Source organism: Actinomycetospora flava, from assembly GCF_037400335.1.
In the GTDB taxonomy this organism is placed as follows: domain Bacteria; phylum Actinomycetota; class Actinomycetes; order Mycobacteriales; family Pseudonocardiaceae; genus Actinomycetospora; species Actinomycetospora flava.
Genome location: NZ_JBBEGM010000006.1, coordinates 1 through 56996, shown reverse-complemented (window position 1 = coordinate 56996; position 56996 = coordinate 1). Strand labels below are relative to the sequence as shown.

53 protein-coding genes are annotated in these 56996 nt (G+C 71.1%); 23 read left to right on the top strand and 30 right to left on the bottom strand.

The window, feature by feature from the left end:
• Window positions 1–161 precede the first annotated feature (161 nt).
• Genes WCD58_RS15530 through WCD58_RS15520 form a run of 3 tightly spaced genes read left to right on the top strand, consistent with a single transcriptional unit; the run spans window position 162 to window position 3930 of the window.
• On the top strand, window positions 162–755 hold the full coding sequence (locus WCD58_RS15530; protein ID WP_337703964.1) for a hypothetical protein: 594 nt from the start codon (window positions 162–164) through the stop codon (window positions 753–755).
• Window positions 752–2002 carry a Pvc16 family protein gene (locus tag WCD58_RS15525; protein ID WP_337703963.1) on the top strand — a complete coding sequence of 417 codons (1251 nt, stop codon included), beginning with the start codon at window positions 752–754 and terminating at the stop codon, window positions 2000–2002. The genes WCD58_RS15530 and WCD58_RS15525 overlap by 4 nt, the downstream gene beginning before the upstream one ends.
• Entirely contained in the window at window positions 1999–3930 is a 1932-nt protein-coding gene (locus WCD58_RS15520; protein ID WP_337703962.1) for an ATP-binding protein, read from the top strand. The genes WCD58_RS15525 and WCD58_RS15520 overlap by 4 nt, the downstream gene beginning before the upstream one ends.
• A 10-nt stretch (window positions 3931–3940) precedes the next feature.
• On the opposite strand, the gene WCD58_RS15515 is transcribed toward WCD58_RS15520, so the two are convergent.
• Window positions 3941–5623: an eCIS core domain-containing protein gene (locus WCD58_RS15515; protein WP_337703961.1), complete on the bottom strand. Its 1683-nt coding sequence runs from the start codon at window positions 5621–5623 to the stop codon at window positions 3941–3943.
• Between the two features lie 119 nt (window positions 5624–5742).
• Between WCD58_RS15515 and WCD58_RS15510 the strand changes: the two genes are divergently transcribed.
• Window positions 5743–5970, top strand: coding sequence for a hypothetical protein (locus WCD58_RS15510; RefSeq protein WP_337703960.1), 228 nt, complete (start codon window positions 5743–5745; stop codon window positions 5968–5970).
• Between the two features lie 382 nt (window positions 5971–6352).
• On the opposite strand, the gene WCD58_RS15505 is transcribed toward WCD58_RS15510, so the two are convergent.
• From WCD58_RS15505 to WCD58_RS15440, 14 genes are all read right to left on the bottom strand, one after another.
• Window positions 6353–8818 carry a DUF6519 domain-containing protein gene (locus tag WCD58_RS15505; RefSeq protein WP_337703959.1) on the bottom strand — a complete coding sequence of 822 codons (2466 nt, stop codon included), beginning with the start codon at window positions 8816–8818 and terminating at the stop codon, window positions 6353–6355.
• Window positions 8819–8820: 2 nt separating this feature from the next.
• A complete protein-coding gene (locus tag WCD58_RS15500) occupies window positions 8821–10899 on the bottom strand; it encodes a phage tail protein (protein ID WP_337703958.1) in 2079 nt (692 codons plus the stop codon).
• Entirely contained in the window at window positions 10896–13382 is a 2487-nt protein-coding gene (locus WCD58_RS15495; RefSeq protein WP_337703957.1) for a baseplate J/gp47 family protein, read from the bottom strand. Before WCD58_RS15495 ends, WCD58_RS15500 begins: the two co-directional genes overlap by 4 nt.
• Window positions 13379–16015 carry a baseplate J/gp47 family protein gene (locus WCD58_RS15490; RefSeq protein ID WP_337703956.1) on the bottom strand — a complete coding sequence of 879 codons (2637 nt, stop codon included), beginning with the start codon at window positions 16013–16015 and terminating at the stop codon, window positions 13379–13381. The genes WCD58_RS15495 and WCD58_RS15490 overlap by 4 nt, the downstream gene beginning before the upstream one ends.
• Window positions 16012–16407 (bottom strand): GPW/gp25 family protein, encoded by a 396-nt coding sequence (locus WCD58_RS15485; protein WP_337703955.1) that lies wholly within the window; start codon window positions 16405–16407, stop codon window positions 16012–16014. The genes WCD58_RS15490 and WCD58_RS15485 overlap by 4 nt, the downstream gene beginning before the upstream one ends.
• Complete coding sequence (locus tag WCD58_RS15480; RefSeq protein ID WP_337703954.1) at window positions 16404–16721, bottom strand: hypothetical protein; 318 nt, start codon at window positions 16719–16721, stop codon at window positions 16404–16406. Before WCD58_RS15480 ends, WCD58_RS15485 begins: the two co-directional genes overlap by 4 nt.
• Window positions 16721–17215 (bottom strand): phage baseplate assembly protein V, encoded by a 495-nt coding sequence (locus WCD58_RS15475; RefSeq protein ID WP_337703953.1) that lies wholly within the window; start codon window positions 17213–17215, stop codon window positions 16721–16723. Before WCD58_RS15475 ends, WCD58_RS15480 begins: the two co-directional genes overlap by 1 nt.
• Entirely contained in the window at window positions 17215–18363 is a 1149-nt protein-coding gene (locus WCD58_RS15470; protein ID WP_337703952.1) for a hypothetical protein, read from the bottom strand. Before WCD58_RS15470 ends, WCD58_RS15475 begins: the two co-directional genes overlap by 1 nt.
• A 3-nt stretch (window positions 18364–18366) precedes the next feature.
• Window positions 18367–18633 (bottom strand): LysM peptidoglycan-binding domain-containing protein, encoded by a 267-nt coding sequence (locus tag WCD58_RS15465; RefSeq protein WP_337703951.1) that lies wholly within the window; start codon window positions 18631–18633, stop codon window positions 18367–18369.
• A gap of 40 nt (window positions 18634–18673) precedes the next feature.
• Complete coding sequence (locus WCD58_RS15460) at window positions 18674–19315, bottom strand: hypothetical protein (protein ID WP_337703950.1); 642 nt, start codon at window positions 19313–19315, stop codon at window positions 18674–18676.
• 566 nt (window positions 19316–19881) lie between these two features.
• On the bottom strand, window positions 19882–20061 hold the full coding sequence (locus WCD58_RS15455) for a hypothetical protein (protein WP_337703949.1): 180 nt from the start codon (window positions 20059–20061) through the stop codon (window positions 19882–19884).
• A 395-nt stretch (window positions 20062–20456) separates the two neighbouring features.
• A complete protein-coding gene (locus WCD58_RS15450; RefSeq protein ID WP_337703948.1) occupies window positions 20457–20804 on the bottom strand; it encodes a hypothetical protein in 348 nt (115 codons plus the stop codon).
• A gap of 1 nt (window position 20805) precedes the next feature.
• Window positions 20806–22260: a phage exclusion protein Lit family protein gene (locus WCD58_RS15445; RefSeq protein ID WP_337703947.1), complete on the bottom strand. Its 1455-nt coding sequence runs from the start codon at window positions 22258–22260 to the stop codon at window positions 20806–20808.
• 25 nt (window positions 22261–22285) lie between these two features.
• The gene (locus WCD58_RS15440) at window positions 22286–23074 is read right to left on the bottom strand and encodes a hypothetical protein (protein ID WP_337703946.1); all 789 of its coding nucleotides are present in this window, start codon (window positions 23072–23074) and stop codon (window positions 22286–22288) included.
• A 642-nt stretch (window positions 23075–23716) separates the two neighbouring features.
• Here WCD58_RS15440 and WCD58_RS15435 point away from each other — a divergent pair.
• The 3 genes from WCD58_RS15435 to WCD58_RS15425 all read left to right on the top strand — a co-directional run bounded on the left by WCD58_RS15435 (window position 23717) and on the right by WCD58_RS15425 (window position 27110).
• Window positions 23717–25009, top strand: coding sequence for an ATP-binding protein (locus tag WCD58_RS15435; RefSeq protein WP_337703945.1), 1293 nt, complete (start codon window positions 23717–23719; stop codon window positions 25007–25009).
• A 197-nt stretch (window positions 25010–25206) separates the two neighbouring features.
• Entirely contained in the window at window positions 25207–26520 is a 1314-nt protein-coding gene (locus tag WCD58_RS15430) for a helix-turn-helix transcriptional regulator (RefSeq protein ID WP_337703944.1), read from the top strand.
• A gap of 89 nt (window positions 26521–26609) precedes the next feature.
• Window positions 26610–27110, top strand: coding sequence for a cupin domain-containing protein (locus tag WCD58_RS15425; protein ID WP_337703943.1), 501 nt, complete (start codon window positions 26610–26612; stop codon window positions 27108–27110).
• A 450-nt stretch (window positions 27111–27560) separates the two neighbouring features.
• Here WCD58_RS15425 and WCD58_RS15420 read toward each other — a convergent pair whose 3' ends face one another.
• Complete coding sequence (locus WCD58_RS15420) at window positions 27561–28166, bottom strand: class F sortase (protein ID WP_507237431.1); 606 nt, start codon at window positions 28164–28166, stop codon at window positions 27561–27563.
• Window positions 28166–28852 (bottom strand): excalibur calcium-binding domain-containing protein, encoded by a 687-nt coding sequence (locus tag WCD58_RS15415; protein ID WP_337703941.1) that lies wholly within the window; start codon window positions 28850–28852, stop codon window positions 28166–28168. The genes WCD58_RS15420 and WCD58_RS15415 overlap by 1 nt, the downstream gene beginning before the upstream one ends.
• Window positions 28853–29287: 435 nt before the next feature.
• Between WCD58_RS15415 and WCD58_RS15410 the strand changes: the two genes are divergently transcribed.
• The gene (locus tag WCD58_RS15410) at window positions 29288–29629 is read left to right on the top strand and encodes a hypothetical protein (RefSeq protein WP_337703940.1); all 342 of its coding nucleotides are present in this window, start codon (window positions 29288–29290) and stop codon (window positions 29627–29629) included.
• Between the two features lie 176 nt (window positions 29630–29805).
• Here WCD58_RS15410 and WCD58_RS15405 read toward each other — a convergent pair whose 3' ends face one another.
• From WCD58_RS15405 to WCD58_RS15395, 3 genes are all read right to left on the bottom strand, one after another.
• Entirely contained in the window at window positions 29806–30132 is a 327-nt protein-coding gene (locus tag WCD58_RS15405) for a hypothetical protein (protein WP_337703939.1), read from the bottom strand.
• Window positions 30133–30143: 11 nt separating this feature from the next.
• Entirely contained in the window at window positions 30144–30704 is a 561-nt protein-coding gene (locus WCD58_RS15400; protein ID WP_337703938.1) for an N-acetylmuramoyl-L-alanine amidase, read from the bottom strand.
• Between the two features lie 1097 nt (window positions 30705–31801).
• Entirely contained in the window at window positions 31802–32140 is a 339-nt protein-coding gene (locus tag WCD58_RS15395; protein WP_337703937.1) for a hypothetical protein, read from the bottom strand.
• A gap of 292 nt (window positions 32141–32432) precedes the next feature.
• Between WCD58_RS15395 and WCD58_RS15390 the strand changes: the two genes are divergently transcribed.
• A complete protein-coding gene (locus WCD58_RS15390; RefSeq protein ID WP_337703936.1) occupies window positions 32433–33263 on the top strand; it encodes a hypothetical protein in 831 nt (276 codons plus the stop codon).
• A gap of 148 nt (window positions 33264–33411) precedes the next feature.
• Here WCD58_RS15390 and WCD58_RS15385 read toward each other — a convergent pair whose 3' ends face one another.
• A complete protein-coding gene (locus tag WCD58_RS15385; protein ID WP_337703935.1) occupies window positions 33412–34119 on the bottom strand; it encodes a response regulator in 708 nt (235 codons plus the stop codon).
• A gap of 120 nt (window positions 34120–34239) precedes the next feature.
• On the opposite strand from WCD58_RS15385, the gene WCD58_RS15380 reads away from it, so the two are divergent.
• Both WCD58_RS15380 and WCD58_RS15375 read left to right on the top strand, forming a co-directional pair.
• The gene (locus WCD58_RS15380; RefSeq protein ID WP_337703934.1) at window positions 34240–34776 is read left to right on the top strand and encodes a hypothetical protein; all 537 of its coding nucleotides are present in this window, start codon (window positions 34240–34242) and stop codon (window positions 34774–34776) included.
• Window positions 34773–36011, top strand: coding sequence for a sensor histidine kinase (locus WCD58_RS15375; RefSeq protein ID WP_337703933.1), 1239 nt, complete (start codon window positions 34773–34775; stop codon window positions 36009–36011). Before WCD58_RS15380 ends, WCD58_RS15375 begins: the two co-directional genes overlap by 4 nt.
• A 501-nt stretch (window positions 36012–36512) precedes the next feature.
• Here WCD58_RS15375 and WCD58_RS15370 read toward each other — a convergent pair.
• Window positions 36513–36974 carry a sigma factor gene (locus WCD58_RS15370; RefSeq protein ID WP_337703932.1) on the bottom strand — a complete coding sequence of 154 codons (462 nt, stop codon included), beginning with the start codon at window positions 36972–36974 and terminating at the stop codon, window positions 36513–36515.
• 500 nt (window positions 36975–37474) lie between these two features.
• On the opposite strand from WCD58_RS15370, the gene WCD58_RS15365 reads away from it, so the two are divergent.
• Window positions 37475–37783, top strand: coding sequence for a hypothetical protein (locus tag WCD58_RS15365; RefSeq protein WP_337703931.1), 309 nt, complete (start codon window positions 37475–37477; stop codon window positions 37781–37783).
• A 470-nt stretch (window positions 37784–38253) separates the two neighbouring features.
• Here the strand turns inward: WCD58_RS15365 and WCD58_RS15360 are convergent, their stop codons facing one another.
• Together WCD58_RS15360 and WCD58_RS15355 are read right to left on the bottom strand one after the other, a co-directional pair.
• Window positions 38254–38823, bottom strand: coding sequence for a hypothetical protein (locus WCD58_RS15360; RefSeq protein ID WP_337703930.1), 570 nt, complete (start codon window positions 38821–38823; stop codon window positions 38254–38256).
• Entirely contained in the window at window positions 38820–39101 is a 282-nt protein-coding gene (locus WCD58_RS15355) for a MerR family DNA-binding transcriptional regulator (protein ID WP_337703929.1), read from the bottom strand. The genes WCD58_RS15360 and WCD58_RS15355 overlap by 4 nt, the downstream gene beginning before the upstream one ends.
• A gap of 662 nt (window positions 39102–39763) precedes the next feature.
• Between WCD58_RS15355 and WCD58_RS15350 the strand changes: the two genes are divergently transcribed.
• Window positions 39764–40387, top strand: coding sequence for a hypothetical protein (locus WCD58_RS15350; RefSeq protein ID WP_337703928.1), 624 nt, complete (start codon window positions 39764–39766; stop codon window positions 40385–40387).
• 227 nt (window positions 40388–40614) lie between these two features.
• Here WCD58_RS15350 and WCD58_RS15345 read toward each other — a convergent pair whose 3' ends face one another.
• A complete protein-coding gene (locus WCD58_RS15345; protein WP_337703927.1) occupies window positions 40615–41103 on the bottom strand; it encodes a hypothetical protein in 489 nt (162 codons plus the stop codon).
• Window positions 41104–41131: 28 nt separating this feature from the next.
• Between WCD58_RS15345 and WCD58_RS15340 the strand changes: the two genes are divergently transcribed.
• The 3 genes from WCD58_RS15340 (at window position 41132) to WCD58_RS15330 (ending at window position 43226) form a co-directional block, all read left to right on the top strand.
• Window positions 41132–41590 (top strand): hypothetical protein, encoded by a 459-nt coding sequence (locus WCD58_RS15340; RefSeq protein WP_337703926.1) that lies wholly within the window; start codon window positions 41132–41134, stop codon window positions 41588–41590.
• A gap of 530 nt (window positions 41591–42120) precedes the next feature.
• Window positions 42121–42876, top strand: a complete 756-nt coding sequence (locus WCD58_RS33665) for a transposase (protein ID WP_373696230.1) — start codon at window positions 42121–42123, stop codon at window positions 42874–42876.
• 89 nt (window positions 42877–42965) lie between these two features.
• On the top strand, window positions 42966–43226 hold the full coding sequence (locus WCD58_RS15330) for a hypothetical protein (RefSeq protein WP_337703924.1): 261 nt from the start codon (window positions 42966–42968) through the stop codon (window positions 43224–43226).
• A 707-nt stretch (window positions 43227–43933) separates the two neighbouring features.
• On the opposite strand, the gene WCD58_RS15325 is transcribed toward WCD58_RS15330, so the two are convergent.
• A complete protein-coding gene (locus tag WCD58_RS15325) occupies window positions 43934–44293 on the bottom strand; it encodes a hypothetical protein (RefSeq protein WP_337703923.1) in 360 nt (119 codons plus the stop codon).
• Window positions 44294–44577: 284 nt separating this feature from the next.
• On the opposite strand from WCD58_RS15325, the gene WCD58_RS15320 reads away from it, so the two are divergent.
• Window positions 44578–45547, top strand: a protein-coding gene (locus tag WCD58_RS15320) for an IS5 family transposase (RefSeq protein ID WP_373696233.1) whose coding sequence is annotated in 2 segments (ribosomal slippage) — window positions 44578–44939 and window positions 44938–45547 — 972 coding nt in all. Because the reading frame shifts where the segments join, the coding sequence is not laid out codon by codon here.
• Window positions 45548–45562: 15 nt separating this feature from the next.
• Here the strand turns inward: WCD58_RS15320 and WCD58_RS15315 are convergent.
• A complete protein-coding gene (locus WCD58_RS15315; RefSeq protein ID WP_337703922.1) occupies window positions 45563–47251 on the bottom strand; it encodes a sigma-70 family RNA polymerase sigma factor in 1689 nt (562 codons plus the stop codon).
• A 532-nt stretch (window positions 47252–47783) separates the two neighbouring features.
• On the opposite strand from WCD58_RS15315, the gene WCD58_RS15310 reads away from it, so the two are divergent.
• The 3 genes from WCD58_RS15310 (at window position 47784) to WCD58_RS15300 (ending at window position 51030) form a co-directional block, all read left to right on the top strand.
• Window positions 47784–48740 (top strand): hypothetical protein, encoded by a 957-nt coding sequence (locus WCD58_RS15310; RefSeq protein ID WP_337703921.1) that lies wholly within the window; start codon window positions 47784–47786, stop codon window positions 48738–48740.
• Between the two features lie 86 nt (window positions 48741–48826).
• Window positions 48827–49405, top strand: coding sequence for a sortase domain-containing protein (locus WCD58_RS15305; protein ID WP_337703920.1), 579 nt, complete (start codon window positions 48827–48829; stop codon window positions 49403–49405).
• A 584-nt stretch (window positions 49406–49989) separates the two neighbouring features.
• The gene (locus tag WCD58_RS15300) at window positions 49990–51030 is read left to right on the top strand and encodes an RNA polymerase sigma factor (protein WP_337703919.1); all 1041 of its coding nucleotides are present in this window, start codon (window positions 49990–49992) and stop codon (window positions 51028–51030) included.
• Between the two features lie 731 nt (window positions 51031–51761).
• Here WCD58_RS15300 and WCD58_RS15295 read toward each other — a convergent pair.
• On the bottom strand, window positions 51762–52430 hold the full coding sequence (locus WCD58_RS15295; RefSeq protein WP_337703918.1) for a hypothetical protein: 669 nt from the start codon (window positions 52428–52430) through the stop codon (window positions 51762–51764).
• 832 nt (window positions 52431–53262) lie between these two features.
• Here WCD58_RS15295 and WCD58_RS15290 point away from each other — a divergent pair.
• A complete protein-coding gene (locus WCD58_RS15290) occupies window positions 53263–53652 on the top strand; it encodes a histone-like nucleoid-structuring protein Lsr2 (RefSeq protein WP_337703917.1) in 390 nt (129 codons plus the stop codon).
• A 126-nt stretch (window positions 53653–53778) separates the two neighbouring features.
• On the opposite strand, the gene WCD58_RS15285 is transcribed toward WCD58_RS15290, so the two are convergent.
• Together WCD58_RS15285 and WCD58_RS15280 are read right to left on the bottom strand one after the other, a co-directional pair.
• On the bottom strand, window positions 53779–54066 hold the full coding sequence (locus WCD58_RS15285) for a hypothetical protein (RefSeq protein ID WP_337703916.1): 288 nt from the start codon (window positions 54064–54066) through the stop codon (window positions 53779–53781).
• Window positions 54067–54175: 109 nt separating this feature from the next.
• On the bottom strand, window positions 54176–54754 hold the full coding sequence (locus WCD58_RS15280; RefSeq protein WP_337703915.1) for a hypothetical protein: 579 nt from the start codon (window positions 54752–54754) through the stop codon (window positions 54176–54178).
• Window positions 54755–54852: 98 nt separating this feature from the next.
• Here WCD58_RS15280 and WCD58_RS15275 point away from each other — a divergent pair, with 98 nt between their 5' ends.
• Window positions 54853–55512, top strand: a complete 660-nt coding sequence (locus WCD58_RS15275; RefSeq protein ID WP_337703914.1) for a TetR/AcrR family transcriptional regulator — start codon at window positions 54853–54855, stop codon at window positions 55510–55512.
• Between the two features lie 376 nt (window positions 55513–55888).
• Window positions 55889–56476: a hypothetical protein gene (locus tag WCD58_RS15270; protein ID WP_337703913.1), complete on the top strand. Its 588-nt coding sequence runs from the start codon at window positions 55889–55891 to the stop codon at window positions 56474–56476.
• The last annotated feature ends 520 nt before the right edge of the window (window positions 56477–56996 follow it).

Sequence of the window (56996 nt, the reverse complement as noted above, 5' to 3'; positions counted from 1 at the left end):
CATTCCCGGCTCCCGCGACGCCGCTCCCACGCCTCGCTCGGAAGGCGGGCGCCGCGGACGCGGCCCTCCCGTCGAGCCCGGGCAGCACGCGAAGGGTCCACCCGCCTCCGAGGCCGGCCGGCGTCCCGCGGTCCGCCGCGCGGTGGGTCGCGTCCGCGCCGGTGCGCGACGCCTCCGGAGGGGCGCCCGCAGAACCCGAACCGTCGGCGCGGCAATCCGGAGCCACACCCGAGGCAGGTCCCGACCCCGTCACGGCCCGGTCCGCGGCGCATCAGGCCGCCGCGCCCCAGGCCCTCGCCGACGAGATCGACGCGCACCCGGCCCTCGCCGACGAGGTCGACGCGCACCCGGCCGTCGCCCGCCGGCTCGTCGATGCCCTGCGGGACGCCGACCTCCTCGCGGCGGCGGAGACGCTCGACGTCCGGGTCGGGGACGAGGCGCCCCCGGAACCGACGGTGGGCGTCACGCAGGTTCGCCTGGACCGGCCCGAGGTGGCCCGCTCCGATGCCGCCCCCGAGGGTCCGCGCGTCCGTCCGCGCTCAGGCGCGCCGCGTCCCCCCGACGTCCACGTCCACATCGGCCGGGTCGAGATCGTCCGGGGCCCGCCACCGGCCGGCGGACCCCCCACCCCACCGGCGTCGGAGCCGCCGGTCTCACCGGCACCGACGCCGTCGCCCGCGACCCCTCCGGCCCGCAGCCCGCTCGTCGCCGTCGACCACGCCGACTACCTCGCGCGACGCCGGGGGCGACGGTGAGCAACGACCTCGCCGTCGCCGCGGTCACCGCCGTCCTGCGGGCAGTGCTCGAACGGGCCCTGGCGCACACGCCGCCCCGCGCGCTCGACGGCGCCCGTGTGACCACCGTGCGCCCCGACCGCCTCGCCATCCAGGACGGCCCGGGGCTCAACGTCTTCCTCTACGGCGTCTCGCCCAACCACGGCTGGAACCTTCACGACCTGCCCACCCGCGGGAGCGACAGCGCGCTCCGGCACCCGCCCCTGGTCGCCCTGGACCTGCACTACCTGCTCAGCGCGTACGGCGCCGACGACGCGCTCGACGCCCAGCGGATGATCGCTCGGGCGATGGCGGCGCTGCACAGGGACGCCGTGCTGGCCCGTCCCCTCATCGCCTCGGTCCTGGACGACCTGCGCGAGGACCACGTGCTCGGCTTCCTGGCCGAGGCCGACCTGGCCGACCAGGTCGAGCTGGTCAAGCTGACGGCGCAGTCCCTGTCCCTCGACGAGCTCAGCAAGCTGTGGTCGATGTTCGTCCAGGCCCCCTTCGAGCTCTCGGTCGCCTACACGGCGTCGGTCGTGCTCGTGGAGAGCGACGTCGACCTGCGCGCACCACTGCCCGTCCGCGAGCCCCGGGTCGTCGTCTCACCGGGCCCGCTCCTGCAGCTGACCTCGCTGGGCACCCGGCCCGGGCCGACCGCGTCCGGAGCCGGCACCGAGGTCGTGCTCGACGGAACCGGCCTGAGCGGCCCCCACACCGAGGTGCACGTCGGCCCGGCGACGTTGACCCCCCGCGAGGGCACCGCGACGCGACTGACGGTGCTGCTCGACGCCACGGTGCCCGCGGGCGTTCACGCCGTGCGGGTCCGCCACCGCGAGCCGGTGACCGCCGGCGGCGCCGAGCTGCGGATGGTGGCGCAGTCCAACGTGCTCGCGCTGACCGTCCGTCCCTCCGTCGTCCCCGGGCCCGTCACCGGCACGACCGTCGTACTGCGCATCGACCCCCCGGTGCAGCCCGGACAGCAGGTCCGGGTGCAGCTCGACCCGCTGCCCGACGAGGCCGGGACGGCGCCCACTCTTCGGGCGCGCACGATCCGACTGCCCCCTCGCGCTCCCGGGCAGGGCCCCCTCCAGGAGCACCCGCTCGACCTCGCCGACGTGCCCGTCGGCCCGTGGCTGCTGCGGGTCCAGGTCGACGGCGTGGACAGCACGCCCGAGGTCCTCGGCGATCTGTACGCCGCCCCGACGGTGACGGTGTCCGCACCGTGAACGCCGACGACCCGACTCCGGACGCCGCGCGCGCCTGCCTGGTCGCCGAGCTGGACGTGCTCCGGGCCCGGCTGCGCGGCGCGGCCGACGACCCGCACGCGCCCGGCACGCCCGACCCGGTGACCGAGGCCGAGAGGGCACTGGTCGCCGCCCGCGCCCGGTGTCCGGGCGCGACACCCCTGGATCTCGTGGCCGACGGCTTCGGGCTCAGCACCTTCGAGCGCTCCGTGGTCCTGCTCGCCGCCGGCCCCGAACTGGTCAGCGCCGTGCGCGACGAGCTCGAGGTCGCGTGCGGACGCCCGCGGCCCTCGTTCGGCCTGGCCCTGCGCCTGCTCCCCGACGCCCATTGGGACGCCGCGACGCCCACCGCGCCGCTGCGGCGATGGCGCCTGGTCCGGCTGGACGAGCCGGGATCTCCCATGCACAGCTCGTTGGCCGTCGACGAACGCGTGCTCCACCATCTCGCCGGTGCCGGCCACCTCGACGCCGAGGTCGCCGTGCGGACGCGGACGGTGCCGGTGCCGACCTGGCTCCCGGCGCCGTGGGAGCTCGCGGCCGACGCCGTGGCGCGGTCCTGGCGCCAGGAGCGCGTGGTCCTGCTGCACGGACCGCAGGCCGGCGCGCGCGGCGCCGTCGCGGCGACGGCGGCCGCGCGCTCGGGACTGCGCCTGCTCGCCATCAGGGCCGACGACGTGCCCGACGAGCCCCCGGCCCGCGACGGCCTCGTCCGGTTGATGGAGCGCGAGACCGTGCTCGGCGGCTACGCCTGGGCGCTCGACGTGCGCGGTGGGCGCGCCGAGGACGCCGACCGCCTGCCCCGCGCCCTGGCCGGCCTCGACGCGCCCCTGGTCGTGCTCGCCGACGACGTGCGTGCCGGGGGCGTGCCGGACTTCGCGTCGGTGGGCTCGCGGCCCGGCGTACCGGTGGCCGTGCCGCGGTTGGAACGCGCGCAGCGGCGCGACCTGTGGGATCGGGTCCTGGCCCGGCACGGCCTCGCCGACGACCCGGTGCCCGCCGAGGAGCTCGACGCCGTCGCCGGGGTGTTCGACCTCGACCTCGACGCGGTCGAGGACGCCGCCGCGGAGATCGCCGGCGGTGGCGCCGTGTGGGACGCGTGCCGTCGCGCCGGGCGGGCCGCGTTCGGCGGTCTCGCCCGGCTCGTCACGCCGCGTGCGAGCTGGGACGACCTCGTGCTCCCCGACCCGCAGCGGAGCCAGCTGCGCGCGCTCGTCGCCGCGCTGCGCCACCGGCACACGGTGCTCGACGACTGGGGCTTCGGGGCCCGCAGCCGTGGCGTCGGCACCACCGCCCTGTTCGCCGGCCCCAGCGGCACCGGTAAGAGTCTCGCCGGTGAGGTCGTGGCCGGCGCGGTCGGTCTCGATCTCGTCCACGTCGACCTCAGCCAGGTGCTGAGCAAGTACATCGGGGAGACCGAGAAGAACCTGGGGCGGCTGTTCGACGCCGCCGAGGACGCGGCGGCGGTGCTGCTCTTCGACGAGGCCGATGCCCTGTTCGGGCGCCGCAGCGAGGTGCGCGACAGCCACGATCGCTACGCCAACCTCGAGGTCGGCTACCTGCTTCAGCGCATGGAGGAGTTCCGGGGCCTGGCCATCCTGACCACCAACCACCGCAGCGCGCTCGATCCGGCGTTCCTGCGGCGCCTGCACACGGTCGTGTCGTTCCCCTACCCGGACCCGCAGACCCGCCGGCGCCTCTGGCGCATCGCGGTGCCACCGACCGCCCCGACCCACGATCTCGACCCGGCCCGCCTCTCGGAGATCGACCTGCCCGGTGGCGGCATCGCGGCCGCCGCGCTCACCGCGGCCTACCTCGCCGCCGAGGAGGGTGGCCCGCTGCGCGGCGAGCACGTGCGGCAGGCGAGCCGGTGGGAGCTGGCCAAGTCGGGTCGGGTCCCGCGGAGCCGTTGAGCGGGCGGGCTCAGCGGCTCATCCGGAGAACCTTCTTCTGCACCTCCTCGGCCAGGACCTCACCGGTGTCGAGGGCCACCTCGTCGGCCGCGATGCGGACGCCGTTGTGCACGGCGACCCGGACGTGACCGGACGGACCGGCGACCCGGATGCGTGGCGCGGTCTCGGCCAGCGCCTGCGTCGCCTCCCTGGCCCCGGTCTCCCCGGCCGCCTCGGCCAGCGCCGCCGCGCCCCCGCGGGCGACGGCGAGGCCGCTGCCCGCGGTGATGATCGCGACGAAGACGTCGATCGGGTCGATCAGCGGTGTCTGCAGGGCGGCGTCGTGCATCGGCCATGTGCCGACGACCTCGCCGTGGCGCGTGACCACGACGAGGGTGGCGCCGACCTGGGCGACCCAGTGGCTGATCTCCTTCGTGGCGGGGTGGCGCACGAGCCGGAACGCCGACGCCGGCACGCTGCTCTGCCCCACGGCGACGGGCAGACCCCGGTGCAGCCGCGTCTCGAAGTACGTCGACGGCCCGGGCGGCGCCAGCGGGTCGAACCCGAGCGCCTTGCGAGCGGCGTCGGCCCGCTTCTGGTCCTCCTCGGTGAGACGGACCGAGCTGCTCTCCGCGAAGAAGATCCCCTCGAAGTAGTCGATCTGGGTGCGGCACTCGAGGAGGAACTCGCGCACGTACGCCACCCACTCGGACGTGCCGGGCACGAGACGGCTGCGAGCGATCTCCGCGTCGAGCTGGGTGTAGAAGCGGTCCCAGAGATCCCGGATGCGCGAGTTGTGCAGCTGCCGGCGGTTCTCCAGCTCCGGGCGGATGCCGCGCACGTTGGTCAGCGAGTTCAGCTCGGCCGCGGTGAACGCGCCCGGATAGCGATCGAGGACCTGGAGCTCGATGCCGTGGTGCACCTGCCCACCCGGGGCGACCCCGAGCCTCCTGGCGTACTCGGGTTGGAGGCGGTCGAACTCGGCGCGCGCCGCCGTGGACGACGTGTTCGACGGCAGCCGCCCGGGGCGCGGCCGGATCGGCGGGCCCGGTGGACCGGGGTACTCGACGATGCCCGAGTCGTCCGGGGTGGGCCCGAGCGCGAGCGCGTCACGGTCGAGGTGCTCGCTGACGTGGAACGTCTGGCCGCCGACGACCGCGGTCGCCGCCCGGTCGGCCTCGCCTTCGGCCGCGACCGAGCTCGGTCCCGGTGCCGCGGCGGCGCGGCCTCGGGCCGGCACGTCCTGTTGCGCCACGTGCGCGAGCTCGTGCGCCAGCAGCCACCGCCCGGCCCGGGTGTCGGTCGGGGTCCCCAGGACGACGTCCTCGCCGCGGGTGTAGCCGCCGGCGCCGATCGCCGCGGCCGACCGTCGGGCGTCCGGACCGGCGTGGACCCGAACCTCACTGAAGTCGTGCCCGAGAAGCCGCCCCATCTCCCGCCGCACCCCGTCGTCGAGAGGCCGTCCCCCCTCCCGCACCACGGGCGCCGCGGTCGGACGGGCGGTGTCGCGGACCCACGGGGAGTCAGCGCTGCGTCCCGACGTCCTCGTGGGTTCGGCCGGTACCGGTCCGGCGCCCGTCACGACGAACCTCCCGAATGTTCGCAGCTTCCCCGCGAGTTCGCGGGCGCGCGCAGAATGCGTTGCGGCATGGCGACGAGTGTTCCCCCGAACACGGTTGCCAGACACCCCCGTGAGTGTGTTCGAGGACAGCATGCACTCAGGGTGAACAGTGCGGCACACGTCGCGTGGTGGTGTCGGCCTGCATCCGTATGAACGAATGGCGGGCGAGCCGCAGCGGGGCCAGCGCGCTCGCCACCACGACCATGTCCGCCGTGACCGGCGTCGCCGCGGCGACGACCACTCGCGTGATCGGCGCCCTCGCCGTCCCGGTTCTCATGGAAATCGCGATGGACGCGCTCGTGGGTTCGGCCACGCTCGCGCCGGGCGTCGCCCTCGTGCTCAGCCACCCGGTTACGGCCACGGAGATCGGAGCGTTCGTCGCCTGGCAGACCGTGCAGGTCGCCCGCGGCCGGGGCTCCGCGCCTAGCTCGTACAGCTAACGGCCTCGAACAGCTCATGACCGTCGAAGGGGTGATGAGCCTCGAGGTTCGACGTGGCCATACACGTGCAGGTCGTCGGCACCTCGGGCGAGGCGCTCCAGATCATCCGGCCCCGCGGCCGAGGCCGAATCGTCTTGCCGGAGACATTCGAGGTCACCGTGACCGAGAGCCCCGTGCACTGCCCGCCACGTCACGTCGTGTCGCTTTCACGACCGGGTGGCCCCGTGGACCGGCCTCATCCACTCACCCGAGGAGCCCTTCTTCTGCACCTCCTCCGCCAGCGCCTCCCCGGTGTCGAGGGCCGTCTCCTCGGCCGCGATGCGCACGCCGTGGTGAGTTGGGTCAGGGGCGGTACGGGGAGAGAAATGGTTGGGAGCGGAGCTCAGGGGATCGGGGTGAAGCGCAGCACGGAGCCCGCGTGCACGGTGGTGTCGAGGGCGTCCTTGAAGTTCTGGGCCCATCGAAATCGGACAAGGGTGCCGCTGTCCACCGTATGGTCTTCAGGCTTCGGGGCGACCGTTCCGAAGACCTGAATGGCCCGGCGGACGCCGAACCCGGCCCCCTTCGCCGCAACCTCCACCGCCGACCCCCGTATGTCGTCGTCCGGGCTCGGTTGCCCTGGCAAAGCCGGGTATCGCACACACAGGTTGGCGACGTAGTCGCTTGAGAACGCAAGTCTGAACACGAAGTTGGCAGTGGTGGTGGCGCTAAAGACGATGAGCCCGTCGACCGCGTACTTGCCGAGGTCGAGTCCGGCGTCACCGAACAACTCGGAGTCTGACTTCAATTCGTCGTCGTTGTGTCGATTCTCATCGACACTCTTGATCTTGACAAGTGCTACGTTCGTCCAGGCGAGGCCCGTGTCAACCGCACTGTTCACGGTGAGGACCTGGTTGTCCTTGCCGGACGGCAGGCGGGTGAGAGCGCCCCCCGCGGTCCTGACATAGAGGTCACCCTTTGTCGTGAGCGTCGATTTGTCGGCCTTGCCGTTCTCAAGGGTGCTCACGCGGTTGGTGAGCGGCGTGAGGTTGACCGGCGAGGCCCATTTCAGACCGGTGACAGTGCTGTTGTCGGCGGTCAACACCTGATCGTTCGCGGACGGCGCCGCGAGCCGGCCCGGCGTGTCCGACGCGGTCGCCACGAACAGGTCACCCTTCGCGTCCAACAGCGACTTGTCGACCCTGGCGTTCTCGAGGCTGGTCACGCGGTTGGTGAGCGGCGTGAGGTTGACCGGCGAGGCCCATTTCAGACCGGTCACGGTGCTGTTGTCGGCGGTCAACACCTGGTCGTTCGCGGACGGCGCCGCGAGCCGGCCCGGCGTGTCCGACCCGGTGGCCACGAACAGGTCACCCTTCGCGTCCAGCAGCGACTTGTCGACCTTGCCGCTCTCGAGGGTGGTGGCTCTGTTCTCGAGGGTGGTCGCTCGCGTCTTCAGCGAGTCGGCGAGCTGCTGGAGCGTGTCGAGCTTCGTCTGCAGCCGTGCGATGTCGGCCTCGATGGCCTCGAGCTGAGCGAGGGTGGCGAGCTCGGCGAGGCTCGGGACGAGGTGGCGCCGGTCCTCGGTCGAGGTCCAGCTCGCGGCGCCCATGCCGCGGGTCAGGACGGCCAGGGGCGCGACATGGCGTTGCGGGCCGTGGGGCGGCCGCTCCGCCGGATGTCCCTGCTCGTCGGTCGGCCAGTCGAGCGTGCCGCGAAGGTCGGCGAGGCCGTAGGACAGGCGCACGGCGCGGGCGGGCACCAGCCAGTAGTCGCCGACCCGGTACGTGCCGCCGGAGAAGCGCACCTGGATGCCGCCCTCCAGGTCGACGAGGAGGTTGGCCGCCTGCTGGGGGGACGCCTCCCAGCGGCGCACGATCGGGGCGCGGCCGAGGGCCTCGAGGGTGTCGGGCCGCCGGTCACCCTCGAGCCACGTGATCGGCAGGCGCAGCTGGTCGGGAGCACCGACGGTGGCGAGGTAGCCGGGCCTCCCCCGCAGCATCTGGTCGGTGCTGGTGATCTCGACGATGTCGGCCGCGCGGAGGGAGAGCTCGACGTCGCGGCCAATCCGGTCCACCGTCAGCACGGCGCGCGAGGCCGGGCCGTCCGCTTCGATCTTCTCGATCCCGGCGACGACGCTGCCGTTCTCGCGCGACCAGAGGAACCGCGGTCCCCCGGGGCCCGTGTCGTGGATCTGCACCCGGTAGAGCTGGTTCTCGAGCCGGGTGTAGCTGCCCGGGAGATCCGACCCCTCCGCTCCTGACGACTCCGCCCCGTGCGACCCCTGGCCGGGGTCCAGCGGTGTGCGGGCCAGCGACGCGACCATCCTCCCCGGCGACCCGGGGGTGCTCGCCGCGCCGTCGCGGTCCAACCGCGCCTGCCACACCGTGCGGGCGCGGGTGGTGGTGTCCGGTCCGCCGAGGGCCGGTTCGCGCAGCGCCGGGTCGTCGTCCGGGGTGACGTGGTGGGTCCACACCTCGAGGGAGAGCTGGTAGGTCCCGGCGTCCTTCGGTTCCTTCAGCCCCGGCTCGCGCTCGATCGTGGGGAGGTAGGGCTGGTCGGACAACGAGGAGGCGGTCCGCGCCTCGCAGCGAATGCCGTCCACGTAGTACGCACCGGCGCCGAGGCGCAGGTCGTCCCACTTCGCGTTCGACACCGACGCCCCGGAGGCGGTAATGACCGCGAAGCCGGCCTCGTCGACGAAGCCGCCGTGGGGCCCGAGCAGGTCGCGGGTGCGGACCTCGTCGCGGTGCGCGGTGATCTCGGCCTGCTCGTTCCAGTCGGCGTCGAGCAGCACCCGACCCTGCTGCATGAGGACTGAGCGGTAGTCCTTCGTCGCGTCGAAGGTGAAGCGGCTGAAGTCGCCTTGCATCGTCAGCTCCCGAAGATGCCGATCTCGCGTCCGACGGGTAGGTACGGCGCCAGGGCCCGGGCCGCGGCGCGTACGCGCAGGGGCCGGCGCAGGTGGTGGTGCACGCCCATCTCCGTCCCGTCCTCACCTCCGGTCCGGAGGGGGTCCGGGCAGGCGCGGGACAGCGCCAGGTGGTCCGGTGCGCCCGGCTCGGTCGAGGCGTACACGGGCTCCGGTGCGGGTTCCCACCACTGGGCCGGCACGCAGCGGAACCGTCGCGGCGTGGCGGATCCGGGCCGGGAGTAGGTGTAGCGCAGCGCGCCGGTCTGGCGGTGGGCGATCGCCAGGTCCCCGTCGAGCAGGCAGCTGCTCGCGTCGAGCGACCGCACCGCGACCGTGCCCCGCACCGTGGTGCCGTCCAGCACGACGTGGGCTCCCTCGCCGCGCAGCGAGCCCTCGACGACGGAGTCGGTCACGGCCAGACCGGGCACGGTCGCGGCGAGCTCGACGTCGGCGACGGCGCCGCGCACCACGCGCAAGCGCAGGTCGCCGTTCGCGGCGGTGGGCGTGGCGCGGACCCGGACCTGCTCGGTGACCGTGGTCTGGGCCAGGGTCAGCGCGCCCAGCTCGCCGGGCTCGACGACGACGCCGCCGTCGATCAGCAGCCCGTCGACGACGAGGCTGCTCCCGGGTCCGCCTGTGACGGTGAGCCGGCCCGCCAGGTGGGGGCGCAGGCCGTCGGGGAGGTAGACCCGGGGCTCGTCGACGTGGTCGCGGCGCAGGGGCCGGGTGGCGGCGACCAGGATGAGGCGGGCGCCGGCGGGCAGGTCGACGGTCGGGTTCTCGACGTAGGTGGCGTTGTCGCCCACCGAGACCACGACGGTGCGCCCCGGTCCCGGGTCCACGCGCGTGAGGGCCTCGGTGATCGACGGTGCCGCCCCCGCGGCCGGGTCGGCGAGCACGGCGACCTGGCGCAGCGGCTCCGGGTCCCCGTCGTAGCGGTCCGCGATGACCACCTGCTCGTGGACGGTGGAGCGGTCGTAGGTGCCCGCGCCCACGTCGGCCGAGGCGGCGTAGGCGTGGCGTACCTCCACGGTGGCCGGCGTGACCCGGGCGCCGTCGCGGTACACGACCAGCCGACCGCGGACCGGGTCCACGAGGACCTGCAGCGCCGGCGGGGGCGCGTGCCCGTCCTCGTCGACCGCCAGACCCTCCAGCCCGGCCACGCGCAGGGCGTCCGCGGCGATCTCGACGCCGTCGACCCGGACCCGGACGGGCAGCGCCGAGGGGTCGGCGCCCTCGAGCCGGCGGGCGTCGGCGAGCAGGGCGAGCAGGCCGTGCGGGTCCAGCGGCGTCGGCACCGAGCGGGATTCGGTCCCGGGCGGCACGAACAGGGGCATCGGGTACCCGCGGGGGTCCACGGCGTAGCCGTCGCCGGAGCGCACCGCCCGGGGCCATCCGCGGGACCCGATCTCGTCGACCCGCAGGGGGTACAGGAAGACACCGACGGCCGGGAGGCCGTGGCGACCGCGCCCGGACCCGATCCGGCGGACCTCCGCGGAGTGGGCGAGCACGTCCGGGTCGGGGCTCAGGGTGACCGAGGCGGCCGCGGCGCGGGCGGCGCGCCGCAGCGGCGCGCCGTCGCGCACGGAGACCGTGGCCGGGCGGTCGAGGCGCACGTGGTCGAGGTGCACGGTCGTGACGAGGTTCGAGTAGTACTCGACCACCCGCGCGGGCCAGCCGGTCACGTCGGCGGCGACCCGCTCGAGCACGGTGACGGTCCCCTTGCGACGCCGGTAGGCGATTGTGTTGGCGACCAGGGCGCGACGGCTCGTGCCGGGCCCGAGGTCCGGCGGGAGCTCCTCGATGCCGATGAGGTCGGCGAGGTAGGGCAGCAGCCATTCGGCGCAGGTCTCCACGAACCACCCGTCGTAGAGGTCCTGCAGGTCGCGTTCGAGGACGGCGAGCTCGCCGGCGACGGCACCCAGCAGCGCGCGCAGCGTCCCGCCCGCACCGGCGTCGCGGCTGACCAGGTGCGTGGGCAGCCGGGCCAGGACCCGGTCCAGGACGGGGTCGTCCGGCGCGGTCGCGGGGCCGGTCACCGCAGCTCCTCGAACGTCGTGGCCCCGGTCCCCAGCACCAGCGCTTCGGCCGCCCGGACATCCGTCCCGTCCCAGCGAGCTGCGTGGGCCTCGAGCACGTCGAGCGCCGCCTCCCCGGAGGTCCGCACGCCCCGGGTGAGCTGGGGCCGGCGGGCGGCGAGCACCCCGGGCACCGAGCGCACCGCCACCAGCACGCGAGCCGCGCTCACGGCGCTCGCAATGCCCCAGCGGCCCTGGCCGAACTCGGCCTCGAGGCGTGCGACGACCTCCTCCTCCACGTCGGGTCGCCAGTACGCCGGGTCGGTGGCCAGCGCGACGTGCACCGAGAACTCGAGCGTCCCGGCCGGGAGCACGATCAGGGGCGCCACCGAGTCCCGGATCGCGTCCAGGGCGGACCGCAGATCCGCGCGCAGCTCGTCGCTGACGTCCTGCGCGTCGGTGCCCAGCAGGCTGACCGTCACGACGTCCCGGGTGCCGTTCCACACGGCGGTGGCCGTCGCCGCCTGCACGCCGACGAAGCCGCGCGCGACGTCGCCGTGGTCCTCGACCGAGACGACGCGGTCCAGGGTGCGGACACGGACGGGTGCGGTCCCCCGCACCTGCTCCTCGCTCTCCCGCCGCGCCCAGTCGTCGCTCGGGGCCGGGTTGGTGACCGAGCGGATACCGAACGGTCGGCGGGTGACGACGCTGACCTGGCCGGGCACCACGTCGCCCTCGGGACCGATGCCCACCCGGTAGGTCGCGGTGACGTTCTCCTGGCCGCTGGGGACCCGCGCCCCGTGCACGCCCTCGCCGAAGGTGATCGTGGCGATGCCGTCGTCGCGCTCGCGGACCGCGAACACGTGGTCCTCGCCGTGGACGTCGGCCAGTGACTCGACCTCGGTCCAGGCCACCCCGTCGACCCGGACCTCGAGGGAGCTGCGGATGCCGGTGGGGGTCGTGGCCCGCAGATGGGTCAGCGGACCGCGCCGCAGCGGGAACGAGCGGTACCCGGAGCGGTCGTCGCCACCGCCGAGCACCTGGGTCACGGTCTCGCCGTGGGTGGCTAGGACGACGTTGGCGTGCACGTGCAGCCCGCGGGGGTCGTAGATGCGGGTCAGCTCCGGGTCGACGACGAGCCGCGTCGTGCCCGGCACCGGGCCCGGGCCGCACTCCCGCACCCGCGTGCTCTCGGCCTGCGGCGGTGGCGACGCGGCCTGGGGGGTGCCGGGCGCCGGCGGCGTCGTGCCGTGCGGGTAGCCGCTGACGACCACGAGCCGTCCGACCAGGGCGGGATCCGCGGTGCCGGCGAGGACGACCTCCGGGCCGGTGACGGGTGCGGCCCGCGGCATCAGCGTGGCCGACCACGACCGCGAGCCACAGAGCACCACGGCGCCCCGACGATCGAGCTCCGGGAGATCCGTCCGGTCGGGCGTCACGCGGGTGAGGCGCCCGCTGACCCCGTAGCGACTGGCGGCACCGGGTAGGACGCCCTCGGCGAGGCACACCGCGGCCGCGGTGTCCGCCGTCCCGGGAGCTCCCGTCGGGGAGACCGGCCCCTCGATCGCGAGCACGGAGCCGGGGAGCACGTCCGGGTGGTCCCCGTCGATCTCCACGGTCCCGTCGTGCAGCAGCCCGAAGTCCTGCCAGCCGTGCGCGTCGGCACCCGCCGGCAAGGAGCCGTCGGGGCGACTGAGCAGCGCCGGATCGGGCGCGTTCCACCCGAAGAGGTACGCGCGGGTGGCGAAGACGTGCAGGCTCAACGGCCCGGGCCCGGCGTCCGCGGCGGGAGTCGCCGGGAGGCTGCCGCCTCCCGGCCGCGCGGTCAGGACGAGGCGGGTCCACCCACCGTGACCGCCTGCGTCCTCGACGACCTCGGTGACGGTGCGCACCACGCGGCCCCCCGTGGGGCCGGTGTCGACGACGACGGCGTCGCCCGCCCGCAGGCCGAGCGTGGTGCCCGCGACCCAGAGATCGCCGCAGGCGTCGGGTGGGCACGGCTGAGGGGTGCCCGCAGCTCCCGGGATGGCGTTCCACCCCGCCCGCGCGTTCAGCGAGGTCGAGGTCTCGAAGACCTGCGGCATCTGCCCCGGACCGGGCACGGTCTGCACCGGGGTGGCGCGCGGGACCACCGCCGCGCCGGGTGCGCCGGCGGCGTCCTCCACGGTGAAGGCCAGCGCGACCTGCGCGGCGGCCCCCGGCCGCAGCTCGTGGCCCAGGGTCCGCGCCAGCTCCCGCAGCGAGGCGCGCTCGGCGGCCGTCCGCAGGTAGCCCTCGTTGGCGATCCGCGCGGTGTAGAACGACACGGCGTCGGCGACCGTCGCCCAGGCGTCGAGCAGGGCCACGGCCGGGTCGTCGCTGTCGTGCTGGGACAGCGCCCGCACGGACGCCGGGTTGTCCTCGGCCGCGAGGCGGGCGCGCATGCGGGCCAGTGACGTCGGATGGTCGGCCACCCGCCGCTGCAGCGCCGCACGCCCGGGCGGCTCGCCGGCCGGGACGCTCACGCGCCACCGGCCAGCACGACCTCGACGCGCCCGTTCTCCAGGCGGCTCGGGTCGCTATCGGCGCGCAGCACCTCGTCCGGGGCCGCCTCGATCCGGTCCCGACCCTCCGGCGGCGGGGGTGGACCACCCCAACGGCGAAACCGCAGCGGGGGCTCCGCCAGCGTCCCCTCGCCGTCCTCGTCGTCGACCTCGACCCAGTCCACCCCCGTGACCCCCATGGCGGTGACGATCACGTCGTCGGCCCGCACCGGCTGCCCGAACGTGAAGCGCCCCGGGCCGAAGAACCCGCCCTCGGCGGCCGCGAACGCATCGGCGAGCAGGCGCCGCGCCTCCTGGGGCGGGTAGCCGGGGTGCAGGTGCACCCGCATGACGATCTCCACGGCGACCGTGAGGGCCCCGCCGACCACAACGTCCACCCCGGCCATCCGCCGGGCCGCCAGCGCGGACTCGACCTCGGCCCACACCGTCGGATCGTGGGCGGCGCTCTCGGTGACGTCCACGGCGACGTCGACGACGTACCAGGAGCCGTTCCACCGGCGTCGGGCCACGGCGCGCCGCACACCGGGGACGGACCCCGCGACCTGGGCGTAGTCGGCTTCGGTGACGGCCCGCTGCTGGTTCCGGAAGGCGCGCGCCGCGCGCTCGCGCACGGTGGCCACCGGTTCGGGATCGGTGCCGCCGCGCGCGGGGAGCGGGTTGACGACTCGCAGCGCCGCGCGGGGATCGCCGACCGCGAGCACGGACCCGGCCGGGGCCAGCGGCGTGGTCAGGGCGCCGGCGGCGACGTTGCCGGCGCTCCCGCCACCGACCCGGTGGTATGCGCGCAGCGAGCTGCCGGGGTCGGGTCGGCGCCCCGCGACTCCGTCGCCGAACCGCACGCGACTGGTCCCGTCGGCCTCGGACTCGACGGTGAACGCGAGGGCCGTCGGACCCTCATCGAGTAGGTCGCGTCGCGGCGTCCACCGCCGGGCACCGTCGTCGAGGACGATCGCCGGGACGGCGCGCTGCGGATCGGGGAGCAGGGCGGCCGTCGCGCTGTCCGGGGCGCGGTCAAGCGGATCGGCCCAGGTCAGTTCGGTGCGAGCCAGGCGGGGCCGTGCCGGCACGTCGAGGGGTGCCCGCTCGGGCACCAGCGCCTCGTCGACCACGCCGGCGCCGTGGTCGGCCAGGACGACGTTGGCCCACGCCATCGCAGCCGGACGCGCCCGCCCGTCGTCGCCCCGGCGGGCGACGACCAGCGGCCGGGCCAGGGCGTCGTCGGCCACCCACTGCAGCTCCAGCACCGTCAGCGGCGGTGCGGCGAGCCCGTCCTCGTGGGCGACGGCGTCGCGCGCGAGGCGCACGGCGTGGCGGTCGCGCGGGTCGCCGTCCTCAGGCCGGTCGGTGCTGCCGACCGCGGCCAGGATCAGGACGTCACCGGCGAGCAGGGTCGGCACCCCGTCCGGGCAGCGCAGGAAGGCCACCGTGGCCCCGACCGGCAGGACGTGGTCGGGGTCGCCCCAGGAGTGCAGCCAGAGCCGGTTGCGGTCGTGGGTCAGGGTAATCGGGTGCCCGGTCTCGAAGACGATGCCGCCGTCGCGGACCACGTCGTCCACCGGCGGCCGGGGATCGTCACCGGCCCAGGCCTCGTCCGGGGGCCCGTCGGCGACCGGGGTCCCCGCGGGCAGTTCGACCGGCTGGCCGGGTGGGACATCGAAGGCGAGCCAGGTCCGCGCCGAGCACCCTTCGTGCATCCGGTAGTCCAGCAGCCGGGCGTGCCGGCGCACCGAGGCACGCTGCCGGGCGGTGCCGAGGTAGGCCTCGGTCGCCACCGCGTCCTGCCATGACGCCAACCGGTCCCCCAGCCCGGCGAAGAGCTCGAGGGTGGTCACGATCGGGTCGGCCGGGCTGCGGTCCGACCACCGGGGCAGCAGCGTCGCCACGCGGTCGATCAGGCGTGCCCGCAGCGCGTCGTAGTCGCGGGCGAGGTAGTCCGCGGCCGGCGACTCCGCGGGGGGTGGTGCGGCGGCCGCGGGCCGGTCGTCGAGGTCCGCGGGCTGGTCGACGGCGAAGCTGAACGCCGCCCGGGCCAGCGGTGGGTCGACCCCGGGCGGGGCGATCCCGCCCGCGGGCCCCACAACCTGCAGGACATAGGTCGACCAGTCCCCGCCGGAGGAGGTGCGCACCACCAGCACCCGCTCGCGATCCCCCTCCAGCACGGCCCGGTTGACCAGGGCACGGTCCTCGGGGGTGGCCTCGGCGGTGCCCTCAGCGGCGTCGGTGGAGTCGGCGGCGCCCTCGGCATCTGGGCCGAGGTCGTCGGCGCGCCGCGCCCAGAGCACCCGCACCGGGTTGACCCCCGGGTCGACCCGCACACCGCCGGCGACCCGGACCTGATCGAGCCGCAGCTCGGGCACCGGCCCGTGGATCCACCAGACCAGCAGCGTGCGCCGGACCGGGATGCCGGGCCGGTGGCCGGGGCTGTCCGGCAGGTTGGAGAGCACCTCCACGCGGTCGATGCCGGTCAGCCCCACCCCTGGTGGCGCCGCTGCGACCATGGCTCGTCGGATCTCGCGATCGACCCCGACCGTCCGCGCCTCCCCCGGCGGCCTCCCGGCGCCGAGCGGGTCGGGCAGCGGGGCGCCCGTGGTCATGGCGCACTCCCGAGCTCGTTGCTCACGGCGAGCACCTGGCGTCCCGCCGACTCGGATCCGATTCCGAGGGGGACGTAGGTGACCCGCACGTCGAGGCGCGCCTCTGCCGCCTCCACGGTGACCTCCTCGATGCGGACCAGGTCGCCGAGCCACTGCTGCAGGCTGCCGTGAACGAGGGCCTGCGCGGTCCGCGCGAGCTCGTCGCCGGCGGGTGCGAACACGAGGCGATCGAGACCGGTGCCGAAGTCCGGGCGGTGCAGGCGTTCGCCGGGCCGGGTGAACAGGACGGCCTCGACCAGCCCCCGCAGGTAGGCGTCGACGTCGACCGCGGCGGTGTGTCCGCGCCGGTCGAGCCGCCACGGAGTGCCGGCGTGAACCGCTCGGCGGGTCACGAGGCGCCCACCCGCGGCTGGGTGAGCGACACGACCAGCGGTGTCCCCGTCGGCGCGCAGGTGGCGGCACCGCCCCGGAGCACCAGCGGTTGACCGCTCGCACGGACCCGCACCGTGCCCGAGGTCCAGGTCGCGCCGGCGCACGGACCCCCCGCGGACGGCGGCAGGGCACAACCGGCGACGAGCCACGGGGTGGGCACTACCACGACCGGGCTGCCCGCGACGAGCACCCGCGGGTTCGCCCCGCCGGGACGGGCCTGCCCACCGTGCACGCAGATCACCGTGTCGGCCTGGGCGACCAGGGGGGCGGGCACTACGTCACCACCAGCGCGTCTTTGTTGATCTTCACCGAGGTTCCGTCGAGGACGACGCTGGAGGCACCGACGGAGAGCTCGATCCCGTTCCGGGTCATCGCCAGCGTGACCGGCAGGGGGACCGCCGGGGGGTCGACCGCGACGGTGAACCCGCCCGAACCGGGCAGGTCGTCGAGGGTGATGGTGATTGCCTCGGACTTCCAGACCTTGACCGTGGGCATCCCCCCGGCCGGTGGTTGGCCCGCCTCCCACCGGCCCCCGGCCAGAATCGGGTGGCGCGGGTCGCCGGCCTCGAACTCGATCCAGACCGCGGCGCCGGTGGGCGGCACGGCGTGGAAGCCCTGACCGGGGCCGGCGTAGGGCACGCACGGCTCGGCCCAGCTCAGGTGACCGTCCCCGAGGACCCGGGGCACCGAGACCTGCACCCGCCCGCGGAACTGCGGGTCCCGGTTGTTCTCCACCCGGCCGCGGTACTTGCCGAAGAACTCGCGCATCAGCCGACCGCCGTGACCGGAACGGCCGGCACCGTCGACCCGTACCCGTCGCGGGCCAGGGTGAACGCCTGCCGGTAGCTCCCCGGTTCGAGGGTGTGCTCGACACGCCGGACGTACCAGAACCCATCGTGGGACCACCCCGCGCCCCGGACGCCCACGAGGGCACGGGCCCGGAGCACGGCGCCGTAGCGCGCCCCGTCCAGCTCGCCCTCGGCGAGGACGGCGTCGACACTGCGGTCGACCTGGGCCTGCGCTTGGGCCTGAGCGGCGATCGCGTCGCTGCCGGCGTCGCGCACCCGGCGCTCGCGGAGGTCGGAGCGCGCCGAGACCCACAACGGGACCGCGGCCAGGGGCAGGCGGGTGGCGACGGGCACGACGATCGGAACCACCGCGTCGGTGCGGCGGTCGACGACGGCGCCGCTGACCACGGTGGGCGCCCACGCCTCGGTGCGGAAGCTGATCGTGGAGACCGTCGTCTCCGGGCCCATGTCCACCGAGAGCGCGCCCTGCACGCCAGCGCGTACCGGCGGACCCCAGTAGAACCGGCTCGTGCCCGGCGTGGGCCCCGGGATCGCGTAGGCGACGAAACCGTTGCGCCGGGCGAGGCCGCTGATGTGCTCGAAGTCGGTCCCGTGCTGGGTCGGGATCCGGTCGATCGGCAGCGGCGGGTCGGCGGTCGGCGGCGCCAGCGCCGCCGGCACAAGCCCGTCCGTGGCGTAGCGCTGCAGGATCGCCAGGACCTGAGGGAGATCGTCGAGGGCGGGGTGCTCGACGTCCCGCTCGACGCGGTCCAGCAGGTAGGACACGTCCTCTCCGGTGACGGTGAGGGTGGCCTCGCCACTCCGGTGGCCCGGGGTCCACCGGACCTCGGTGACGATCCCGTCGCAGAGCACCTGAGGGACGGCCCCGAAGCTCACCACCACCGCGACCCGTGCGAACGCCGCCAGCGGCGAGCCCGCCAGCCCAACGGGGTCCAGGGCCCCGGCCGTCCGTGACCGACCGGCGTCGAGGGTCAGGCTGAACAGCGAGCGGTGATCGTCGGACTCGGTGACCCGGACCGCGCGCACCCGCGCGGTCAGCGGGCCGGGCAAGGGCACCGGGACGGTGCGGCCAGTGAGCACCGTCAGGCGCATCCCGAGGGCCGGCACGGCTCAGGCCTCCGGCACGGGGATCACGAGCACCGCACCGACCGCGTCGGGCCCGGTCAGCGTGTCCGGGTCGAGCGCGTCGTTGGCCTCGGCGATGCGCCACCAGGCCGTGGAGTCCCCGTAGTACCGCGCGGCCAGGAGATCCAGACGGTCGCCAGTAAGGACGCGGTGGTGGGCCAGCGCCGCGACCGTGCCCGCTTCCGGCAGGGGGCGGCGGCGCAGGTAGCGGACCTCGCGTCGTTTCCGGGACGCGGTCGGCACCGCGGTCACGGCGGTCTCCACGCTCGCGTAACGGCTCGGCCCGGCCATCTCAGGGTCCCGCCGTGATCGCCGACCGGGCACTTGCGGTCGAGGCCAGCGTCTCCTTGATCACCTGGTGCGCGACGAACAGCGAGTAGCCGGCGTCGGTGATCTGCAGGTCGTGGTAGGACAGCGTCTGCGCGCTCAGGGCCACCGAGGCGCGGATCGGGTTCAGGGCCTGGTCGAACGCCTCCTCGGTCACCGACAGGCCGGTCAGGCGTACCGGGACGACCCGGGTCGGACCCCAGGCGAGCACGGTCAGCGGGGCCTCCGGCGGCAGGATCTCGATGGTGCCCGCGAGCAACAGCGCTGAGGACGCCACGACCTGGGCCGTGCTCGGGTACAGGAGCATCTCGAGCGCGGCGAGCTGCGGGGCGATGCCGACGGTGGCGGCCACCGGGTCGCCGCTCTCGAGCTGGTCGGCGGCGTCCACCTCCACCGTCATCGAGATCGACTCCACCGGGGCGCCCGGACTGCGCATCGCGTCCCCCGGCGCGGCCGCCGCGGCGGCCGGCGCTGACCGCGGGGACAGGGAACGGGTCACGCGGTCCGGGTTGAACTGGAAGGTCACGACACGCGGGACCGGATCGGTGCTCGCCACCGAGATGATCGCCCCGCGCAGGGTACGCGGGCTCCCGGGGAAGCTGCCCATGCGCGACAGAGTGGGAGCGACCCGTCATCGCGGTATCACCGGCGCGTCACCGGGTGCGCCGGGCGAGCGCGCGAGTCCTCGACGATCCGGGCTGGCTGGTCGGGCGGAAAGGGGTAGCCCGCGACACGGACCGCGGGAGAACGGAAGTGGGGGCGCGTGACGGTGGGCATGGGACAGGGCCGGCATCACGCGAGCGGCGGCCTACGTGGGTCTGCAAGTCAAGTCGGCTCTATCAGGACCTAGGGTGACTGTGCGCACCTGGCCCGACCGGCTCTAGCCCGCTAGACCGCTTGAAGGCCGTCCCCCACCAAGCCGATAACCCCCAGGACCGTCACGCCGCAGAGCAGCGCGCCGGCCGCCGACACCGGGGCATGAACCGCGGTCCTGCAGGCGCGTACCTGAAGGAGAAGGGGACGAACTCAGTCGACGGGGAAGCCGCGTCGCAGGTTCGGGTTCTCGTGCCCCGCCGGCGCCGGTCTTGGGAACTTCGGTGCTGGATCGTGCTCGGGGCCGAGAACCCGGGCTGCCACGTGGGTCGCGGCTTCCCACACCCGAGGTGCGGTGGGCTAATCGCGCCATCCCGAGGCCAGCTCCACGAGTAGCTCGGAAAAGGCTGCCGCGGAGGCCCGGTCGAGGCTGGCGAAGCCGCCCGGCCCGCGGACCCGGTTCTTCTCGGCGGCCCGGTACATCTGACCGGCCTCGGCTTCCCGTTGTGCTCGCCGTTGTAGATCGCGGCGGGTCGGCATCGCGTTCTCCCCTCGCGCAGACGTCTTCTCCGTCGTGCCGCGGGGGAGCGCGGGCCCGGCCAGCGTGGCACACAGGGCCGCCCGACCTTCCGTGGCCGTGACGTCGTGCATCGTTGTAGCCGCCGACTCCGACATGAGGAGCAAGCGGCGGACCTAATGGATCAGCGCTCGTGTCGGCACGACATCCCACCAGCCCTGCAGACCCCTCACCCACCGAGCCGGGGCACGATCTAGACCTAGATCTTCACGATCTGCGGAACACAGTGCTCACCGGCTCGGCGGCTCAGGCACCAGACTGGACCACCAACCCGGTGCACTCCCATTAGCGGAACTCGACCGGCTCGTGTGGAAGACCGCCACGTAAGCCCTGGTTGCCTTGCCGCAAGTCGGCTTGTTCAGCACTCACGACAGAGCCGTCGGAGGCCGTACTTGACCGCCAGGGCCGCGACGATCGTCGGGATCGGGTCCCCGCCGACATGCACCAGGAGCTCGCTCAGGATCACGACGTCGGTAGCGTGCTCGGCCGGCTCGCCATCGTAGAGGCGTTGGACTCGCGGGTCCGGGCATAGTCGCGTTCGGAGGTCGTCGAGCCGGGATGTGAACCACTTCTCGCCTTGACGGCGGAACCTCTCCTCGTCCTGGGCGGCAAATCCTCGGCCCGCTCCGAGGAGCGCGGCTCCTAGCTGGGCCTGCAGCTCCTCCTCGTCGAGTAGGAGCAGCTCTGAGATGTCGTTGTCGTTCATCTCATACCTCTCGGAAACGGGACTCAACGAGGCGGGCGAACACCAGCCGCAGGACGAAGACCGTGGTGGGGTCCGCTCCGCGCGCGGTGAGGCCTTGTCCGAGGACACGCACGACGGCGGCGAACGACAGGGTGATGTTCGGGTCCGTGATCAGGCGGGTCTGCCGGTCGGAGATGCCGAGGCGGCCCAGGCCATCTTCGAGCGAGCCGGATCGGACGAGGTCCGCCTCGCGTCGCACGTCGAGCCCGACGCTGGCGACGTGATCGAGCAACCGGTCGACGTTGTCAAGAGGCGCCGACACGATCTTGTCCGTCTCGAAGAAGCGGTTGATGGTCGCAAGCGAGTGCGGCTCAGTGAGGACGTCGGGAGCCTCGTACATCGTCTTCCACCACGAGGGCTCAACAAAGGCGTTGCGGTCCGCGGCTCGATCGGCCACGACGCGGACCCGAGCGACGAGGTGCCCGAGAGCAGCCCGATTCCACGACGACGTCCGCTCGAGCACGCGTCGCGCGCGATCGTGCGGCCGCGGGTGTGTCGCTGCCTGCCGGACGAACGCCGTCGACTCGAAGTACTCCACTGCCATGATCGCGACGAGGGCACCTAGGGACTCCTCGGCGCCGAACGACCCACGTCGCGTGAGCAGCTCAAGAGCGCGCTCGTCAGCGGACTCTTCGGTCACCAGGTCGTCGAGACACGGCTGGAGTTCGGCAGAGGTGGAGAAGCCGCGAGTCACAGCACTGTGCCCGAGGAGATGGTGCGCGCACTCGTGAGCGACCACGAACGTCATCGCGTGGCCGTTGATGTTGTCCGCCACTCGCTGGAGGGGGCGCGGCAAGGTGCGGAAGAGCGAGGCGGAGTTGCCATAGACGCGCTGATGGAACAGCCGCCACCGCAGGAGGGCGACGTCTACGGCCCTTGAGTACTCGTCCTCGCGATGGCTAGTCGTCGCGGCCATCGCCAGTGCCCGGTCGTCCAACAGCCCAAGCGGCCCCGGTCGCACCCCGGAGCTCAGGGCGAACTGCTTGCTGAAGAGATCGACGAGGCCCATCAGTCCCTCGGAGAAGAGGATCAGACCCGAGCCGTCGTCGAAGGGCGTGCAACTGGCGACGACGGTGTCCTCATCTGTGACTCGGACGAGGAGGCGACGCGGATCGCGTACCTCGGACGAGCGATCTCGCTTGGCCAGGACGCGCTCCTCAAGGGTGTAGGAGAGAACCTTCTCGCCGACGTCTCCCTCCCGCTCAATGTTCTCCAGGTTGGTGGTGGCCCACTGCTTCAGGCGGGTGTGGTCCGCGTCCGCAGCCTCTACACGCTGCCGGGCACGTTCTAGCCGGTTGATTGCGAGGAGCCTCGCGCGGTCCTCGGCCTGAGAACCGGCTGCACCACTTTCATCGCGCTTCCACGATCGGCCGCTCCATAATCCGAGCCGCTCGTACCAGGTGAAGTCGTTGCTCACTCTTGCCTTCATCTCGTGGGTCAACTTAGGACGCAAGTAGGTCGAGGACCTGCCCGAGGACGAGGACGAGCAGAGCCGTCCAGCGGATAGGCTTCTCGTCGGGCTCGTGCTCCAGCAGCCAAGCTGTCGGCCGAATGACCGTGATCTCGAGCAGGCCTGCGCCGATGTCGAGACCACGAGCGAGCAGCCAGGCGACGACGAACGTCGCGGCCAGCGTTACGAGGTAGACAGCGAGGCCCGCGGCGAACTGGAGGAGCACGACGAGCAGTAGTGGGATGATCACTACGGACGCGGCAACGCCCAGGGTGGTCCGTACGCCTCGGCGCCCCCGCCCAAGGGTCCACGCCAGTACGCCGAGAGCGACCGCGACGCCGATGGAGGCCCAGCCGAGCGAGTCGGAAACGGCAGCGTCAGTCGCCGCCACGAAGGGCTGAACGTAGGGGTCGGTGACCGTCTGCACTCCGACCCCGACCAGCAGGAGGAGGATGAGCAGGCCCGCCTCGGCCCACGAGCTGTTCGCAGCTCGCTTCACCAGGCGATGTAGAGGGCGGGTCCGCAAGGGCTCGCCCCAGTGGCGCAGCCGGTCCGCACCGAGAAGATCGATGACTACGACCAGGCCAGCGAGGATCGTCACGCCCTTGGCCAGGCGTCCCCACCAGACGAACGACACGCTCCACAAGCTGAAGCCGTCGAGCTTCTGGCCGCCCAACCACAGCTGGATCGCTTCCGCGATTCCTACGTCGCGCACCGACGATCCCCCTCGGCAGGCGCCGGATGCGCCGTCCTGACCAGAGATCGCGATACCGTCCGTCAACGTTCCGATGCAGGGCCTCTCTCACCCATTCGGCCGTGGCTCGAGCCGTGATGGAGCGCCGTCGGACTCAGGGAACGATGGCCAGTGCGCTTCTCCTGGCCGGTGTTCGCACCGCTCATCGGCACGTGCAGCGGCCAAGCGCAATCTTCGGGGCGGCGACGAGGCGGCTGGCCGCAGTCGTGAAGCGGTCACGACGCCGCCTACGAGTAGCAGCTGCGGCTGATTGTGCCGGCCGACCCCTGCGGTGTCGTGACACGCGTCGTGACACGAAACGGGGCGTAGCGATGTTGCTCAGGAGCACGGTGTGCCGCTGATCGAGAACGTTGTGGCTGGTAGAGGCCCTGGTGAAGGCGGTCGTCCATCTTGCAAGGCGGGGGTTGAGGGGTCGAGTCCCTTCGTCTCCACCCACTGTCGGAGTCGCTGACCAGGTCAAGCACCGTACAACCATCGAGCTCAAGAGGTGCCCCGTCACCTGCGGCAGCGGCTTGCCGCTCGAGAGGCCACGCGGGCCCTGGCTCCACTCGCTGTCGCCGAGGTCGTTTCGGGCGCGAGTCTCGCGGTGCGACCAGAAGGTCGGGTATTACCAAGGCTTGATGCCGGGCGCACTCGGACGCCCGGCGCGCTCTTGTGCGAGTTGGTTACGTGGGGGACGTCGAGATCGGGGCAGCTCGCTGCCCGCGGCTGGTTGGGCGAGACGACGAGCTGGCCCGGCTCCGCGCGGCGGTTGACGAGGCCCGGTACGGCCGTGGGTCCGCGGTGGCCGTCATCGGTCCTCCGGGGATCGGCAAGTCGCGCCTGATCGGCGAGCTCAGCGGACTCGGGGCGGAGGTCCTCGTTGGTCGAGCGGTGCCCGGCGCGTGGACGGCACACCGTCCGCTGATCGAAGTCCTCGCGACGGGCCTCCGGGGGCTGCCGTGGCCGAACCGGGTGACCCTCGATCCATACCGGGCGGTGCTCGATCGCCTGCTGACGGCTCACGTGTCTTCCGGGGAGAGCGACGATCGAGTCTGGGTCATCGCCGAGACGCTGCTGCGGGTGCTGCGCGCGATCCGCGGCGACGATCCCCAAGTGGTGGTGCTGGAGGATCTGCACTGGTCCGATCCGGACACGCTCGACGTCGTCGAGTACGTGGCCGACAACCTCGCCCGGGAGCGATGCCTGCTGGTGCTGACGGCCCGCGAGGAGCCGGGCCCTGTCCTCGTCGTGCTCGACCGGCTTGCCCGCCGGGCAGCGGTGCACACGGTTCGTCTCGGCGCGCTGTCGGAGCGCTCGGTGCTCGAGATGGCCGCCGCCTGCCTCGGCGGACGACCCGGCAACGCCGTCCGCGATCTGCTGCACCGCGCGCACGGCACACCGCTGATGATCGAGGAGCTGCTTGCGAGCACCGACGCCGGCGTCGACGTTCCGCGCACGGTGGTCGAGCTGACAATGGCCCGCGTGCGGCGACTCTCGGTGGCCGCGCGCCGGTGCGTGTTCGCTGCGGCGGTGCTCGGGGAGGGAGCGGATCCGGCGCTTCTGCGCGGAATGCTCGGGCTGCCGATCGAGGAGGTCGGCGACGCGGTCCGAGAGGCGGCGGCAGCGGACCTGGTCGAGGTCGCCGACGCGGACACGGTGGCGTTCCGGCACTCGCTGACCCGTGACGCCGTCCTGGCTTCGATGCTGCCCGGTGAGCGGGCTGGGTGGGCGACCCGGGCCCTGGTCGTGCTCGACGACATCGACGCAGACTGGCGACAGTTCGGGGGCCTGGCTGCCGATCTCGCCGAAGTGGCCGGTGACCCGCACCGGGCCGCAGCGTTGCTCGTCCGGGCGGGACGCCACGACGCCAGCCGGGGAGCGCTCGCCACCGCGGAGGCGGCGCTGCGGCGGGCCGGGGCGCTGGCCGAGGGCGACGCGCGACGGCCGCCGACGCGGACGAAGCTCTCGCCGATGTCCTGACGCTGGCCGGGAGACCGGCCGCCACAGCCGAGATCGCCGGACGGCTTGTCGCGCGCCTGGAGCAGGTCGGGGTCGGGCCCGACCGATTGGCCAGAGCTCGGTTGTGTCCGGCTCGTGCCTGGATCGCGGCCGGCGACTGGTCGGCTGCCCAAGCCTCGGTGGACGCCGCGCGGCTCCCGGTCGGTACCGACTCCGCCGTGTCGGCGGAGGTCGACGTGGTCGAGGCCCAGGTCGCGCTGGGCGCGGGCCACATCGCGCTGGCGGCATCGCGGGCTCGTCGAGCGATCGCCGCCACCGAGACCGCCGGGCCCTTCACCGTGCTGTGCGAGTCCCTCGAGGTCCTCGGACGGGTCACACGGCTCCATGACATGCGGGCCGCCGAGGACCTGTTCGAGCGCGCGCACCACGTTGCCCGACTCCACGACCTGCCGGTGTGGCAGATGCGTGCCCTGCACGAGCTCTCCACCATCGACACGCTCTCCTCGCTGCGCTTGGACCGGCTCGACGCGGCGGGCCGGCTGGCCGAACGCATCGGCGCCGTGGCCACCGCGAACGTGGTGGCTCTGCACCGAGCGGGCGTGCTGCACATGCTGGGTCGGTGCGACGAAGCGGTCGACCAGGCCGCCGGGTGCGCGGCCACCGCGCGGCGGGTGGGGCTGGCAACACTGCCGATCGCGATGTTGTTCGAGGCTGGCGCACGCAGCTCCCGCGGCGAGCGTTCGTCTGCCGCAGCGCTCGAGGCCGAGGCGGTCGCCGCGAGCCCGGACCCACTCGGTGAGGTGATCGCCTGCGGTCATCGGGCCGTGCGCTGCCTGCTGGCCGAGGACCGGGCGCGGGCCATCGTTCACCTGCAGCGCGGTCGCGACTTGATCGGGGACGATCCGACGCTCGCCTCGCCGCCCACGCTGGGGCTCGCGGCCGTGGTGCTCGCCCTGGTGGTCGGCGACCCAGTCGAGCACGTCGGCGTGGACGGCCTGACTCGGTGGAACGCCGGCATGCTCGGATTCGCCGACGCGATCGCGGTCGGCCGCCGTGGGGCAGGAGGCAGCGCCGCGGACGCAGTGTTCGCCGACGCGGACGCGCTGCTCTTCGGGCCGCCCGACATCCCGCTCTTCCGCCGGCTCGCCCGCCGGCTTGTCGCGGAGGCTGCGGTCGCCGATGGGTGGGGCGATCCCGCGGCCTGGCTCACCGCGGAGGCGGGCTGGTTCGCCGATGCCGGCCACGACCGGGTCGCCGCGGCGTGCCGCGGACTGCTCGCGCGCAACGGCGAGCGACTGCCCCGGCGCACGCCGGGTCCGACGGTCCCCGACCGACTCCAGAGCGCCGGGGTCACAGGACGGGAGATGGAGGTCCTTCTGCTCGTTGGCGAAGGGCTGCCGAACGGCGAGATCGCCGACCGGCTCTACCTATCCGCACGCACGGTGGAGAAGCACGTCGAGCGGCTGCTCGCCAAGACCGGTGCCCGCAGCCGGCTCGAGCTCGTCGCTCGCAGCGCCCGCGCGGACTGGTGAGTCCCGCGCTACCTACGTGCAGACCCTCTCGTCCGCCACGGTATCTCGCTCCACCCTCGACGCCACACCATCGATGGGGGGACCAGACCATGACACGCGCATCGACCTTCTACGCCACCGACGCCCGAGACCCCGACGACCACTGGTTCACGGGCGCCCTGGCCACCATCCGCGCGGCCGGGAAGGGGACCGGCGGCGCGATGTCGATTGTGGAGTTCCTCCACCCGGCGGACTACGCGACCCCGCCGCACGTCCACCACAGCGCGGACGAGGCGTTCTACGTCCTGCAGGGCGCCCTGACCGGCTTCTGCGGGGACTCCGCATACCGCGCCGGGGTCGGCGACTTCGTGTGGCTGCCCCGCGGCGTGCCGCATGGCTACCGCGCCGACGGGACCGAGCTTCTCCGGACCCTGGCCATCACTCTGCCCTCCGGCTTCGACGAGTTCGTCACCGCGCTGAGCGAGCCCGCCCGCGAGCATGCTCTGCCCGCCGCAGCGTTCCTGCCCGACCCCGACGATTTCCTGGCGATCGCGACCGCTCACGACATGACGATCCTCGGCCCACCCGGAGCCGGGCAGGACGGTAGGTAGGAGACAGCCGGGCGACGCGTTCGAGGTCACCGGTGGGCGGGGAGATCGCTCCGCGACCTTCACCCAGCGCCTCGACTGTCGTGGGTCGCGCGCCCGGGCTGCAGAGGTGGTCGACCAAACGGGCACGCAGGTCAGGGAGCGCGTCCGACGCCGCCGCCATCCACGGGCGTCCCCGAGCCAGCCGGGCTCGAGTGTCCAAGACAAGACCGACGGACAGGTGTGCTCCGCGACAGCCTGCGCCCACTTGCTCGGGAACGGGGCCAGGCTGGTGATCGCGGCTGATCTCGGCGCGAGGCGGTTATTCGCCCTCTCGGACGTCAACGGCAGAGCCAGTACGTGACGTACTCACGAGTGCCGAGGAACGCGTCGGCGAGCGGCCTGGTCGCGGCCGCTGCTGCTCACCTTGTGGCGCGCACGGCGTCCTCGCTCGCGGGCCGCGGCTCGGTCGTTCTATCGGAGGGTGGTGAGTGCGGCGTACACCAGGACATTGGACAGGTAGGAGTTGGCAGCTCGGTCCAGGTCACCGCCGCAGGTGATTAGCCGCAGTTCGGCGCCGGGGGTGTCGCTGTAGACCGCCGAGGTCGGAAAGTCGTCCTTGTTCACCGTGTCCGTGCGATACACCCGGAAGGTCGCGGTGCGCCCGTCGAGGCGGGTCACGTCGACCTCGTCGCCGGGGCGCAGTTCGGCGAGCCGGGCGAACACGCCCGGTCGTCCGGCGCCGTTGACGTGGCCGAGGACCACCGCGGGTCCGGGGTCGCCCGGGGTGGGGCCGTTGATGTAGACCCCGGCCTGCTCGGGTCGGGAGACCGGGGGGACCTCCACGGTCTTGTCCGGGTTGAGCCCGAGCGGCACGAGCGTCGACGAGGCGGCGATCTTCGCGATCGACACTCGCGGGAGAGGACCCGAGAGGGACGATCCGACGGGGTCGGTCGGCGAGGGCGACGAGTCCACGACCAGAGGCGGGACCGACGAGGTGGCCGCGGGCTGGCTGCACGCGGTGAGCGTGAGCATCGCGGCCGCTGCGATCGCGGTCAGCCAACGCGAGATCGGTGGCATCAGGAGGAGCCGGTGTCGGCCGAGCCCTCGGGGACCACGCGGACCTGGGTGCCGCTGGTGGTCGCGACCGACCCGTCGTCCCGGGTGGAGGAGCGGCCACCGGCCCCGAGCTGGCCGAAGTGGTCCTCGCACGCGATCCCGTCGCGGTCCGCGTCGAGCCCGTCGGGGTCCGCGCTGTTCCGCTGGAGATGGGCCTGGGCGGCGGCCTGGCTCGGGAAGTCCGGGCAGTCGAGGTCGGCGCCACCGGAGGTCCCGCCGGCCGACGCCGAGGATCCGGCACCGGTGCCGCCCGTGCCGACGAGCCCGCTGCCTGTTCCGCCGCCGGACGTGCTGGGGACGGGCGTCGGCTGGGGCACAGTGTGGATCGGGGCGCTCGGTCGGGGCGACCCGGTCGCAGAGCCGCTCGGGGCGTAGGGGTAGGTGTCGCAGGCCATGCCGTCGTGGTCGGCGTCGAGGTTGTTGACGTTGTTGGTGGCCGATCCCCCGTTGGCGGTGAAGTACGCCTGCGCCCCGGCCTGCGAGGTGAAGTCGTCGCAGTTCTTGTCCGCGGCCGCCGCGACGCCGGCACACGGACTTCGAAACCACAACCTCCCCGGTCGCGGCCCGATGGTCGCTAAGGCGGCCCAGCCCAATGGGTGGGCGCCGCGCAGCAGATCGCCGCACTCGAAGAACTCTGTACCGCGCACGGTGTGCTCGACCTGATACCACTCGGCTGAAGTAATCGCGGTCGCCACAACGGCGACACTTGAACCCGCTGGCAGCGCGCGTCGGTCCCAATTACTCACGGCGAGAAGCCGGACACTCTCTGCCAACGCAGGTTCCGGCCGTCTGCACTGTATAGCTGACAGCACTTTAATCTCCCTTCACTTGAGAGCACACTTCGTAGTAGTCTTGGCACGCGGTTGGATGAGGTAGGCGAGGACATGAGGTGCAGGACTCGAGCGGATTCGAAACGCGCCACGTCACTAAGCATCCGGCTTCAAGCGAGCTAGCTCTCCACTGGCTGGACGCCATAAATCTGGTGCGAGGCGCCGAGCAAGTCACGTGGAGGATAGATGACCTTGCAAACTGGCCAGCTAATGTTCGTGTATGAACCCAGCCGGTTCTCGAACGTAATAAGAGTGTCCGGCGCGTACGCATACGACGACCAAGAGAAGGGGATCAATGGAACCACCACTTTGACGGCGAAGAATGACACAGATGACTGGGCTTCCGTCATCGTTCAGGTCATAACTGGCGAGGACGCGGGTATGATCATTTTCAACACAGAAAGGATTCACAAACGATCAGCAGTTACCGAGTCGCGCGACACGACTGGACACTTTACGGGTGAGGAGATGCGCGTCTTCCGATGGGCTCCTGGCTTTGCAGGCGTGGCGGGAAGCGGTGGGGGAGAAGCTCGCTTTGTCATGCCCGATACCGGGGACGTGACGCTACAAATAACCGTTGTACCCCCGCGTTGACGCTCCGGCGTCGGATGTAGGACGCCCTCGCGACAAAAGGCGATTTGACTCGGGGTAGGTGTCTAAGGGCGGTTCACCAACCATGGCCACCTCCTGCCAGTGGGGCTCCTCGTGACCCCATGGCGGTACACTCGGCAGACCGTACGAGCGCGCCGGTGAGCACCGGATATGGCAGATCAGCGGGCGAGTTGGAGGAGATCGACAGCGATCTGGACGCCGGCGTTGTCCCGCTGTCCTTCAACGGAGAAAGAGCGGACACCGGTGGGTAGGCCCCACCAGTCCTGGTTGGCGGGGGCTTCGCCGAGGGCGTCGCCGTGGCGATCAAGTGCGACGACGCGGATGGTGGCGTTGCCCCACCGGGCCATTTTGCGAACGAAGGCTTCGGCGACGATGCCGCTGGAGTCGGCTTTCTCTGCGTTCTTCAGGCCGCGGAAGAATCGTCCGGCGGGGTCGGGCTGGGTGCAGGCCTGGTCGGCGTAGTAGGTGATGAGGACGCTCTGCATGGCGGTCTCCCTCAGGCGAGTAGGAGCGCGCGGCGGCGCCGCGCGACGAATTGGTCGTTCGGCGTGCCGCCGTTGACGTAGGCGAGAAACACGTCCCATGGGAAGCCGGCGCCTGGGTCGGTGTGGGTGCCGTCGTGCTTGCCGTTGGTCCAGTCGACATGCCCGCAGATGCCGGCGTGGTCGGCGCCGACCTGGGCGGCGGTGAGCTTCGTGCGGGGAATCCCCCAGCGGTCGCACCACCCGCGGACCGCCGCCGCGCCCAGGCGCAGCATCGCGTCGTGGCGTAGCCACTCGTCGCGGCTGAACGAGGCGCGCCCGATGAAACAGAGGTTCAGCGAGCGGCGGTTACCCGAGCGCATCGCCCACGAGTAGCGCTCGTCGGGGACATAGTGCTTTGCGGAGTCGTCGTCTACGATCTTGTGATAGCTGACGTCCTGGCCGTCCATCCAGCGGCTCAGATTCTCTGCGGCCTGGTCCCGGCCTTCGTCGCCGGCTGGGTTGGGACCCTCGTTGGTATGGATGCCGATCAGGAATGGCTTGGTACCGTTGCGGCTGCCGGACTTGGCGGTCATGGTGACGACCTCTCGAGGTAGGGCAGAAGGCCCGGTGGCAGCGAACCGCGGCGGGCGCGCTGGTGGCGCGCGCACGGAGCGAGGAGGTCATCGACCGGGCACGGCGTTCAGTTGGAGTCGCCGGGCCCGTCGGGCGAGCCGGGCATTGGGCCGCAGTCGGTGTTCTGGTGAACGTCCCACCGATCCCAGTCCGGAGCGGGGCCGCGCTGCGCGGTGCCCAAGTAGCGAGGCGCCTTGACGACGCCGTCGCCTATGGCTTGGTAGAGCGCACTGGAGCCGAGAGCACTGAGCACGCAGACCCACGTTTGGGTAACCAACTGAGTCCCGGCGCGGGTCAGCCAGCGCGGTGAACGTTGAGGACATGGTCGCTTGTTGTACTGCAGGCCCGCGGCGGTCGCCCGTGCCTGCCGATTCGCTACCTGCCCGAGTACCTCCCCGTCGTCAACATCTGGGCGACGGCATTCCCGCCGGCCGTTGCACGTTAACGTCCGGGATGTAGCCCCTCGGGGTATTGACCCAGGTGGAACTGCGCTGGCCGTTATTGGTGACGACGTCTCCGTCTGTAAGGCAGGTGACGGTGACCCTCGACCCGTTGACGTATCGATCCACGATCGCCGAATTCAGCGCCGGACGCTGGTAAACCCGTGCGAGAGAGCCCGGGGCGATCACGATTTCTCCGGCGACGCACCGGCACGACATGGGGGTCGTGGTGCTGGCAGAAGCGGGCGGGACCGGAATGGCGGGCCACGGAGCAGTTGGACTCGTGGGCATCGGCGTGTAGGTCACGGGCGACGGAGGCGTCGCTTGCTTGCTGTTCAGCCAAGACTGTAGATCGACGGCACCGCTCGCAATCCCCGCCACGGCGCTCATCAAGCTCGCGAAGGCGACGACGGCGGCGAAGCAACCGCGCAGGCCTCTCATCGTCGACCCCTCCTCCCTTTGCTCGCGCACGTCGTCCGCGATCCCGCGTCCGTCGCGCTCTGTACTCATGTGCTTAGGCCCAGTGGCTCGGGCAGTGGATCAGCGCGACGTGTACTTTCGGGTGGAGACCCGCCCGGCACGTCGTCTCAACGCGCCGGACGGGTCCTCATCTCGTCCTAGGCAGGCTGCACCGCGAGGAATTCAGAAACCTCGCCGTTGACAATCTGACACTGCCATTCCCGGTTGTACACCTCGCCAGCGAACAGGAAGGAATCGCCCGCCTGCTCTTCATCGACGTACGTGACGCGGTTGATGATGAGGCGAAGACGGGCCTTCCAGGCGAAGCGGCCGTCGTTCGTCACCCTGAAGACGAAGTTGTGCGAACCGTCCTGAAGAGTGCGCTGGAATCGCCGGGTCTCGTTCAAAGGAACGCTGACCGCCGACAGCCCGTTGATGAGCAGATAGCCGTTGTCGTCGCACGGTCCGATGTCTGCGAGCAGGTGTGCCGAAGGCATCTCGAGTCCTCCATTGGATCGGGAAGCAAGTTTCCGATGCTCCCACCACGTCCGCCAGGCCTGGTGCCCGTCGATCCGCGGCGACTACACCGTGACCGACGATCTCGTCTGGATCGAAGGTCTGCGGGTGGAAATCTGCTTTGCCTCCCGGGGTCTAGTATCGACATCAATCCCCACCCTTGGGTGGACACCGCCGCTCCACGCTCGGATCGACGACGAGATCACCTGCGTCGTGCAGGATCCTTGTTCATAGCCGAATCACCGGCAGAGGGCTTGAACTGAGGAGAACACCATGAGCACCAACCGGTACCGCGTCACGTTCAACGGCTTCCACGTCGTGTCGGAGACCTGGGACGATGCACTTGATATCGACGGTCAACACGACGAGGTCTATCTCGTGTGCGTGAACAAGAAGTCCCGTCGGGACGGGACCATCGTGTACGGCGGCGCAGGCTCGACCTTCGTCTCCGCCACGCTCGGGGACATCAGCAGCCCCAGCACCCTCGGACCGCGCGTCAAGGCGGGCACCGCTCGCCAGCCCTGGTATATGGGTGGCCAGGAGGTGGGTGGCCTGATCAGTGGTGACGACATGCCGTCAATCGCCCCTTGGACCCCGCCCCGTGCAGACCAGCTGGCCGGCAATGCTCCCCCGTGTCGGGTGTGGGAGGACGACCTCGCCGAGGACGAGGTGGTTCATCTCGCTCCCGCACTGTGGGAGTGGGACATCGCTAGCCCTCTGAGCGGGTGGCTCCAATGGCAGGTAGAGACCGACGCGCAGTTCGGGGAACGCGCCAAGCAGGTGTTCGGGCCGATATCGGGGGCCTACGGCTGGGTTTTCGACGCCGTTTCCCTGGGCATTCAGACCGTTGGCGGTCTGGAAGGCCTCTTTCGTCCGGCCGGACGGCCTGGCAGCCGCCCGATCGGTGTTACACGCGACCCCGCAAAGTCGGACGCAGGCTTGTTCAACCCTATGATCATCGAACTCACTCAGAACTCCGCCGAGGCGCTGCTACGGGCTAACCCGGCAAACGCGGGTCTCGGGGTCCTGAGCATCCCCTATCAGGATGACCCGTACCTGCGGGGCCACTACGTCCTCTACATGCAGGTGCACCGCGTCTCGTAAGGCGGTGCTGTCCTAGCCCGGCGTCGGCGACGAGGACATTCGGTGGCAACGCGTCTACTTCTGTTCGACCGTAGGGCCACCCGCCGCGTCGCTCCTTCCGTCGGGTGGGGGAGGGACCGGCGACTGCGGTGTCGCCGGTTCTCCGCGGTCACGCCCCCGAGCGCGGCGATCGCGGTAGCGGCTCGTCCAAGGCCACGAGCCTGCTGCGATACGCAAGCGCGACAGCTTGAGCGCGGTCCCTAATCCCGAGCTTCATGAAGATGCGGTTGACATGGGTCTTGACGGTGGCAGTGACGATCGTGAAGTGTTCGCCGATCTCGTCGTTCGACAGCCCATGCGCCATCAGCGCCAAGACGTCGCGTTCCCGCTTGGTGAGCTCGGCGACTTCGGCGACGGGCGGGAGGACGGACATCGGACGGCGCGCGAACTCCTCGATGAGATCGCGGGTGACGGCGGGATCGAGCCACGCTTCGCCGTCGGCGACGGAGCGGATCGCAGATACCAGTTCGCTCGGCGCCGCGTCCTTCAGGACGAATCCGGTCGCGCCGGCGCGCATGGCTTCGTAGACGGCCTCAGAGACGTGGAAGTTCGTGATCATAACGACGCCGACCGGCCGGTCGGCGTCCGTCACCGAGTCGAGGGCGGCCAACGCGCGGGCGACCTCGACGCCGTCCAGGACCGGCATCCGGACGTCGACGACGGCGACGTCCGGGTGGTGGCGGCGGATGGCCGCCAGTGCCGCCTCTCCGTCACCCGCCTCGGCGACCACCTCGATGTCATGCTGGGCGTTCAAGATCATAAGAAGGCCGGCTCGAACGAGACGGTCGTCATCGGCGAGAACGATGCGGATCGGCACGACTCCTATTGGCACCTGTACGGGGCGATCGACCGGTGAATGAGCGCACAGTTCATCCCAATGGACGCTGCTCGCAGCAGTTTGTCGCGGAAAGGTTGCATCTGTCGTGGAGGGGGCGGTATGAGCGAGAACGTCGGCGCGGTCGTACTGGCGCCACACTCCCGCGCTGGCGAGCGCTGGGCGTCCGGGAGGTTGATCCGAGAAGAGGGCGGCGGCGGCCGCCAAGGCGTCCTGGTGCCGGCGCCGCCCGCGGCGCTCGTGAGGGAGGGAGCTGCTCTCGAGGCACTCGTCTTTGCGCTACCCCTCGACGAGGAGATGATCGTCCAACGAGTACGGGTCATCGAGGCTGACCGGTACCACGACGACGCGAAGAACCTCGACACAGTGCTCTACGCTCTCGAGCACCGTACACTGTACGAGGCTCTCTTCCTAGGGCCGGACGTCGACGCCATCGCCAAGATGCGTCGCGCGCAGGGCGGCAGCTTGTGGGCTGCTTTGCAGGCGCTGGGGAAGCTGACGGGCGACCGCTGGCGTTCGATTTCCGCGCAGGAACTCGATGAGGCTCGGGCGTTGGAGAAGCGGCAGTCCCCCGTCGACTGGATCGACGAAGGCGGCCACGACGACTCCTGGCGCTGCTGGTTCGTCCGCTGTCGATGACGGCCGGCACGACCTTGGCGCGGCCCGGCCGAGCCAGAAAGATCGACGTCGCTATCGCGGCGGGCGCGTGCCCGCTCGACCTCATCACGAACTCCGACGTCCTGTCCCGCATTGTTGATGCCGATGTGCTCGGCGCCGCGACCACCATCACCTACGCGGCCGCCGGGTTCGCCCTCCTCGCCTGGCGCCGGCGGTGGCCCGTCATCGTCACGGCCGTCCTGCTCGCCCACCTGCTCGGTGCAATCCTCCTGCTCCCTGACTATCGTCCGCTGCTCGCGGTACCGCTCGCCCTGTTCACCGTGGCCGCACAGTGCCCGACTAGACTCTCAATCATCACTTTCGGCGCTTCCTACGTGCTGGCCACCATCGCGTACGTTGTCGCCGAGTTGTCCCTTCCGCTTGCGCCGCTTGACACTCCGGAGGGAGTGATGCGCGGCGTCGCCCTCGGGCAATTGCTTATCCTCGGCACGGTGTGGGCCTTCGGTCGATGGACCCGCGCCAGCCGGCTGAACGCGCAATACCTCCAGGAGCTCGCGTCGTTGCGGCAGCGAGACGCCGTGCGGACGGAGCGGTCGGCCATCGCCCGGGAACTGCACGACGTCGTCTCGCGCGCGGTTACGATCATGGTGCTCCACGCCTCCGGCGCGCGGGAGAACGTGCACGCGGATCCCTCCCGAGCCGTGGCGGCACTCAACTGTGTCGAGAGCGTCGGGACGGAGGCGATGACCGAGCTCCGCCGGATGCTCAGCGTGCTCCGTCATGTGGGAGACGACCAGGACGCCATCGGGGCGTCGGAGCAGATAGCTGACATCGACGCGCTCGTCTCTCCGTTCCGGCTCGCCGGTCTCATCATCAGCACCGAGCAGCGGGGTCGGCCACGAAGTCTTACTCCGGAGGTCGCGCTGGCAGCAGTGAGGATTCTCCAGGAAGGCCTGACCAACGCACTGCGCCATGCAGGCCCGGGCGCAGCCGTCGCCGTGACCACCGCCTGGAACGAGGAGTCCCTCGCGGTGGCAATCGTTGATGACGGTGGTTCGGGCGCCGCGGTTTCAGAACGGCTCTCAGCCGGCGTTGGGCTCGCTGGAGTGCGGGAACGCGTCATGCTCACCGGTGGAACCGTCGACGCGGGCGCGCGCCCCGACGGTGGATTCGTCCTGCACGCCCATCTACCAGCTCACCCCGCGACCGGCGCTCCGACGTCCACAGAGCTGTCAGGGGGCTCTCCAAGAGCCTGATGCAGGCTGTAACTAGCGCGCTTGTGCTGTGGCTGGCACACCGATGCCGTGAGTCTCCCCAAAGTGCCCGGAGGCTGGTGTGCTCCCGGTACGGCGGCGTCAGGTTGCTGGGTTCGCGGGGTCGCCGATTGGTCCGCCAGCTCTGCGAGCCGGCGCGCCCGCGCAGACGTTCGTCACCCTCGCGAAGCCGGCGCAATCCATCTGCGACCTTTCCACGCTGATCACGCACAACACTTCGGTAGACGTCGCCGGTACTGGGGCGGACAAATCCGCGGTAGGTGACGTCGTCCGCAGGTCGACGCGGCTGTTGAGCTGCCGGTAGGTCGCAACGCGCTCGGTGAAGGGTGTGCTGTCGGCGAGTGCGAGATCCGCCGCGCGCTCGCCGCCCGCTCCGAGGAGGCCCCGGCGCGCACAGACGACCTCGCCTTCCTCGCGGCAGTGCTTGGCGACACCGAACGTCGGCGGGAGGCCGAGCAGGTCTACGCCCAAGCTCGCGCCGAACTACAGCAGCGCCCAGCCGGTGGCGAGCGTGACCTTGTCTTCTTGGTCGCCAACGAGGCACTGTTCGCGCGCCGGAACGGAGAACACGACCGCGCGGAAGAGCTCCACCGAAGCTGCGGCCCGTGCAGAACGCCTGCTCGGCTCCGAGCACCCGCAGACCGGGACAGTCCTCGCGAACTGAGCAGCGCCCGCTGCTGCCCGCGGGCAAGAAGGCCGCGCACGGCCTTGAGTGGGCTCGTACCGGTCCAGCGCGTGCAAGAGTCCGATGGTCGCGACCTGTTCGGGGTCGTCGAGGGGCTCCCCGCGCCCCGTGTAACGCCGAGCGATGTTCTCGGCTACGGGAAGGAAGGCGACGGCCAGCCTGCCGCGTAGTTCCTGTCGGCGTTCGTCGTCGACGCGGAGAGCTGCGTACTGGGCCAGCAGCGGGTCGAGATGGGCATACTCCTGGCTGCGCTCAGCCACGCGCGGTCTCCCAAGCTCGCGCCGCGAGGACCGCTGGGCTCGAGGTCTGGGGGCCCACAGGCGCTAAGCGGGCGAGGCCGGCGGTCACTGCGGTGGAGTGTTGGCCCACAGCTCCACTCGATCCTTCGCAGCGGAGTCGAGGGTGCGTCGATTAGCACCGATGGAGCACATAGGAGCAGCGCGGTGGCGATGAGGAACTGGCGCCGCATGTAATGAAGCCCAACAAGGCGCATCCCGCAGCTCACGCGCCGACTTGGCCCGAACGTCTTAGCTCGTGGATCGAGAAGAAACGAAGACCGTCAATACTACGGCAACAAGAGTCGACGCCGGACGGTCCTGCCTTGGTCACTCTTGAGTCAACTTGAGGGGTGGGAACTCGAAGTCACTCGAATGGAGCTTGACGAGCAGCATCGATCAGACGCTAACTCTATGAGCGAGGGCTGCCGAGACCGCCGCGATCATCCTGCGGTGAGCGAGCGATCGCTGGAGGTGTCACGACTATGGGAAGCTTCGCTGCTGGCGTTCTCACCTACTTCTGCGCAGGCGTCATCATACTGGCGTTCTTCGCGGTTCTACGTTGGATTGGAACTCGCCTTCACTTGCCGTCAGCCCGAAAGTATTGGTGGATCGCCGCGCTCGCCTTGATCGGTAGTGTCATTGCTCAGCTTGGAGGGGCACAAGCAATCGGCTGGGCGCTACTGGGCGTTCTAGGAATCTTCGCGCTGTGGTTCTTTGCTACTGAGCACATTGGTTCCAAAGACATTGATAGCGATGCATTTACGAACACTGATGGAAATGATTCGACCTAAGGGCGACACGCTGATAGTCACGAGAATTTCCGGTCGCAGCGCGGCCTAGGTTAGACCCGACCACAGAGGGAACACGCTAGTTGGACTTGACCCGTCTTAACGCACTCTTCTCGATGAGTATCGAACGTGCACCGAATCCTCTACTTTGAGGGCAGGCATGCCGCGGTGGTCGTTTATTGCCCTTGGCACATGGTGGGAAACTCGATAAGGCTGAAGGTGGAGTCGACGGGCGATGAGTATGTGGCGACGGTCGTGGGGAGAAGTCATGACGGGGCAACTGTTCATGCGGCAGTATTCTCGAATGTTCGGCTAGGAATTAAGGACGACGGGTGGAGTGCTGGCCAGCGAGCTGTCATGGGCAACCTCGGTGCGACCAGCGGCACGATCTTCACCCCCAGCAGTTGCGACCTAAGCCTATTTGCTGGAAACGTCGTTTGTGATGACTGGACCTAGGTTCCGGAGCCACGGATCTAGAGACCTTCACTGGCTCTAAGGGTCGTTGGAACCTCATGGGAGCGCGGGGCGCTCGCCACCCCCGCACCCCAGGCGACCTCCGGGGAGGGGGATAGGGCAGGTCTCCCCGCCGGCCACCACAAGGGCGTAGCACCCCAGGGCCAAAAGGCCAGTTCGTTCAGCGCGTCGTTCGTCGGTTCGTTGGTGAGCTCGTTGGTCTGCGGCGGGATCGTCCTCGTCGTGAACCCGTAGGCGCCGGCGCTCGTCGCGGACTTCAGCACGACGCCCGCCTCGTGGACGGGCAGGTCCGACGTGTTCGAGATCTTCAGCTCAAACCCGGCGGGCTCACTGAGGCTCACCCAGCACCCCACCTTCTCCGCCTGTGCCCGTCGCCGGTCCTGGCGCTCGCGATCGATCACTAGGACCGCCGCGGTCAACGTCCCGACCGTTCCAATCGCCGCGACCCACGCCGGCAGGTTCCCGAGGTCGGTCCGGTACGTGTCAGGCGCAACGGACAGGAGTAGGGCTACCGCGACGGCCGCCGCAACGACGTAGAAGGCGCCCAGGACGACGAGCGGTCGCGTCACGAAGGCTCGTACGGGTGCTTCGGCGCGTCCGCGAGCTCGGGCGAGAACGGCGGGCCGGAGTCGCGGTCACGCGGCACCTCGGCGAGCCGACTCCGGACGTCCTCGACGGCCCACCGCGGATGACCGCCAGGCGTGACCCACGCCGGCCGGATTAGGCCCTCGCGATGCCATCGCTGCACCGTGTGGACATGAACCTCCAGCTCGTTCGCGAGCTGACCGGTTGTGCTGCCTCCCGCCACGGACTGATGATCGCACTCGTTCGCGGTCGTCTGCTCCACGTTGCGACCTCAACTGACGAAGACGTAGCCAAGATGATCCTTCAGTGCGAGTGCTGACAGTTGCTGATGATCCGGTGTCGCGCTGACCCGCCTCGAGAGGACCAGGCATGCCCTCGAGCACGCCGCAGACGGCTCTCGCTCGGGGCGCTGATCGAGATCTTGGAGCCACCGGAACTCCGTGACCGGATCGCCGAGATCGCCTGCACCGGGGTCGGCCATCGATGCAGCCCATCGGCTGCCGGCACCCACAGGTGGTCCCCAGCGACGAAGCACTGTCGTGGCCTGGGGGGTGGGATCGAGACAGCCCTCCGCCAAGGCACTGGTCCGATCGGACGAGAGCGGTAACAGAAGGTCCACTATGGACGACCCCTCGGTGTCCACACTGGATCATCAACGGGGGCTACGTGACCGACACTCGTCAGCCGCACGAGCAGCAGCCTTACCCGGCGGGCGTTCCGCGGCCGCCTGCAGGGCAGCCGGGTCCTACCGGCATGCCGTCTGCCGGTTACCCCAGCGGGGGTGGCCAGGCCCCCGCGTTCGGGCAGTGGACCCCTCCGCAGCAGGGCCAGTGGAGCCCCCAGCAGCAGGTTCCGTGGGCTCCGCAGCCGCCCTTGCAGTGGACCGCGCCGCAACCGCCGTCGCAGCCCAAGAATGGGCTCGCGATGGCGACCTTGATCCTCGGCATCATCACGCTTGGCTTGTCGCCGCTGCCGATCCTTAATCAGGCCGGGATTCTCGTGGGGTTGGTCGGCATCGGGCTGGGCCTCGTGGCTCTGATCATCGGGCTCCGTCGCCGGGTCCGCGTGATCATGTCCGCTGTGGGTGTGGCTCTCTCGATCTTGGGCCTCATCTCCGCATTCGCGTTCACCCAGTCCTTCGTGAACAGTCTGAACACCATCGGCTCGAACGGATCAGCAGGCCCAGCCACGCCCGCTCAGGCCGTGGGCGGCAGCGAGTCCTCGGAGGCTCCGGCAGCCCCGCCGACCTACACGCTCTCGATCTCAGGCTCGGCCCGAAGCACCAGCGTGACCTGGAGTGTCGACGGGTCCTCCGGGAGCGCCGGCCAGTCGACACGGGTGCCGTGGACGAAGACCATGACCGCGGGCAGCGACTCGTTCCACAGCGTCACGCTCAGCGCCTACACCTACCCCGGGACTCCCGGAGACTTGACCTGCACGATCACCGACCAGTCGGGACGAGTGCTCGACACCAAGTCCGCCGCCTCCCAGGGCGGCCAGTTCGGCTCGGCTTCTGTCATGTGCTCCGCCTTCGGCACGGGCTCCTGAACCAGCCAGCTCCTCGGCTTCGACAGCGTCGACGATCGTCCATTTCTGCACGCGGGCCCGCCGGCTCGATCCGCGATTCGGTTTGATAACGGTCGCCAGGTAATGGGTCGGCGCAGAGCACGCAATCCGAGCTTCGCCTACTCGTGCTTCGGAACTGCACGACGAGCGAGCTCGGTAGACACGTTGATGCGCCAGTCACTCCGCGAACATGGATATCTCAAGGTCGTCTACAGAGGATCGGGGAGAAGCTTCAGGGCCCGCTCCACGTCGAGCTCGGCGAGGCGCGCCAACCCCCAGCGCCGTATCCGGGCGCGCGACGAGGGGGCGGCCAGGCGGTCGGCCAGGGCCCACGTCCGCTCGGCCTGATGCGCGGTCATCGCGGAACTGAGGGCGCAGGGCCACCGTCCGTACCACTGGAGCTTCTCCGGGGCGAGGCGGCCAAGTAGGTCGAGCACGTGATCGATCAGCCCCGCGTCAGCCAGAGCTAGGCCAAGGTGCCCGGGATACTCGAGGTCCTCGATCCCGAGCTCGAGCATCACATCGCCGAGGTCGCGCAGCTCCACCGTCACCGAGGAGCGGTGAGGCCCCGTGAGACGCGGAAGGAGTACCGCGAGGGATCGGACGCGGTTCTCGCCCTGCGTGCCGGCGCGCACGTACTCCAGCACCTCGTAGGCGATCGTCGGGGGGCAGGTCCGGGCCGCGGCGTCGCAGATCATGGCGGTCGATCCGCCTCCCATGGGGGTCGTGCTCGAGGATCCGCCGGGTCAGCTCCACCCGCTCGTCATCGGCGAACCAAGGAGCGGCGGCAGCAATGACCGCGGGCGGGGCCATGCGGTTCCCGGTTCCGTCGAGGGCAGTCACAATGCGACTCCCGGCCTGGCGGTGCGGACCGACCGCGAGCAGCTCGTTCGCTTGGACGCGCGGCACCACACGCGTCAGGTCGGTCGCGAGCTCCGAAGCCTTCCCGAAGGGAATCCGGCCAAGGGCATCAATGGCCGCCGTCAGTGCCTCCGAGGCCATGGCGGAGGGCACGAGGGGCGCGATCGCCGTGAGGGTCGCCACGGCGACCTGATCACGACGCTTGTTACTTTTCGGGAGCCACCAGGCGGCCGCCATAGCCTCGTCGAGGCGATCGTGCCGCACGAGCAGTACGGCGTAGCCGGCGGTGGCCTGGCCAATCTCGGGCACGAACGCGTCGTGTAGCTCGGCGAGCAGCGCATGTGCGGCGTCGACGTCGATGGCGTCGAGCACGGGTGCAACGACTCCAAGGCCCCGAGCACGCTCGTCGACAGCCCAGACGCCACCAGCGCGCTCCCTCAACAACGCGAGCGCCCGAGCACCATTCCAACGCCGGTGCCGCACCATGGCGGCGGCGAACTCGGGGGTTAGCAGTTCGGTCTGCTCGGCCATCGACGGCCTAACGAGCTCCGGGCGCGTCTGCTCCGGCACGGAGCGGCGCGTCCGGGCACCGTCGTCGACGGGGTCCACATACCGGTCCGGCTTCGCCGTGGCCGAATCGGATGAGGGGCTTGGACCCGGTCGGGCCCCGAGCCGTTCCCATGCGCGCCGGGCGCGCTGCCACAGGTTCGTCATCGCCCTGCCCCTCCCGGCCTCGTTCAAGTCGCGTGTCGTGCTCCGACTAGGATTCACCCGCCCCACAAGTTCGACTAGGTCTATCCACCCGTTCCGCGCGATCAGCGCAAGAAGACCGGTTCGCCCCGGGTTCGGCGGAGTTGGAGCTGCGATTCTGGTCGCGTGACCCCGGAGGAGGGTTCGCGGGCAGGCGTGGTTATCCGTTGGAGCTCCGGCGCAAGTTCCTGGACTTGGTCGAGGCCGGACGGCCGGTCGCCGACGTCGCGCGCGACCTCGGGATCAGCGCTGAGTCGATCCACACGTGGCGGCGCCGGGACCGCATCGACAAGGGACTGCAGCCAGGTCTGATCAGCGCCGAGAAGGCCGAGCTGACCGCGGCGAAAGGGGCGGATCGCCGAGCTGGAGACCGAACTGGCCATCCACCGCCGGGCCTCGGAGCTACTCGGGAAGGTGGTGCCCCCCAACAGGCGGTACGAAGCGATCGCGGTGATGGCCAGCGAAGGTCTGCCAGTGCAGATGGCCACCCGGGTGCTGGGAGTGACCGAGTCCAACTACTACGAGGCCCTGACCCGCGCACCCTCAGCCCGCTCGATCCGCCACGCCTGGCTGACCGACCAGTGCCGGGAGGTCACCAGGCCTCGAACGGCACCTACGGTGGCCTCCGGGTGCACGCCGAACTTACCCTCGGCCGCGGGATCACCGTCGGGCACAACGCGGTCGAGATGCTCATGTCCCACGCCGGCATCCGGGGGATGGTAGGCCGGCCACGGTGGGAGCGCCCGCGCCCGGACCCGATCGCCAAAGACCTGGTCGACCGCGACTTCGCCCGCTCCGAGCCGAACCAGCTGTGGGGCACCGACATCACCGAGCACCCGACCCGCGAGGGCAAGGTGTAGTGAGCGGTGGTTCTCGACGTGTACTCGCGACGAGTCGTGGGCTGATCGATCGACGCCTCCCCGACTTGCGCTGGTCACGAGCGCTCAGGATGGCAATCGACTCCCGGACACCGCCGGCGGGAGCGGTGATCCACTCCGATCGCGGCAGCCAGTTCGGATCCTGGGCGTTCACCGACCGGGCCAAGGCTATGGGGCTGTTGCCCTCGATGGGCAGCATCGCGGACTGCTTCGATAAACGCGGTCATCGAGTCGTTCTGGTCCCGCATGCAGGTCGAGCTGCTCGACCGGCGGCGGTGGAAGATACCCGCATCGAGCTCGCCAATGCGATCTTCGGGTACCTCGAGATCTGACACAACCGGCGGCCGCCGGCACAGCGCTCGTGGCTGGCGTCACCGATAGAGTTCGAGAACAAGAACAAGATCGTCGTGGCCTGAAGCTTTCAGCGACCCCGACTCCGCGGACCCCGGGACACCCCAAGCTCTCCGGACACGCCGAGGCGGTTCAGATAGGGCGGCTAGGACCGACGTGTCATGACCAGATCGGCGGTGTCCTCGACCGCGGTCAAGCTGCCTATGCGACGTTCTTGTTCCAGGAGGTTGATCAGTTCGTCGCGTTCCGATGAAGCCGCCGGTGACTGGTTCGGCCAGCGTCCTCGCTGCGGTGGTCCTCGTCTGCAGGCATTTCGCGTTGGGGCTCCCGTGCCGATTGTCTTGAGGATCGTGGTGCGGGTCGTGGTGCGAAACCGAGGCAATCGGTGGGTCGTGGTGCGGCCGGGGAGACCTAGGCCGACACTGTTGTTGCTGGTAGAGGCTGTGGCCGCTAAGCTGCGGTGGCCTTTTAATCCGTTGGTTGTGGGTTCGAGTCCCACGGGGCCCACCACTGGTGACCGGCAAGTAACGAGCGGTGTCGGTCAGTGCCCCGTAGCGCGCCTGCTGCTCGACGAACTCGCGTGGCGACTTCGCCCACTGTTGGACGTCGGGATCGTCCGCGCCGCTGACCACCGAGACCGCGCGGGCCCGCCGCGCGGCCTCTGACCCGCGTCCCGGTCGACTTCTCGCTATCTGGTCGAGTAGCGGGCGTGGAGGGGGACCTCGTTCCACCCGCAGCCGGCGAAGGAGTGGCTGGTGGTCGTCCACGGGCCGTCGATGAAGCGGCCGCCGTGCCAGTTGTACTTGTGCTTGCAGAGCACGGTGACCCGCCAGGCGACACTTCGCGGGCCCCCGGTGCAGACCGCTGTGCCGCCGCCGGTCCAGGGGCTGGTGGTGTGCACCCAGGCGCTGCACCCCTGCCGATAGGGGCCGGCGTCCGCGACGCCTGCGCCCGCGACACCTCCGGCGACGATGACCGCCGCCACGACCGCGGCGCCGGCAGCGCCGCGCAGCGCCTTGTCCTGCAGTGCACGCAAAGTCTTCCGCACCGGAACTCCCTGCTCGAGGTTGCCCGCGCCCCGAACGGGCGCGGTGTCACGGGTAGGAGCAGCGAGGAGGTCGGTGTCGCACACTTTTCTGCGCACGACTTTCGGCGTGCTCGCGACGACGCCTCTCGCTCCGGTGGCACGGCTCAACGGGCTCGACTCGGCAGGACGCTCCGAGGGGCGGACAGAGGGCCCGGCGACGGTGCTGGAGCGCGTCCTCCGCGGGCGGCGGCGCCTCGGTCGGCCTAGGGCGTGTCTGACGGATCTTGATCGCGGTGTGGGCCAAGATGCTGGTCGTGACGGGTGACCGGTCGGTGATCTCGGATGCGGCGTGGGCACGACTGGAGCCGTTGCTGCCCGACCGCACACCGCGCCGCGGTGGGCGGTGGCGTGATCACCGTGAGGTGCTCGAGGCGATCGCCTGGAAGTACCGCACCGGGGCGCCGTGGCGGGCGCTGCCCGAGCGGTTCGGGCCGTGGCAGAGCGTCTACGACCGCCATGTGCGCTGGTCAGGCGATGGCACCTACGACCGGCTTCTCGCTGCGGCGCACACCGCCGCCGACGCCGCGGGCGAGCTGGACTGGCTGGTCGCCGCGGACTCCAGCCTGATGCGGGTGCACCAGCACGGCGCCACTGCGCGACGCACCAGCGGCAACGCCGCCACCGTCGAGCATGCCGAGCAGTCCGTGGGGCATGCCGGCGGCGACTCCGGGTCCGACACAGGGGGCCGGTCAGGGATCTTGCCGTGATCCCTGGTGGGTCGAGCCCGGCGACCACGCCATCGGCCGCTCGCGGGGCGGGCTGACCACCAAGCTGCACATGCTCACCGACGGCCAGGCTCGCCCGCTGGTGCTGCTGCTGACCGCCGGCAACGTCAACGACTGCCCGACGTTCCCGCAGCTCATGGCCGGGCTACGGGTCGCCCCGGCGGGTCCGGGCCGGCCGCGGACCCGCCCGGACTACGTGCTGGGCGACAAGGGCTACAGCTCGCGGGCCAACCGCGAGCTGCTGCGCCGCCGCGGCATCGCGCACACCATCCCCGAGCCGCGGGACCAGCAGGCCAACCGCGCCCGCCGCGGCTCGCGCGGCGGGCGACCGGTCGGCTTCAACGCGGCGCGCTACAAGCGCCGCAACAGCGTCGAACGCGGCTTCAACCAGCTCAAAGCCTGGCGCGGGCTGGCCACCCGCTACGACAAGCACGCCATCAACTACCGCGGCGCGCTCACCTACCGAGCACTCCTGGCCTGGCTACCTTGATCCATCAGACACGGCCTAGCAGTGGGGGACGCCGGGTGCCGGCTGGTTCGCGGGCATGCCGTCGTCGACGAAGTGTGCGTTGAGGTAGCCGCCGTTCTTCTGGCCTTCCCCGACTTCGGGTCGCGAGATGTTGTCGACGGAGTAGTAGAGCCGGTTGTCGTCGGGGCCGACTGGTGTCATTCCGTTCTGGACGTAGCAGGTGACCTGGACCTGTTCGTCATGGCGGACGTTGTACTGGACGTCGCAGGCGGGGCAGGTCGCGCCCGGGTAGTCGGTCGTGTAGGCGAAGCTGACGCGGCCGCTGTCGGGCACGTTCTTCAGGCCGAAGATCGGATGAGCTTCACCGACGGCGGGGTTGTCGTCGGGGTCGTCGGCGGGGATCTCGTCGTCGGACGGGTCGGCCGTGACGCCACCCGACGGCTCGTTGTCGGGATCGCCGTCCTGGCCCGGCGCCGCGGCGTCGGCGAGGACGCCCCCGTCGGTCGGGCCGGGACGTTGCTGCTCGGGAAGGCGGACCGGTGTCACAGCGTCTTCGGGCACGACGGGAGCGTCGACGGTCGTCCCATCGGGCGCCGGGTCGGCGATCTCCGGCTCACCCGCTGCTGGACGGGGACCATCAGGGGTGACGGCCGCGGACGAACCCGGGGCAGGCAAGGCCGGGGCTGCCACTCCGGCAATCGGCGCTCCGGGCGCTTCGAGAGCCGCCGGCCGTTGTGCCTCCGTGCCGCTGCCGCCCGCCGCGACGGCCAGGAAGACGGCAGGGACGGCGATCAGGGCCACGACTGCTGCGACGATAAGTGGGAGTGTTGCCGTGGCGGCACTCGACATCCCGCCGCCGATGGCGCTCGGCCACCATCCGGCTTGTGCCGCCGAGCCGCCGGCGCCGGAAGCGCCGGTCGCTGCACCTGCGGCCGTCTCGACCGAGCTGGCCGACAACAGCTGGCCGGCGTCGCGCGTGACCGCGTCCTCGAGCCAGTGGGGGGCGGGGACCATGACGGGTGCGGCGCCGAGCAGCGCTTGGGGTGAGACCAGGCGTCGGCGCGCGTCGGCGCAGTCGGGGCAGCTCTCGATGTGGCGGTTGATGCGCTTGCGCAGCAGGACGGTCATGGCGCCGTCCCAGCCGTCGAGGAGCGCGTCGAGCTCGGGGCAGGCGTTGCGTTGGTGGCGTGCGACGAGGAGCGCGCCGAGGCAACGTTCGACCGTGGTGCGCAGTCGGGAGACGAGGGTGTTCGCGTTGGTGGCGCTGACCCCGAGCGCGTCGGCGAGCTCTCGGCCGTCCAGCCCGTGGCGGTAGTGCAGTTCGAGCACGGTCCTGTCGCGATCGGACAGACCGCCCGCAGCGGCGGCGACCAGGGCGGCGAGCTCGCCGACGGCCGCTTGCGCTTCGGGGCCGTGCTCGGGGCTCGGGCGGTCGGGCAGCTCGTCGGCCACCTGTTCGCGGCGGCGTCCGCGCAGCCGCGCGAGGGCCTCGTGGCGGGCGATGGCGTAGAGCCACGGCCGGAGCTTGTCGTGCTCGCGCAGCTGGCCGAGCCGGGTGGCGGCGGTGCAGAAGACGTCTTGCACGCAGTCCGCCGCCACGTCGGGATCACGCAACATGCCCAGGCAGAAGTCGTACAGCGCGTCGCCGTAGCGGCGGTAGATGGCCGCGAACGCGGTCGGGTTGGTCGGTGCCGCCGCAGCCAACGAGGCGTCGCTGACCCGCATCGGGCCGGTCGCGAGATCGTGGTGCTCGCGCCGCGGACGGGGGAGCCGCGCGCCCAGGGACGGGAGCGGCCCGGACAGCGGGAACGGCGCGCCGCCGGCGAGGGGGCCACGCGACGCGTTCCCCCGAGGGGCAGGGATCGGTGGCCCGGTCTCGTGCCCGCTCGCGCGGGGGCTCTCGACCGTCACGTCGTGGCCACCGAGCAGTGGCCGGGCTGACACGCTTCCGCCAACGTCACTCCCTCCCTGACGCGGGCGGCGACAGCGCACCCCCGGTGCGCCGAGCCGCCCGCTCCCCCCTGGTCGGGCGTTGATCGACCCATCGCCGGTGCGCGAGCAGACGTTTCCGATCACCGACGAACGGTCGGCCGGTCGCGCCCGACGGCACCACGACATCCCGGCGAGCCGCGGTCACCGGCCGGCCGGACGCCCGCGAGAAAGTCGTCGAGAAAAGTGTGCGAGTCACCGGGGCCCGCCGCTCCTACCCGCGTGACCGCCGCCGAGCCCGGCCGCGGACGAGCTGCGAGGAGCCCCCATGTTCCAGCGTTGTGCCACGTCGACCGGCTTCCGTGTCCTGCTCGGTGGAGCGCTGACCGCCGGTCTGCTGTTGCCCCTCGGCGCCGGTGTCGCCGTCGCGACCCCACCGGTGCCGGTGTGTGTCGCAGTGGGCGAGGCGAACGCCCTGGTCGATGAGCGCCAGGACGCCCTCGACGAGGCCCTGGCCGCGTACCACCGTCAGAAGACCGTCGTGGCCACCACCCGCGCCACCTACGAGCGGCTGCAGGCCGACGACACCGCCACCGCGGCCGACATCGAGGACGCCCGCGTCACCGCGCAGCGAGCGGTGGAGCGCAACACCAAGCTGTTCGCCGCCCAGCAGGCAGCCGGGCGAGCGCTGCAGGAGGCCGTCCGTGAGCGGGCCGACGCCCGCGAGCGCGCCGAGGGCGTCGACTGCACGGACGGCGGGACGGACGGCGGGACGGACGGCGGGACGGACGGCGGGACGGACGGCGGGACGGACGGCGGCACGGACGGCGGGACCGATGGCGGGACGGACGGCGGCACGGACGGCGGGACCGATGGCGGGACCGATGGCGGGACCGATGGCGGCACGGATGGCGGGACGGACGGCGGCTCGCAGGGCGCGCCGGTGATCCAGCCGGTCACGGTGCACCAGCAGACGAACGTCCACCCGCTGTCGGTGTACCTGTGGAACGGGGGGCGCTGGGTGGTCTACAGCGACGGCACCGCCGTGCGCTGCGGCTCGGGCGGTGCTGACGTCGAGCGGGCGGAGGTCGTCGACTCGGGTGTCGAGCAGGGCGCGCCGTCGACCGAGGACGTGGCCGACGCCGCCTACCCGGAGGGCGGAGTGGCCGCCGGCGACGGCTCCGGCGCGACCGCGCCGGTCGTGCCGATCGCGGCCGGCGCGCTCGGTCTCGCCGCGCTGGGCGCCGGCGGCGTCGCCTGGCACCGTCGTCGCAGCGCCCTGTGACCAGCCGTCGGGCTGCTCGGCCGGCTGCGACCTCACCGGGGAGACGAGCGACGAGACGGCCGGGCATCGGCGTCCCGGTCGTCCTCGTGCTCGTCGCCGTGGTGGCCTTCGCGGTCGCGCTCCACGCCGGCGTGAGCAGCGATCGCACCGGACCGGCATCGGTCGGCCTGCCCGCGGGGCGGGCCGCAGTCCCGATGCCCCTCGAGCCGGTGCGGACGACGGCGTTGCGCGTCCCGTCGATCGGGTTGGACACCCGTGGGCTCGTCGAGCTCGGGCAGGATGCGGATCGTCGCCTCGAGGTCCCGCGGGACGCGGCGACGGTGGGCCACTACTCGGGCGGGGCGCCGGCGGGTGGGCGGGGACCGGCGGTCTACGCCTCGCATGTGGCCTACCGCGGCGCCGAGGGCGGCTTCGCCCATCTCGCCGAGCTCGAGGCCGGCGACCAGGTCCTCGTCGAGCGGGCCGACGCGGTGACGGTGGTCTACCGCGTCGACCGGGTCGAGCTGGTCGACAAGGACGCGTTCCCGACCCTCGCGGTGTACGGCCCCACCACCGCCCCCGAGCTGCGGCTCATCACCTGCGGGGGGACGTTCGACACCGACGCCGACAGCTTCGAGGGCAACGTCGTCGTGTACGGCACCGCTCTCGAGGCCTACCGAACATGAACGTGGTGCGTGCCCTGTCCTACGGGGCTGACGGCGCTCGCCGGCCGCCGGGCACCTCGACGTCGATGGCGAGACTCTGGCCGGACACCGGACGATTGTTTGGCCTTGCCTCGTGCGGGCGTCTCGGGATCGGTGACGGACCCGCGGGCAGGACGACCGCTCCACCGCGACTTGTGCGGGCTTGTGCGGATGGCCTGCTCCGCGCGCCGCCGTCCGGCGTTGTCCAGCCGCCACTTGGCGGCCACGTGAACACCTGGCTCGAACGGACCGATGCGGTGATCAACGCCAGTCCGGGGGAGGCGGCTAGCGAGTTGTGCCGTGGCATAGCTCGTGCCGCGGGAGTGGAGGGGGTACGCGATGACGTTCGATGCTCGAGGCCCGGCGATCCCGGCGTGACCGTCGATGACGCGCATGCAGGCGGGCGGCACAGTGCGGAGCAGCGTCGTGACGATCCCGGAGCTTGGGCTACGCCAGAGAACTGGGCGAGGCCGGATCACTGGGCGGCGCTCGACGCTTGCACTGGACCAGTCGCCGCACAGGACTCGCCGAAATCTGACACCGGGCCACGTCTGATCCATCCGGCAGTGGCTCGCCTGCCCCGGCCACGGCGGGGCGGGGAGCACGCGACCGGGCCATTAAGAGTCAGCGACGCAGCTCTCGCCGCTGCCGCACCGACCAGCCCGACCGCGTTTGCGGCGATCTACCGCCGCTACGGCGGCGCGTTGTACGACTTCTGCCTCGGGATGCTGCGCGACCCCGACGCCGCGGCCGACTGCGTCCAGGACGTTTTCTGCACCGCCGCCACCCGGCTCGGGCAACTCCGCGAGCACGACAAGCTCCGGCCCTGGCTCTACGCCATCGCCCGCCACGAAGCCCTCGCGCGGCTGCGCGGGCGCCGGCGCGAGGAGGTGGCCGACGAGTTGCCCGACCGCCCGAGTCCCGAGCACAGTCCCGACACCCTGGCCGCGCGCCGTGAGCTCGCCGACCTGGTGGCCCGCGCGGCGGGAGGACTCAGCGACCGCGACCGCACGTTGCTCGAGCTGCACTATCGCCACGGCTTAGACGGCCCCGAGCTCGTCGACGCGCTCGGGGTCAGTGCCACCAACGCCAACACCCTGGTCTCGCGGCTGCGCACAACGGTCGAGCGCTGCCTCGGCGCACTGCTGGTCGCACGCCACGAACGGGAGGCGTGTGCCGAGCTCGGCGACCTGCTCGGGAACTGGGACGGGACCATGACCGTCCTGCTGCGCAAGCGCGTCAACCGCCACGTTGAGCGGTGCTCGAGGTGCGGTGAGGCTCGTCGCCGGCTCCTGTCGCCGGCGGCGCTGCTGGCCTCGGCGCCCGTCGCGGTCCCGGCGCCCGGCTGGCTCGGTGACAGCGTCGCCCGTCAAGCGGCACCGATGCTGCACGGCACCAGCGGGACCACCGCGACCGGGACGTCGTGGTGGCCTGCGGGTTTCAGCGGCGGCACGCACACCAGTGCCTCGGCACTGGCATCGATCGTCGCGGCTGTCATCGCGGTCCCGGCCGTTGCGCTCGCGATGCTGACGGGTGAGGGCACCACGCTGACCTCCAACGGACCGGGTGCGCTCGTGCCCCCGACGAGTGCGATACCCCCGAGCTAAGGCGCGACGCCCACCGCCACCTCGTCCCCGACGCCGAGCACATCTGCAGGGCCGGTACCGACGTCGCGTCTGGTCCCCGGCGCGCCTGGGGCACCGTCCGGGAGAGCTCGACCGGGCGCCCGGCCCGGCCAGCCCGCTGTACCAATCCCAACAGCGCCGCTCGGGCCCTTCCGACGCACACCCGCGGCGCCGGCGCCGGTAGAGCCGACCCGCGTTGCTCCACCTGAGACACGCTCGAGCGACCCGGGATGCCGCGAGTGCACCTCCGCGACGACCACGCCGTCCGATACGCCGTAGGGAGCGGTGGCAGCGGACCGGCTCGGTCCGAGCCCTGAGGAGTCGATTGAGGTTGGCGTCCGCCCGAGGCTGTCTAGCTTCGTCGGGCTACCGGGGAACCTCATGTGGCTGACTCGTGGTCACTTGCAGTCGCCCCACATCGCAGTCGTGTCTCGGGACTGGCCGTGACCTACTGTTAGCGGGCGACCGCGGGTCTACGAGTAACCCGACCTACTGCGCTCATCGTCGCCCGAAGCGTCGATCCGCCTGACCTTGTGGAACAACGGCACCGATCTCGCCAGCGCACCTCAAACGAGGAAACCGCTTGGTAGTGCGGCAGCCCTATAGACCTGTCGGGAGACCGGAGACATCCGATAACCGGCTTCTACGTTAGCCTCCGCTCTCGGAGCGGCCCTGAGGATGCCTAGCGTGGTGGCGTGGGAGCCAGCGCGACGCTACGACTCGTCGTCGGGGCTGGCTTCCTCCGCTAGCAGCTCGGCAGACTTGCCTGGTGTGCGAGAGCGGTCGAAGCCGTAAAACTGGTCCGATTCGCGCTGGAACTCAGCGATCAGCGCCTTCCTCGTCAGCCAGTACTCGCGGTCCCAGGCGATCCACTGGTACTGGCCTAGGTGCTCACCCCTAGGGACGGACTTTCCCCGAAGATGCTTCCACAACTCGGATGCCAGGGAAACTACCGGATCTGAGGCTGACAATCTCACCTCTTCGAAAGCTACCTGCGTTTCTGTAGGGGCTATGCTGCGGAGTGTCATCACGTACTTGTCGTCATCTCGGTCCTGCCGTCTCTCCCTTCGCGCGCCGCTGATCTGACGATGTATGCTAATAGTGCCGCTCAGAAACTTTGCCAGTGCGGATGTCTGCTTCTCGAATGCGGCGGTACGCCTCTTGTCTTCAAGCTCTTTGTCGATGCGTTTCAGCGAGTATTCATGCTCGATCTCTTTGGCTTCCATGTTGTGGCGGTGCTGAGTCTCGGCCGCCCGGGAGTCGATTCGTGCTTTGATGAATAAGGCTACGAGGCTTATGGTGGCCGTTATCGCTACGCCGATCAGCGCGAAGACCGCGTTGGCTGCACCTGAGTTCAAGACATCCCCCCTCTTCCTGGTCATCCTAGCTAGTGGAGTTGGCTTGAGAAGGACCATCTTGTGGGGTGGAGATCGAGGACATCACCCTGTCCGTCTGGCGGAGGCTGGAAAGACGCGGCGACCGCCGAGTGACGTTGACGGACCCAGCGAACTCGGTACATGCCGCATGGCGGCGGGCGATCGACGGTGTGTCGGAAGGGTCTGGTTTCGGCGGGCTTGCGGCTGCGTCAAACCGGGCGGGACCGGGACGACCTCATGGTTCGGCTCGAGGCCGACGATGGGCAGCCGAACTCCCGACCGGCTCCGCTCCCGCGGCCCGGGGGAGCCACCGGGCGCCACCCGTTGTGTTGAGTTCGACGGACGACCACGCCGAAAGGCTGGACGTGGAGGTCGGGTGTCGGTGTTTATCCCTTCGCCTCGCTCGTGAGGGCTTGGAGTGCTGCGCCAACAGCGTGGGCGGGTCTGAGCGTCGACAAGAGGTTTGAGCCCGGTGTGAGCAGAATGCCGCGATCGCGCTCGCCGAATCGGACCCACCGGCAGATCACCGGCAGCCTTCAAAAGCCAACATCTACAGCTACGACGCGGGCGTTGCCGGGATGCAAGCCCGTGTAAGCGATCCTGCTTCGTCGCGGCCAACAACCTGCGGCTCTTGTGGCTTCTCTTGGTTTGAGTGCATCTCACCTAGTCCGGCACAACTCCTCCTTACCGAGGTTACGGTCCGGCGCGTTCATCGATGGTTATCAGGCACTTCGACGATCGGTGCCCTATAATCGTCGTGGTCGGGATCCGCGTACTGATGCTGCGCTGTGGGGGCGTTCCCGAGGAACACTCTGCCCGCCGTACCGGAAGGCGACCCATGGCGCAGCGCACTACCGTGACCCTGCTCGATGACCTCGACCAGAGCGAGGCCGACGAGACCGTTGAGTTCGGTCTGGATGGGGTGAGCTACGAGATCGACCTCACCGCGACGCACGCGGCCGGGCTGCGCGACGCGCTCAGCGACTTCGTCGAGCACGCGCGACGCACCGGGGGACGCGGGCGCGGCAGCTCGACCGGCGCAGCTACTGCGTCGCGGTCTAGCTCGGGGAGTCGCGGCGGGCCCGGCGGCAGCGCGAGTAGTGGAACCTCGGTTGATCGCGAGCAGAACCAGGCGATCCGGGAGTGGGCCCGCACGCAAGGCATGACCATTAGCGATCGAGGCCGCATTTCCCGCGAGGTCACCGAGGCCTATCACCGCGCCCGTTGAATCGACCTGCTCGCCGCCGCACAGACAAGCTCGCTTCCCAGCGCCATCCGTTCGAGACGGCCCGTGGACCGGCCAAGCGGGCACGGGTCGTCGACTCGCAGCCCGAGTCGATAACCCCCAGGAGCGTCAGGGGTGCCCGCGGGCGTCGTCGACCCAGTCGAGCTTGTGGACCTCGAAGTCCGTGATGTGGGGCTCGGGAAGGTTGGCCTGCTCCAACGCCTCGCCCAGCCCGGATTGCAGGTAGTGGCCGATTGCGTCGGTGGAGTCCCGCACCTCGATCACGCGTAGGCCGCCGTCGGCCTGCCCGGCGATGTGGAGGTGGACACCGTGGGGCTTTGCCGAGCCGACCGTCTGATCGACCTGGTCGTATTGGTCGAGAGTCGCGCCGGGGATGTCATAGATGCGGCAGATCATCTGTCTGTCTCCTCTTCTACCTGCCGAGTACCTCCGGCCGGGCAGCAGGGTGCGAGGTAGCGCGGCCGGTCTCGAGCTCGGTCGGTGCCTGGAGTTGCGTGGGTCGCCGCTACGTGGTCCGCGCGGTGACGCCGGCCGTGGCGGGGGTGGGTGCTGTCGACTGGAGGGCGAGCAACCCGCACACGGCCCACAGGACGTCCCAGACGACGATCGCGATGAGCGACGCCGGGGCGGGCGGCCCGCCCGTGAAGATCAGGATCGGGGTGGTGGGGACGAGGATCCAGATCCCGATCAGCAGCGGGAGCAGGCGCCGCCACCCGTGCCACACCTGAGCCCGCGCGACGGCGACACCGGCCAGGATCATCCCCAGTCCCGACAACAATGGGCCGAGCCCGAACAGCGTGTTGCCCACATCCGGACTCGACGGGTAGACCAGTTCAGCCGCGACGAGCAGCGCCTGCCCGAGGACTGCGATCCCGAGTCCCACATGGCCGGCGCGCCGAGTCCCGATCGCACCGACGCCGACGAGCGCAACGACGACGGCGAGCTCCCCGAGGTGCAGGACGGCTTGCGCGACGCTGCTCCAGCTCGGCGACCAGCCCGCGATGGCCGCGATGCCGTAGGCCACGCCCAGCACGGTCACGACGACGCCGCCACCGGCGATGCTTCGGGTGACCTGAAGTGTCATCGCTTCCCCCTCGCCGATGGGACCCTCGCCGCGACCGAATATCCGTTAGAACTTGCGCTAGTGCTACCACTAGTAAGTGCTTTAGTAGAGTGCTCGGAGTGGGTGCTGTCAAGAAGGGGACCGACCGCCCCAGCCGGAAGGAGAAGGCTCAGGCCACTCGCCGGCGCATCCTGGCCAGCGCGCTGGCCGCCTTCACCGAGCGCGGGTACACCGACACCACCGTCGAGTCAGTGGCCCGCGACGCCGGGGTCGCCGTGCAGACCGTGTACTTCACCTTCCGCACCAAAGGCGACCTGCTCCAGGCGACCTACGAACACGTCGTCCTCGGGCCCGACAACCTGCACCCGCACCAGACCGACTGGTGGCGCGCCGTGGAGCAGGCCGACGACGTCGTCACCGCCGTCCGCGCGCTGGTGGAGGGCACCACCGAACTCCTCGAGCGGGCCGCGCCGCTGGTGTGGGCCGTGCTCGGCGATCCCACCGCCCGCGAGGCCTACGACCACAACGAACGGCTACGCCGCGACGGCAACGAGCACCTCGTAGGCGCCCTCGCCGCCAAACACCCGCTACGAGCCGGCCTGCCCTCCACCACTGCCCGCGACATCCTGCTCGTGCTGACCGGCCCGCAGCTCTACAGCCAGCTCACCCGCGACCTGGGCTGGACCCCCCGCGCCGTCGCCGACTGGATGACCGCAGCGGTCCTGCGCGAACTGTTCGCTCTCGACACCGCGCCGGTGGGTCCCCGCCTCGGCGACTGACCGACGTCTTCGGCCGCCGTCGGCTGCCGGACGAGCTGGTCGAGCTGGTCGAGTGTCTGTGGCCGTGCTTTCCCCGCGGCGGAGGCGCACGTCTGTTGGAACACCGCCGGCTGCCCGACGAACTGCTCGCAGGTCGAGCCGACCTCTTTGAGTAGCCGGTTGTTCCCTGACGCTCCTCTCGACGACGAGTTGAGCGGCGCTTCAGGAGTGCCGGTGTGGGTGTCAGCTGGCTCCGTAGGGTCGCCCGGGGGGGCTGCGCCGCGAGAACGCGGTCGGGTGGCGGCTGCGGCCGCAAGAGCTGCCCCGCACGACCGCCGAGCGGACGCTGGTCACACGCGGGCTCGTCGTCCATGCTCGACGGGGAGGTGGTGGCCTCATGAGCGGAGGGCTCAGGACCGGAAACGTCTTCGCCTGGATCCGTTTGAGGCATACGAGACTCTCCGGCGGACACGACTTCTTCTACTACTCCGTAGCCCAGTTCCCGTATACCACTGCTGGGCGAGAGGTCGAGGTCTCGCGGGAAGAAGCGGACGCGTGGGCCGAGGCCGGGCGCCGCTACAGCGCGATCCTCACCGAGGCGCACACGCTGTTGGACAGCATGCAGCGGCGCCCCCCGATCCTCCCCGGTGCCTATGGTCGCGCCTCCCGCTGTTACCGAAGGATTGCGCGCCGAGCGACCGCCACCTACCGGCCGGTGTCCGAGACGATTAAGGCCAGGCTTGCGCAGCCGAAGACCGATGCGGAGATCGCCCGCGAACAGACCAGGGCGCACGAGGCCTTGATGCGGTCGGTGCGATCAGCGCCCGCCGAGCGGGCCCCGGGCGTCGGTGGACGCGCGGGGTCCCCGGCCGCTCACGGATACGGACCGAGCAGCAATTACGGCAGCGACCACGTGCCCGGGCTCACCGGAGGCGATTCCGGGGGCGGGCATACCTCGGGCGGGGGCTTTGGCGGCTCGTTCTGAGCTCGTCGATGAGACCGCAGGCCCTCCTCGGGACGTCCGTGGGCCGCTGGTGAGCCTCGGGCGCGGTGGCATCCCGGTGACCGAGCGCGTGGTGGCGGCGCTTCCGCGGTTGAACGCGTCGGGGTAGGTCGAGGCGGGCGAAGCCCTGATTGAGCTGGAGGGCCCGAGCTGCGCGGCCCGCCGTCATCGGCTGCTCGCCTCCAGCGACGACGCTCTGGTTCGCCAGTACTGCGCCGGGTGCCTGTCCATGCTGCGGTATGTCGGGGCGATGCCGGCGCTGCCGGCGGCCGACTGCGCCAGCTGCGATCGCGGAGCGAACCCCGGCCTCGCCGAACCCCGGCCTCGCTGAACCCCGGCCTCGCCGAACCCCGGCCTCGGTGACCCCGGGGCGAACCACCGACTCCGCCGAACCGGGGACACCCCACAGCCTCCACTGAACCCGGTGCGCTTCACTGGACGGATCCGGTCCGCCACCGGCCGCGGCCTGAAGCCAGCCGGATAGCGTGATCTCAGCGTCAGG

What these genes read in the sequence shown, in the direction of transcription:
- WCD58_RS15515 (WP_337703961.1), bottom strand. Translation starts at nt 5,623, where the DNA reads ATGCTGTCCTCGAACACACTCACGGGGGTGTCTGGCAACCGTGTTCGG.
- WCD58_RS15505 (WP_337703959.1), bottom strand. Translation starts at nt 8,818, where the DNA reads ATGCAAGGCGACTTCAGCCGCTTCACCTTCGACGCGACGAAGGACTAC.
- WCD58_RS15490 (WP_337703956.1), bottom strand. Translation starts at nt 16,015, where the DNA reads ATGACCACGGGCGCCCCGCTGCCCGACCCGCTCGGCGCCGGGAGGCCG.
- WCD58_RS15475 (WP_337703953.1), bottom strand. Translation starts at nt 17,215, where the DNA reads ATGCGCGAGTTCTTCGGCAAGTACCGCGGCCGGGTGGAGAACAACCGG.
- WCD58_RS15460 (WP_337703950.1), bottom strand. Translation starts at nt 19,315, where the DNA reads ATGGGCAGCTTCCCCGGGAGCCCGCGTACCCTGCGCGGGGCGATCATC.
- WCD58_RS15455 (WP_337703949.1), bottom strand. Translation starts at nt 20,061, where the DNA reads ATGCCGACCCGCCGCGATCTACAACGGCGAGCACAACGGGAAGCCGAG.
- WCD58_RS15450 (WP_337703948.1), bottom strand. Translation starts at nt 20,804, where the DNA reads ATGAACGACAACGACATCTCAGAGCTGCTCCTACTCGACGAGGAGGAG.
- WCD58_RS15425 (WP_337703943.1), top strand. Translation starts at nt 26,610, where the DNA reads ATGACACGCGCATCGACCTTCTACGCCACCGACGCCCGAGACCCCGAC.
- WCD58_RS15420 (WP_507237431.1), bottom strand. Translation starts at nt 28,166, where the DNA reads ATGCCACCGATCTCGCGTTGGCTGACCGCGATCGCAGCGGCCGCGATG.
- WCD58_RS15405 (WP_337703939.1), bottom strand. Translation starts at nt 30,132, where the DNA reads ATGCAGAGCGTCCTCATCACCTACTACGCCGACCAGGCCTGCACCCAG.
- WCD58_RS15400 (WP_337703938.1), bottom strand. Translation starts at nt 30,704, where the DNA reads ATGACCGCCAAGTCCGGCAGCCGCAACGGTACCAAGCCATTCCTGATC.
- WCD58_RS15395 (WP_337703937.1), bottom strand. Translation starts at nt 32,140, where the DNA reads ATGCCTTCGGCACACCTGCTCGCAGACATCGGACCGTGCGACGACAAC.
- WCD58_RS15390 (WP_337703936.1), top strand. Translation starts at nt 32,433, where the DNA reads ATGAGCACCAACCGGTACCGCGTCACGTTCAACGGCTTCCACGTCGTG.
- WCD58_RS15380 (WP_337703934.1), top strand. Translation starts at nt 34,240, where the DNA reads ATGAGCGAGAACGTCGGCGCGGTCGTACTGGCGCCACACTCCCGCGCT.
- WCD58_RS15375 (WP_337703933.1), top strand. Translation starts at nt 34,773, where the DNA reads ATGACGGCCGGCACGACCTTGGCGCGGCCCGGCCGAGCCAGAAAGATC.
- WCD58_RS15365 (WP_337703931.1), top strand. Translation starts at nt 37,475, where the DNA reads ATGGGAAGCTTCGCTGCTGGCGTTCTCACCTACTTCTGCGCAGGCGTC.
- WCD58_RS15350 (WP_337703928.1), top strand. Translation starts at nt 39,764, where the DNA reads ATGGCGACCTTGATCCTCGGCATCATCACGCTTGGCTTGTCGCCGCTG.
- WCD58_RS15345 (WP_337703927.1), bottom strand. Translation starts at nt 41,103, where the DNA reads ATGATCTGCGACGCCGCGGCCCGGACCTGCCCCCCGACGATCGCCTAC.
- WCD58_RS15330 (WP_337703924.1), top strand. Translation starts at nt 42,966, where the DNA reads ATGGCAATCGACTCCCGGACACCGCCGGCGGGAGCGGTGATCCACTCC.
- WCD58_RS15315 (WP_337703922.1), bottom strand. Translation starts at nt 47,251, where the DNA reads ATGCGGGTCAGCGACGCCTCGTTGGCTGCGGCGGCACCGACCAACCCG.
- WCD58_RS15310 (WP_337703921.1), top strand. Translation starts at nt 47,784, where the DNA reads ATGTTCCAGCGTTGTGCCACGTCGACCGGCTTCCGTGTCCTGCTCGGT.
- WCD58_RS15295 (WP_337703918.1), bottom strand. Translation starts at nt 52,430, where the DNA reads ATGACCAGGAAGAGGGGGGATGTCTTGAACTCAGGTGCAGCCAACGCG.
- WCD58_RS15290 (WP_337703917.1), top strand. Translation starts at nt 53,263, where the DNA reads ATGGCGCAGCGCACTACCGTGACCCTGCTCGATGACCTCGACCAGAGC.
- WCD58_RS15285 (WP_337703916.1), bottom strand. Translation starts at nt 54,066, where the DNA reads ATGATCTGCCGCATCTATGACATCCCCGGCGCGACTCTCGACCAATAC.
- WCD58_RS15280 (WP_337703915.1), bottom strand. Translation starts at nt 54,754, where the DNA reads ATGACACTTCAGGTCACCCGAAGCATCGCCGGTGGCGGCGTCGTCGTG.
- WCD58_RS15270 (WP_337703913.1), top strand. Translation starts at nt 55,889, where the DNA reads ATGAGCGGAGGGCTCAGGACCGGAAACGTCTTCGCCTGGATCCGTTTG.